Source organism: Longimycelium tulufanense (genome assembly GCF_014645795.1).
Lineage (GTDB): Bacteria > Actinomycetota > Actinomycetes > Mycobacteriales > Pseudonocardiaceae > Longimycelium > Longimycelium tulufanense.
Map to the genome: position 1 here is coordinate 57,672 of NZ_BMMK01000021.1, position 54,500 is coordinate 112,171.

Consider the following 54,500-nt stretch of genomic DNA (forward strand, 5'->3'; position numbering starts at 1 on the left):
ACTTCGGGTGGAACGCGTGCAGCAGCGCACTCGCCCACGAGGGGCACGACATGACCGGGCTCCAGCGCCGCTACCTGCTGTTACCCGGCCTGCGCTCGTCGAACATCCACATCTTCGATACCCACCCCGACCCGCGGCGGCCAACACTCGCGCGGACCGTGCACGCGACCGAACTCGCCGAGAAGGCCGGCTACTCGCGCCCCCACACACTGCACTGCGGCCCTACCGGGATCTACCTGTCCTGCCTGGGCGGGGCCGACGGTTCCGACGGGCCGGGCGGGATCGCGTTGCTCGACCACGACACCTTCGACGTCCTGGGCGCTTGGGAGACTGACCGCGGACCACAGCACCTGGCCTACGACGCCTGGTGGCACCTCAACCAGAACACCCTCGTCACCAGCGAGTGGGGCACCCCGTCCATGATCGAGGACGGGGTCGTGCCGGAGCTGCTCCTGAAAAGCGCCTACGGCCACGCCCTGCACTTCTGGGACCTGGCCGAGGGACGCCACCTGCAGCGCGTCGATCTGGGGGAGCACCACCAGATGGTGCTGGAGCTACGCCCCTCGCACGACCCGGAAGCGCGATGGGGCTTCGCCGGTGTCGTCGTGTCCACGCAGGACCTGTCGGCCTCGGTCTGGCGTTGGCACCGCGACGGCGACATCTGGACCGCGGACAAGGTGATCACCATTCCCGCCGAGCGGGCGGACCCGGAACTGCTTCCCCCCGTGCTCAAGCCGTTCGGGGCGGTACCCCCGCTGGTCACCGACATCAACCTCACGGTCGACGACCGGTTTCTCTACGTCTCGTGCTGGGGAACCGGTGAGCTCAAGCAGTACGACGTGAGCGACCCCTCCGCACCCCGCGAGGTCGCCTCGGTACGCCTCGGCGGCATCGTTGGCCGGGCGACCCACCCAGCGCTGCCGGGCCAACCACTCGCCGGTGGTCCACAGATGGTCGAGGTCAGCCGGGACGGACGGCGCGTCTACCTGACCAACTCGCTGTACGGCTCCTGGGACGACCAGTTCTACCCCGATGACGTCGGCGCCTGGATGGCCAAGATCGACACCGACCCGGAGGCCGGCGGTGGCCTCGCCATCGACGAGCGGTTCTTCCTGCACGGGGAGGACTTCCGGGGCCTGCGAGTGCATCAGGTACGGCTGCAGGGCGGCGACTCCTCGTCCGACTCGTACTGCTACCGATGCTGACCGTCGCGGGCTGGGCGACCCGGTCACGATGGTGGGGCCGGGGCGCCTGAGGCCGCGGCTGCCGGGACGGCCCTGCGCCGCCCGAGCACGAGCCGGTCCTCGGTGTTCTCCAGCATTCCGCCGGTGGGATCGTCGTCTCCGATCCGCCGGACGGGATCCCCTTCCGGGCGGTAGATGTCACGCAGCACCAGCACACAGAGCAACACCACGAAGGCATCCCGGAGCACGACGGCGCCCAGGAACCAGTCCGCGGGCAGCCCCTTGTTGTCCGGGCCCAGGTAGAAGAACATCCGCGGCGCCCAGACCAGCGCGTCCACGGTCATCCAGGCCAGCAGCAGTCGCCAGCGAGGCAACGCGAGCACTGCCAGCGGCACCAACCACAACGAGTACTGCGGGCTCCACACCTTGTTCGTCAGCAAGAACACCGCCACGACAAGAAAACCGAGCTGGGCAAGCCGTGGTCGCCGTGGCGCGGACAGACCCACCCAGGCGATGCCCACACAGCCGACCGCGAACAACACGGCGGTCACCGTGTTGAGCACCGTGGGCGTCTGCCCGGCCGCGAGCGGACCGTCGAAGCCGGGCCAGCCGGTGAAGTAGGAGACGACGTTGTAGAGCGAGTCGGGATCCGCGCCGCGTTCGGAGTTGAGCCGGAAGAACTCGCGCCAGCCGTCCGGGAACAACAGGGCGATCGGCGCGTTCACCGCCGCCCAGGTCAGAACGGCGCTCGTCGCGGTCCGCAGCCCTTCCCGCAGGCGCGCGGACCGTACGCACAGCACGAGCAGCGGCCCGAGCAGGAAAAGCGGATAGAGCTTGGCCGCACCACCGATGCCCAGCAACACGCCGGCCAGCACGGGTCGTCGTCGAGCCCAGGCGAGCAGGCCGGCGGTGGCGCACGCCGTGGCGAGCGTGTCGAAGTTGGTGAACGCGTGCACGATCACCAGCGGGGAGATCGCGACGATCGCGGCGTCCCACGCCCGTCGCCGCGCCAGTCTCGCCACCCCCCAGACCGTCACCAGCCACGCCAACGCCAGCCACAGCGCGGAGATGTCGAAGTAGACGACCACCGGCAACGCGGCTGGCAACCATCCGGTCTGGGCGATCGCCAGCCACCCGTGCGCGAGCTTGGCGTTCACCCACTGGAACAGACCGGTGAGCACCGGGTACTCCATGTACCGGACCTGCTCGTGGTCGCCCTGCTTCTCGGTCCACGAGGTCTGGTACGGGAACAGCCCCTTGTCCAGCCGCTCCGCCGTGTACAGCGGGACCGTGTCCGAGTAGCACATCGCCACGTACTGGCGGCTGCCGCGCCAGTCCAGCTCGAGCTGCCCGGAGTCGGTCCGGTACTGCTGGATGCACGCCGCCTTGCCGAACCACCCGAGGGCCAGCGTGATCGTCGCCAGCAGCAGCACCACCCGCAGCGGCGTCCAGAACCAGTGCCGGCCGATCACCGCATGCCGGCCCAGCGGCCCGCCCACCGGATGGCTGGCCGTTCTGGCCAGCGGCTCCGTCCAGGTGGGAACGACCCGGTCGGCCGGGCTCAGCGAGCGGGTGTCCGGGTCGGGGTGATCCGGTGCGCTCGGGGTGCTCGTCGGGCTGGACACCGCCCGATGCTACGGCCTGGCTCACCCACATGGCCCCGCACCTGCCTGGGCACGGTTCCGCGAACACGACAACCCGGGGCGTCTCCGGGATGCAGCGAACTCCGCCAGGTTCGGGTGAGTGAGCTTCTCGCAAGGGGCCGAGCCTCCCGAAGCGTTGTCCCGGAAGCGACCTGGCCGGAAGCCCGGCAGGAACCCCGGAACGCCGTGGGGCCGGCCATCCGATCGATGGCCGGCCCCACGGGCCGTGCTCAGCCTGAATCCCGATTGTCCGGTTCATCCGGTGGCGGGAAGACGCCGTGACCGCCGCCACCACCACCACCACCGTTGCCGGGTGGCTTCCCGCCGGGACCCTCCGGCCCCCGCGTGGGCCACTCGTCCGGCCAGGACGGGCCGGGCCGCCGGGAGATCGACGGGCTCAGCGAGGGGCTCGGCTCGCTCGACTCCGCGGCCGAGGTCGGCGGCTGGGAGGACGACGTCGGCACCCGCGACCGCGACAGCGGCGCGGACGGCTTCGGCGCCTCGGCCCGGCCGATCGCCTGGAACGGCGGGAACTTCTCCACCGGCTTGCCCTGCAGGTAGGCGTCCATGAACTTCTGCCAGATCAGGCCGGGCAGTCCGCTGCCGTAGATCGGCACCTCCTTGCCCGAAGTCCTCGGGTCCCGCCACTTGATCGGCTCGGTGTTCCCGGTCCCCACCCAGACCGCGGTGGCGATCTGCGGGGTGTAGCCCGCCATGTAGGCGTCGGAGTTCTCGTTGGTGTTCTCGATACCGTGGGTACCGGTCTTCGCGGCCACCGGGCGGTTGCCCTTCAGGTCCCGCCTCGAGTAGTCCGCGACCTGGAGCATCGTCTCCGTGACGTTACGCGCGATCTTGGCGTTGTTCTGGGTGTCCGACGGATCGAACGCATAGTTCTTGTCGTCGACGAACTGGGCACGTACCTCGTCGTTCGGGTACAGGACCTTCTCGACGAGATGTGCCTTGTGCCGTTCCCCGCCGTTGGCGAACGTTGCATATGCGTTGGCCATGTCGAGTACGCGCACGGGGTACATCCCCAGCGCGACGCCGGCCGCCACGTTGCCCTGTTCGTCACCCAGGGTGGGCTTGCCATCGCGGTTCTTCCGGCTGATGCCCGAGTCGTAGGCGGTACTGGCCACGTTCCGTGGCCCATACTTCATCGCCATCTCGACGAACACGGTGTTGACCGACCGCTTCATCGCCTCGCGGACGCTGCAGTGCTTGCCACACCGGTTGTCGTCCTCGGAGTTCACCACCGTGTAGTCGCCAGCGAAGGTCTTCGGACCGACGCCGTCGTAGGTGTCGCCGATCCCCCGCCCCTCCTTCAACGCCGTGGCCGCCACGAAGGGCTTGAACGCCGAGCCAGCTGGCCGCTCACCCACGCCGGCATAGTCGAACTGCTTGTTACCGCCGTAGTAGGCGATCACGCCGCCGGTGTTCGGGTCGATGGCTACCACCGCAGTCTGTAGTTTCTCCGGCTGGCCCTTCATCGTCTCGTCAGCGATCTTCTCCAGCTGCTGCTGGGCCTTCGAGTCGATGGTGGTGACGATCTTCAGGCCGTTCTTCTGGACGACGTCCCAGTTCAGCTTGAGATCGTGCTCCACCTCCTGCCGGATTTGCCCGAAGATCTGGCCGCGCGGCCCACCACCGCCCCCGGCCTGGCTCTGCCATTCCTCCTGGCTGAGGGTGTGCGGGTACTCGGTCGGCCGTTCACCGGCCTTGAGCCGGCCCTGCTCCTGCATCTTGTCGAGCACGTACTTCCAGCGCGCCTTGGCGCCCGCCTCGTCGACCGCCGGGTCCCAGCGCGACGGTTGTTGGATGGCGCCGGCCAGCACCGCGGCCTCGGCGACATCGAGGTCCTTGGCGTCCTTGCCAAAGTATGCCTGGGCGGCGCTCTGGACACCGTTGGCACCGCGACCGAAGTAGACGGTGTTCAGGTAAGCGGTGAGGACTTCTTCCTTGCTGTACCGCTTGGTCATCTTGTAGGCGAGCACGACCTCCTTGAACTTCCGCACGTAGGAGTACTCATCCGCGCCGGTCGCCTGCTTGATGTACTGCTGGGTCAGCGTCGAACCGCCGCCCTCGCGGCCGCGCAGCTGGTTCCACACCGCACCGGCGATGCCCCGCCAGCTGAAACCCTCGTTCTCCCAGAAGGTGCCGTCCTCGGCGGAGACCACCGCGTCCTTCACCGTCTGCGGGATGTCCTGGTACTCGATGAGGGTGCGGGCCCCCTCCTTCGGCGCGATCTTGCCCAGCTCGGTCCGGCCGTCGGCGGCGTAGACCGTGATCGTCTTCTTCTGCTCGGCGGCGACCTGCTCGACGTTGGGGACGTCCCACGCGAAGTAGCCGAGCCAGAACGCGATGAACGGCACGATGATGCTCGCCGCCGCGAGCACGTAACAGGTACGCCGGACCCGGCGCCAGATCCGCTTGCGACGCATCTGACGCTCCTCCTCTTCGCCTAACGGGGCGGCGTCGTCATCGTCCCCGTAGTCCTCGCCGTCGGCCAGTGCCGGACCGCCGGGTTCGCCGGGCAGCGGCTCGTAGTGCGTGAGCAACTCCGGCTCGCGCGGCTGGTCGGAGTGCAGCGGCGGGAGGACCTCCGTCGGCTGCTCGCCCGGCTGCGGCGGGCGAGCCGGTTGCTGCCCGCCCGGACCACCGGGGCCCATCGGACGAGGGCCGGCGCCAGGGGGCATCGGCGCCCCGGGAGCGCCCGGCGGAGGGAAGCCGCCCGGAGGCTGCTGTCCCGGGGGCGGCATTCCGGGGCCACCCATCGGCGGGCGCGGACCGTGACCAGGAACACCACCGGGTCCGCCAGGCCCACCGGGCCCCGCGGGTCCGCCAGGACCGGCCGCGCCGGGCGGCATCGGACCACGGGGCGGTTGCGGCATTCCCTGCGGCGGCATGCCGGGGTGCTGGCCTGGGTGCTGCGCTGGGCCACCGGGCCCACCGGGACCGGGGTAGCCGGGACCGCCGCCCGGGCCGCCCGCGGGAGCGGGGGGCGGAACGGCAGGACCACCGGGGCCAGCCGGACCACTCGGAGCGCCGGGACCACCCGGACCACCGGCAGGCCGGGGCTGCGCGCCGGGCTGGCCCGGCCATTGCGGATCAGCGGGCGGCCCGCCCTGGGGCTGCTGGGGCGCGTCCGGCCGGTGTGGCCCGGCCTGGGGCTGCTGTGTCGGACCCGTCGGTCCCGGTGCCTGTCCGGCCGACCAGATCTCGGTGCGCTCGTTATCGGGGTGGGCGCCGTCGCGGCGGCCACCCCGTGGTCGGTGCTCTCGGTCGTCGTTCACGAGTTCGGCCTCCCAGACCGGCGTCGGCAAGCCGGCGTCGCTCGGTGGTCAATCGTTGCTCGGCGCCAGGACACCGGCACCGGTCGCCCTGACTGGCTCACTCCGCGGCGGTCCTCCGCCTCGAGGAGCCGGAGCGCAGTCCACCCTTGCCCAGGACGTATGACTGAACCAGATGGTTCCAGCTGCAGGTACGGCACACTTCCACGACGTAGACGCTGAACTCGGTGAACAGCGTTGCCATCCGTGCCAGTTCCTGGACCGACCGGGCCGAGCCCGAGGCGTGCTTGAGCTCTTCGCCGAACACCCAGGACACCAGCGTGAGTGGTTCCTTCCGGCATACCGGACACGTCACGTTGCTGGGCTCGCCGTGGAACTTGGCCGCCCGCACCAGGTACGGGCTGGCGTCGCAGACCTCCATCACACCGACGCGGCCGGAGTAGACGTCCGCGAGCAGCGCACGGCGCTGCAGCGCGTAGTCCACCACCTGCCGTTGGGTCCGCACGGTCCCAGCGTACGTGCCACCCCCAGACCCCCTATTGGGCCGTTCGGGGCAGCGTAACCGAGAACACCGTTCCCCCGAACTCGACCGACCGCCCGGTTTGCGAGCGCGTCGCGGGGCGACGATGTATCGCGCCGATATACTGAGGCGACCCATCGCCGGAGAGGAGGTGTCTCGTGTTCGAGCTCGCGATCCTCGGTCTGCTGCACGAGGCGCCAATGCACGGCTACGAGCTGCGCAAGCGGCTACACAACCTGCTCGGGGCCTTCCGCGCGTTCTCCTACGGCTCCCTGTACCCGACGTTGCGGCGCCTGCAACGCGCCGGTCTGATCGCCGAGGAGACCGATGTGGCCGAGCTGGCCGGGCGCACGTGGGGGCGCCGGGCCCGGCGGGTCTACCAGTTGACCGCGGAGGGCAAGGAGCGGTTCGCCGAGCTGCTCGCCGATGCCGGACCGCAAACCTGGGAGGACGACTCGTTCGGGGTGCACCTGGCGTTCTTCTCCAGGACCCCGGCCGAGGTCAGGATGCGGATCCTGGAGGGTCGCCGGCGGCGGGTCGAGGAGCGTCGCGAGGGGTTGCGCGCGGCGTTGGCCCGGGCCGGCGAGCAGATCGACCGCTACACGCGGGAGCTGCACCGGCTGGGTCTGGAGAGCACCGAGCGCGAGGTGCGCTGGTTGAACGAGCTCATCGCGCGCGAGCAGGCCGAGCGGCGGGAGCGCGACAGGGGAGGTCGTGGTGACCGCGGACCGCATGGACCGTCACGTAAGGAAGAGTGAGGAGGACCCGACCATGGGCGGAGACCGCCGCAGTGTTCGGGTGGCCATCGTCGGCGTGGGGAACTGCGCGGCATCGTTGGTGCAGGGCGTCCATTACTACCGGGACGCCGACCCGAAGACCCGCGTGCCGGGCCTGATGCACGTGCAGTTCGGCGACTACCACGTGCGTGACGTCGAGTTCGTCGCCGCGTTCGACGTGGACGCCAAGAAGGTCGGGCGCGACCTCTCCGAGGCCATCGTCGCGAGCGAGAACAACACGATCAAGATCTGCGACGTGCCACCGCTGGGCGTCCAGGTGCAACGTGGTCACACCCTGGACGGGCTGGGCCGGTACTACCGGGAGACCATCGAGGAGTCCGACGAGGACCCGGTCGACGTGGTGGCGGCGCTGCGAGCGGCCGAGGTCGACGTGCTGGTCTCCTACCTTCCGGTGGGCTCGGAGGAGGCCGACCGGTTCTACGCGCAGTGCGCGATCGACGCGGGTGTGGCGTTCGTCAACGCCCTGCCGGTGTTCATCGCCTCCGACCCGGAGTGGGCGGAGAAGTTCCGCGCGGCGGGTGTCCCGATCGTCGGCGACGACATCAAGTCCCAGGTCGGCGCGACCATCACGCACCGGGTGCTGGCCAAGCTGTTCGAGGACCGCGGCGTGGAGCTGGAGCGCACGATGCAGCTCAACGTCGGCGGCAACATGGACTTCAAGAACATGCTCGAGCGCGAGCGGCTGGAGTCCAAGAAGGTCTCCAAGACGCAGGCGGTCACCTCGGAGGTCGACCGCGATCTGGGCAAGCGCAACGTGCACATCGGCCCGTCCGACTACGTCGAGTGGCTGGACGACCGCAAGTGGGCCTACGTGCGGCTGGAGGGTCGCGCGTTCGGTGACGTGCCGCTGAACCTGGAGTACAAGCTCGAGGTGTGGGACTCGCCGAACTCGGCGGGCATCATCATCGACGCGATCCGGGCGGCCAAGATCGCCAGGGACCGGGGGATCGGCGGCCCGATCCTGTCGGCCTCCTCCTACTTCATGAAGTCCCCGCCCGAGCAGTACACCGACTCGCTGGCACGGGAGCGGGTCGAGCAGTTCATCGGCGGCGAGCTGGACCGCTGACGTTGCGCAACGGGTCCCTCACCGGCTCCGGTGAGGGACCCGTTGCTGCTCACGATGAGCGGCAGGCGTCCGCACAAGCGGTGGAGCAGCGGCAGCCACCTGCGACACGGTGACCTCTCCGGTCGGGGGGCTGGTGGCTTGTGGTGGCGCGTTGGCGGCCAGTCTCTCCTGTGGTGCGGCTGGTCACCAGCTCAGCGGGTGATTCCGGTGTGCCCGATCGAATAGCGGCCGGGCTGGGGCCAGACGGTGAGGCCGTGCGGACCGCGCCCGACGGGAATGCGCTTGATCAGGCTGCCGTCCTGGGTTGAGAGCACATAGACCTCGTTGTGGTAGCGACCGGAGAGCCACAGCTGCTTGCCGTCGGCGGTGAGGTTGCCCATGTCCGGGCTGCCGCCGCCGGGAATGTGCCACTTGGTGATCGCTTCGCCGGTGTAGGCGTCGAGCACGCTGATGCTGCCCTCGAGGCGGTTGGTGACGAACAGGCGCTTGGCCTCGCGGTCGAAGTACAGGCCATGCGCGCAGTCACCGGTGGGGATGGACCGCTCCACCTTGGTGGCGGCGCCGTCGAGGACCCACAACCCGTCGGCGTCGCAGTCGGCGATGTAGATCCGCTGGCCGTCCGGGGACAACGCGACGTCCTGCGGACCCATGTGCGTGTTGCGCTGCGGCATGTCGATCATGCGCAGGAGCTTCTTGCTGGCCACGTCGACCACCGCGACGCGGCCCGCCCACTCGCAGCTGAACGCGGCGGTGCGGCCGTCCATGGTGAAGGTGCCGTGGTCGATCCCCGCGCAGTTGGGCGTCTGGGTCTCGGCCTGGATCTCCCAGGTCTCGGGGTCGTACCAGACCAGCTTCTTCAGCCGCTCCGCCACCGAGATCGCGGACTTGCCGTCCGGGGTGAAGTACATGTTGTACGGGTCGATCACGGGGAACGGCTTGCCCGCCTTGCCGGTGGCCGGGTCGAACGGGAGCATCTGGTCGCCGATGTCGTCGGTGGCGTAGAGGGTGCGCATGTCGTAGGAGGGCACGACGTGCTGCACCTCGATGCCGGCCTTGTGCTTCGACACCACCTCGAAGGTCTTCGGGTCGATCACCCACACGTCGCCGGATTCGCTGTGCGGCACGTAGACCAGCGGCCGGTCCTTCTTCACGACGTCGCTGAGCATGTTGGCGCCGGCCGCGTGGTAGAGGTTTCGCGCGTTGGTGACCGGCGGCATACCGGGAAGGCCGTCCACGACCGCCGCCCGTGCCGCGGGGCTGCTGCGGGGGGACGACGGGGCGGAGGCGGGCGTGTCGGCTGTGTTGGTCACCGCGCCGGTCTGCGAGCACGCGGTCAGTAGGACGGACAGAAGCGCCAGGATCGGGACATCACGCGAACGCACGCCGGACCATCGGCAGGTCGGCTGGGGACCCACATCCTTCGCCGCCAGGATTCATCTGTCCGAGGGGCGGTGGCTCCGTGCCGGATATCTCTTAGACGGGCTAACTTCTAGTTTGTTAGGGTGGCTAATCGAATGGCGGGTGAGGACAGGGACGAGGTCGCCGAGCTGGCACACCGGCTCCGGCCACTGGTCTTCCAGCTCTACTACGTGGTTCGACGGCAGACGCCGCAGTACCAGCTGACGCTCACGCAGGGCTCGGTGCTGGCGACGCTCGTCCAGTTCGGGCCGCAGCGCATGAGCGTGCTCGCCGAGCGGGAGCGCGTGCGCATGCCGTCGATGACCGACGTGGTCGCCCGGCTGGAGCGGCTCGGCCTGGCCCGGCGCGAGCCCGACCCGGCCGACCGCCGGGCCGTCCTGGCCAGTGCCACCGACGAGGGGTGCCGGCTGATCGCGGACCTGATCGAGGCCCGCGAGGAGTTCCTGCGTGCCCGGCTGGCCCGGCTGCCCGGGGCGGACCGGGACGCGATCGCCGCCGCGCTGCCCGCCCTGGGGCGCCTGTTGACGGAGGAGGAAGGAGCACGGGATTGAGCCACCAGGTCCGGCTGCTGGACGCGGTCCGGGGCCAGCCACGCACGGTGTGGGTCACGGCGTTCGCGGACTCAAGATCGTGACACCCTTAGCTCGTGACCACTCGAGCAGTGATCTACGTGCGTATCTCCCAGGATCGAGTTGGCGCAGGTGTCGGAGTTGAACGTCAAGAGCGGGAGTGTCGGGAGTTAGCCGAGCGACTGGGCTGGACCGTCGTCGAGGTCTTCACCGACAACGACATCTCGGCGTACTCCGGGAAGCCTCGGCCTGGCTACCGCGCCATGCTGACGGGGCTGGGCCAGGGGCGGGCGTCTGCGGTGCTGGCGTGGCACACGGACCGGCTGCACCGCTCCCCGGTTGAGCTGGAGGAGTACATCAACGTCTGTGAGCCCTTGGGCGTCACGACGCACACCGTCAAGGCTGGGTATCTTGACCTGTCCACGCCGTCCGGACGGATGGTCGCCCGGCAGCTCGGGGCGGTCGCTCGGTTCGAGAGTGAGCACAAGGCCGAGCGCATTCGTGCCGCACGGCTCCAGGCCGCCCGAGCAGGCAGGTGGCAGGGCGGGATACGCCCGTTCGGGTTTGAGGCTGACGGCGAGACAATCCGGCCGGACGAAGCGGCGGAGATCGTCAAGGCGACGGAGGAAATCCTTGCGGGGGGTAGTGTTCGCGGCGTGGTACGGGACCTCATTCGGCGGGGGGTGCCTACCGCAACTGGGAAGGTGGACTGGGACAACGCGGTTCTGCGAAACATCCTGATTCGTCCGAGGAATGCCGGGTTGATGGTCTACAAAGGTGAGATCATCGGCAAAGCCGCATGGCCGCCGATCGTCCCGGAGGAGACCTGGCGCGCACTCGTGTCCTTGCTCAAGAGCCCTGAACGGCTCAGCAACGGCGGCAACAACCGGGTGAGGTGGTTGGGATCGGGGCTCTACCTATGCCACACGTGCGAATTGCCGAGCCTGCGCGTTTCCCCTGCCGGTTCCAGGGCGAAGCCTGCGTACCGGTGCCGCAACCGTGAGCGCACGGGCACCGGAACCCATGTGACACGCGAGGCTGCCACGCTCGACGCCTTGGTTGAGCGTGTGATCGTCGCTCGGCTGGAGAAGCCCGACGCGATGGACTTGCTCAAGAGTCCGGCCGACATGGTGGACACGGCAGCGCTGCACACCGAGTCGACTGCACTTGTCCGCCGGCTCGATGAGCTGTCCGAGATGTTCGCCGAGGGCGCGATCACCGCCGCCCAGCTCAAGACGGGAACGGACAAGCTGCGCGCCCGGCTCGCGGCGATTGAGGCTGAGGTTGCCAGCGCTGGTGATGTGGACCCTCTGTTGGGTGTGGTCGGTGCCCCGAACGTCGCCGAAGTGTGGTTCGGCACGAAACCGGACCGGAGCGACGGGCTGGAGCTTGGCCGCCGGCGTGCCATCTTGGACACCCTCGTGACCGTCACCGTACTCCCGTCCAAGCGCGGTAAGAAGGCGGGCGGAACCTACTCCGACCCGGACGCAGTGGACTTCGACTGGAAACGGTGACCGACGACGCGGCTCGGCCCGTCCCTGCCTTGGCGCAGGGGCGGGCCGTTTGCTTTCGAGGGACGGCGCGGCGCAACAGTGGGCGTCGTTCAGTCCTGCGGTGGGCTCTTCGGCGGAAGGTAGCCGTTCCCGCGGCACGCATCCGCCCAGCGGTTCGCCGTGGCACGACTGATGTTCAAGGCTCTTGCCGTGGCCGTCATGGCGCGACGAGGGTTGCGCATCAGCTCGCGATGGTAGGTCTTGGCGAAGGCGCGCAGGTCATCGTCAGACGGCCCACGCGAGCGCGCTTCGGCTAGCTGGCGCGGACGCGGGTCGGCGTCCTGCGCGGGGTGCCAGACGTGTTCGTGCATGAGTCCCCAGTCGATTTGCGCGCCCAAGTCCTCGGAGAACCCCTCCGCATCGGGTGAGGTCAGACCGGGCGGGGTATCCGGGTCGAACCCCTCGAAGAGCTGCGAGAGCAACGCGCCGACGCGGATCTTCCGCAGGGTGTCCGAGGTGATTTCCTTGTCCTCGTACTCCCCAATGATCAAGCCCGTGATGACCGGGCGTCCGTCGGCGCTCTTGCCCACCCGAACCAGGATCGGCGCGTCGAGGCCGCCAGCGGACGCCTCGATCCACGGACCCCGGGTGATGAGGTCGTCGTCCGGGATGTGCTCCGTGTGGAACTCGAAGCGTTCCGGTCCCTGCACGGGGCGACTGTAGCCGCTGTGCTACCAGTCGCGTAACACCCTCGCGGGACTGTCTCACGATGCGACGCGGCGTGACACGACACAGCGACACGGTTTCACCTGCGGCTATCGCCTGGTTGCATCGCCCTCGATCGCAAATGAGACAGTCACGCGGAGGTGTCTCTTGAAGTTGGTCGAGGAGGTCCGGACGGGCCGGCAGCTTCCCCCGCCGGACGTGGCGCGCAGCATCCGCCTGGCCGCAGGGGTGTCACAGAGCAGGCTCGCGCGCGAGCTGGGGGTCCATCGGCTGACCGTGGCGCGCTGGGAGTCGGGAACGCGACGGCCATGCGGGGAGCAACGCGCCTCGTACGTCCGGCTGTTGGCTCGGCTGCACCGTGAGGTGACGCGATGAAGCCCTACGAGTCGTCAGAGTCGCGGGTTGCCGAGTACATCCGTCGGGTGGTCGACGACGCTCCGCCCCTGACGGCCGACCAGCGTCATCGGCTGGCCGTGCTGTTGCGTCCGGCGAGTGAGAAAGGACGGGCGGCGTGATCCAGGAAAGAAGAAGCGGCGGCCCCCGCCAGGACACCGCCGCTGAGGTCTTCGCCGAGACCGGGGCCGAGGCTAGCGCGTCCGTCCCGCGCGTGGGAGAGGGCCTGGCGCTGCCGTCCGGGCCGTCTCCGGTCACCGATGTGGAACGGGCGTTTGTCGGGGCGTTGCTGCACTGTTCGGCCGCGCGCGCCGAGCGGGTGCTGTCGGTGGTCGCCGATGAGGACCTGGGCGACCCGGCGGCGCGTGGCGTGCTCGAAGTGGTGCGCCGGCTGGTCGGTCGCGGTGTGGCGCCTGATCCGGCGGCTGTGGTGGCCGAGGCGCGTTCAGCCGGGCTGGTCGCCGGTGAGTATCGGTTGTCGCGGTTCGGGTCGTTCGTGGCCACCGTCTACACCAGTTCGGCGTTGCCGGCGTCGCTCGGCTTCTACGCCGCGTGTGTGCTGGAGGGAGCGGTGCGCCGCCGCCTGGTCCAAGTGGGACAGCGGTTGGTGCAGGCCGCAGAGACCTCCCCCTTCGAGGCACTGCATCGGCACGTGCGAGCGGAGGTCGAAGGGTGGCGGGTACTGCGTGACCGCTACGTCGCGTTCACCGCTGCTGCCCGGGAACGGTCTGTGTCGGTTAGGGAGGGTGCCGCGTGATCGACTACGGGCGCGACTACCCGGACCCGTTCGCGGCCGAGCTGGCCACCATCGACCCGTATGCGGATGTTCCGCCACCGGACGAGCCGATGGACGGTAGGGAGGTCGGCGCGGACGGTGGTGGCGCCGATCGTGACGGTAAGCCGTCGATGGCGACCCGGCTGGTGGAACTGGCCCAGGCGCGCTACGACGTGTTCCTGGGGCAGGACGGCGAGCCGTATGCGGTGGATCGGGCGGGGGTGTCGCTGGCGCTGCCGTTACGGGGTCGGACCGGGCTACGGCAGCGGCTCGCCCGCGCGATGTTCGCCACGATCGGTCGGGTCCCGCCGGCAGCGGCCCTGACGGACTGTGTGAACGTCCTGGAAGGCACGGCGTTGGAGCGGGACCGCGTGCCGGTGGCGTTGCGGGTGGCGCGTCGGGCTGACCGGCTCGTGATCGACATGGGGACCGCTGATGGTCGCGTGATCGAGTGCGGCCCACACGGTTGGCGGGTGGTCCGGGGCAGCGACGTGTTGTTCCGGCGCACCGCATTGACCGGTGCGATGCCCGACCCTGATCCGGCCGGGACCTTGGATGCCTTCCGGTCCGGGTTGAACGTGTCGGAGGAGAACTTCCGGTTGATCGTGGGGTGGATGCTGCACGCCTTCATGCCGGACGAGCCGCATCCGGTGCTCGGCTTGGTGGGCGAGCAGGGCACCGCGAAGACGACGGCGGCGAAGCAGGTTGCCTGCTTGGTCGATCCGTCTCCGGCGCCGACCCGCACCGCTCCCAAGGACTTGTCCGATTGGGCGGTGACGGCCGCGGGTTCGTGGGTGGTCACGCTGGACAACATCTCGACGATTCCGCCTTGGTTCTCCGATGCGTTGTGCAAGGCGGTGACGGGTGACGCGATGACCAAGCGCGCCCTGTACACCGATGGGGACCTCTCGGTGTTGGCGTTCCTGCGACCGGTGATCATGACCACGATCGAGGCGGGCGCGCTGCGCGGGGACTTGGCCGAACGGATGCTGCCGATCGAGCTGGAGCGCATCCCACCGGACCAGCGGCGCACGGAAAAGAGTGTCCGCCTGGCCTACGAGGATGCGATGCCGCAGACCCTCGGCGCGCTGCTGAACCTGCTGTGTGACGTTTTGGCCGTCCTCCCCGGCGTGCACCTGTCGCGGCTGCCGCGCATGGCTGACTTCGCCCGCTTCCTTGCCGCACTCGACCAGGTCACCGGCTGGACCACCCACCAGGACTACGAAGACACCTTCGAGGACCTGGCCGACACCGTGATCGACGGTGACCCGTTTGCCGCCCAGATTCGGGCGAATATCGAACGGGGACTGACCTTCGACGGCACGGCCGCCGCCCTGCTCGGCTGGCTGCACCCCAACCCCGAGGGGACTCCGTCTCGGGGCTGGCCGAAAACCCCGCGAGGCGCCACCGGGGCGCTCAAACGCAGCACCCCCGCCCTGCTCAAGGTCGGTATCCACGTCGAGCACTACCGCACCAGCGACCACAAGCGGGAGCGGCGGGTCCGTATCCGACGCGCGGACGGTCCGGACGGTGTGGACGGTTCACCCCGGCGTCCCTCTGTCCACACTCAGTCCCCAGGATGGGGACACCCCGGGTAGGAAGACCAGGGGAGGGGTCGACCGTCCGAACCGTCCACACCGACCGACAAAGAGCCTGACCAGCGGGAACCGGTGGACGCTCACCTGGACAGCGGACGCAACACCCCCAGCAACCGTCCGGGCCGCCCGGCGAACCGTCCACCCACCACAGCCTCGCTGACCTGCTCGAAAGCTCCCAGGTGGACGGTTCGGACGGTCCGGACGGTTCGCTCCCCCGACCCTCACCAGCGCATGACTCTGGGGCATCCGGCCCGTGTTCCGACGCCAGGGAAAACCAGGCGACACCACGGTTACGGTGCGCACGTGAGAGATTCCCGATTCGGTAGCCACGAGGCACGGGTGTACGACGCTGCCGGCGAACGCACCGACGAGTGGCTACGCCATTACGACACCGGCGACCTCTGCGGAAAAGTCCGCGTCCTGCTGCAAAGCATGATCTGCACCATCGCCAGCGTCGAACAGTGCGCACCCGAGGAAGTTCCCGCCGCGATGCTGCACGACGTGCTCTGGAGGTCCAAGCCTCACACGGAGAAGATTCAAGACTGGGAAATCCGCGGCGCCGATCCCGCAACCGTCGAAATCGTGCTGGCTGCCCTCACGGTGCTGGCCACCGTCGATGCCACCGAGCAGTAACCACCGGGACGACCACCTCGACGCGAAGGACTCATCGCCCACACTCCCGCCACCGGGCGAGGTGTCACAAATGTGACACCACCTGCCGGCACGTTGCTGTAGGCGGTCAGCAGCGCCTACCGGGACCTGCGGTTTACCAGGCGGGTCGCGCACCATACTCACCTTGCCCCGGCCCCGGACTCCCCTTCCGTCCGGTCGCTGGGGCAGGTGTCCCAATTTGGGACAGTTGACGACCACGTCGACACGGAGGGCTCGCGTCCCTTCCGACACACCGGGGATAGCTGTCCCATCTGGGACAGGTGCCGACACGCCCGCGGCAGGCGGCGCAAGGATCAGGCCGACAGCGGGCGCCGCGACCGGTCGCTGACCCACATGCGCGTGCGCGAGACGAGCAGTCGAGGAAGCACTCACCGTCATCGGTGCGGACGTTCGCCGGCCCGTGACGCGCGTGCGCGGGAGGATGGCGAGGTGACCGACAACCACCCCACCGAGGGCAACGCAAGCCGAAGCAACATCGCCGACGCCGCCGGGGCGCTGGCCCGGTTGCTGGACGCGATCGACGCCGGAGAGATCGACGCCGACGAAGCCCAACGCGCCTACCTCGCGGGAGCCCTGGATGCGCTGCGCCAACTCTAGGCTTTACGGAAAAGAACCGTTTACCGTAAAGTTGGGGCATGGCAGCGACCCGACGCAAGCGCACCAGCAACCCCACCGCCGTCCGCGTGCTCGGCTACCTCCGGGTGAGCACCGCCGAGCAAGCCGACTCCCGGGCCGGGCTGGACGCGCAGCGAGCCACGATCGCCGCCGAAGCCGAGCGCCAGGGCTGGACCGTCGAGTACGTCACCGATCCCGGCTACTCCGCCAAGGACCTCAACCGCCCCGCTCTCACCGACGCCCTGAGCCGGCTCGACCGGGGAGAGGCTGACGTCCTGGTTGCCGCCAAGCTCGACCGGGTGTCCCGCTCGGTCGCCGACTTCGCCGCCCTGCTCGATCGCTCCCGCCGCAAGGGCTGGCGGCTGGTCTGCCTGGACCTCGGTGTGGACACGTCCACCGCATCCGGTGAGCTGGTGTCGAACATGATCGCCTCAGCCGCGCAGTACGAACGGCGGCTGATCTCCCAGCGCACCAAGGACGGGCTAGCGGCTAAGCGCGCCGCTGGCGTCCGCCTGGGCCGTCCCCCGGTGCTGCCCACCGAGGTCGTAGCCCGCATCGTGCGCGAGCGGCAGGCAGGCGCCACCCTGCGCGCCATTGCTGAGGGGCTGACAGCCGACGGCGTGCCTACCGCACGCGGCAAGGCCAAGTGGTCAATCTCCAGCGTTCAGGCCGTTCTCGCCGGCCAGGACGCGGCACGTTTCACGAGCGGGTCCTAGCCCCGTTGAGCGCCCGGAGGCCACACGACGGTTACCGGAATCCCGCGTTCGCGCGCCGCTCGAACGACGTCCGCTGTCCCTCCGTGACCCCGTGCGGGCAGCCCGTCCCATACAGCCATCAGGCGATCGGCAGCGTCGAGCATCCGCAGGCTTGCCGCCATGTGTGCCTCGGCGTCGGACTCGATGTGATCAAGCCGCACCACGTCGGAAGCGCGGGCAAGCAAGGCGTCGTAGGTGCTGTGATGGGACTCTGGGAGCCCAGCACGGTACTGGTGGGCCGGAATGATCGCGACAAGCGCCCCGCCCAGGTCGAGTACGGCCTGAGCGAACAGCGCGTCGGCGCCGTCCGCAAGGCAGCTCAAGCCGATCAGTTCGCCGTCCGCGTGGCGTCGCAGCTCGGCGCGGAGGGCGGCGTCAACCACGCGCGCCGTCTGTTCGGGTAGCTGCCGGTGTCCGCTGACGGCAAGCCGGATCACAGTGCCTCCCGCTCGTACAAGGCTGCCAGTGCGTTATCCAACTCTCGCGCCTCGACGGTCGCGGCCGGCAGGGATGCCCGGAAGGCGCGCACTCGCGCCGTGATGCGCTCCGAGCCGAAGCGCCGCCCCACGGCGAGCGCCTCCGCCGCGAGACTGCACGCCTGACCGATCTGCCCTGACCGCGCGAGCACAAGCGCGTGGTCGACCACGGCTAACGCACGCGGCTTGGGCATCTGTAAGGAGGGTGCAGCAACCTCGAACGCGGCCTGCGCCGCCCGAAGATCGCCGAGCAGGCCAAGGGCAGCGCTCTGGTATCGCGCGGCCTTCGGGGCATCGAACGCGAATACCCAGGGCCAACGCGGTTCACCCTGCCGTTTGGAGACGAGTTTCTCGGCTCGCCTCAACTCCGCGAGAGCCGACGTACGATCGCGAACAGCGGCATGAGCGACCGCGTGTAGCGAGGCAAGCCACGCACGGGTCGTGTTTGGGGCATCACGGTCAAGCCGAGCGGAGGCCCGGTCAATAAGTAACAGCCCCTGCCGGGGGTCGCCGGACTCAACGGCGAAGTGCCCCAGGCTGGCAGTCATGTATGAGACGAGCAAAGGATGCCCGGACGTCTCCGCGAAGCGGACCGCCTCGGTGTAATGGCGGCGCGCAGTAGCCGTATCGCCCCGGTCCACAGCAAGCCACGCGGCAAGGCCAGCAACCTCACTCAGGACGCCAAATCCCGTCGCCGTGCGGAGACGTTCGCGCACCAGGCCGGATGCCAACCGCAAGTGCGCGTCTACCGCTGGCGTGAGTTGATCGGAAGGAATGAACGACTCCAAGCGACGGTAGTGGGTGGTCGGCCCCGCGATCGTCGCCGCCAAGCTCTCGGGGGCACTCACCAGAGCAGGCACCTTGGGCGCGACGAAGACCCCCACACCAGCGCCAACCGCAGTCTTGAGGAAGGTCTTGCGGTCCACTTCGTCGACGGTAGCGCGAGACGACCGGAAGAACCCCAGCTCACGATCCGTCGCCACGTCGAGCACTACTCGCAGTGCTGCCCGGTAACGTGCCGCCGGCCACCGGATGACTCCGCGCTCCCACTTGCCCACATGGTTCGCGTCAAGCGCACTGATCTTCTCTGTGGCGCGGAAGACCTGAGCATTCACCAGCTCGGCAAGTTCCTGGCGGCTCAACGGCTCACCCGGAGTGGTCGGCGACTCGATCCGCAGACGCGCCGCGCGTAGCAGCTCATTCGGCTCAGGCATGCGTCGCTCCCCGTGTCGCGCTCCCTGCGGAGGGTAGTCACGCACGGACGGAGTGGGAAAGTGGAACGCTCCCCAAACTCTCCCCTTGCACTCCCTGCCCGCTTCCCTGTATTAGCATCGACAAAGCGCACACGCTCAGCCCGTGACGGTCATAGCGACAGCAGGGGCAGCGCTCGTGTTGCTGGGCGTGCTCCTCGTACTCACAGCAGGTCCCCTACAGCTCGAACCGGCGCGCGTCGCACTCAAGCCAAGGCCAGGGCGCACGCAGGCGGTATCGGTGGCCGAGCTGTGGCAGCGGTATGGCGGTGACCGGCTCCCGATGCTCCCGAGGGGTGAGCGTCGGTGAGTCAGCGCGAGATCGACGCGGCGGCCGTGCGCGCGTTCCCGGAGCTACGGCACCTGATCACCATCCGTGACGCCGGGTGGCGGTTCCTGCCCGCGCCAAAGGTCGACGGCGTGCCGGTTCGGGTAGACGGGTTCCGGGACCATGGCGGCTATCAGGACGCGATCCGGGTCGAGTCGCCGACCAACGCGATGGGTCTCCGGATGACGTGCGATGACCCACCCGGGATCGTGTGGGAGCGCACCGGGACCCTCGGTGAGGTCGTGACCGAATTGGTCCTCCTTCCGCCACCTGGGCACCGGCTCGCCCCGTACCTGGTTACCGGAACCGCGCCGCTGCTTGTCCCCTCCCTGGCTGGCTGGGAGTGATGACCATGGCACGTCACGTTCCCCCACAAGCCGCTGACGTGCGGGAGAACGGACACGTTCCGCCCGGTCAACCAGGCGTCGCTTTCGTCGGTCTACCCGCCGCATGGCATCACCGCGACGGGTTCACCTTCCGATGGGGACGCGGCGACAAGGTCGTCACCGTCCACCAGGGCCGACACCTCGCTTCGTACTCGAACACGTTCCTTGTCGATGCGCTGGAGGTCGGTCGGGACTGGGACGACGACAACGACGTAGCCCACATCGTTCGATGGTGGTTCCAGCACCGCCGCGAACAGGTCGTAGGGACGCCCCGGCAGGGCGGTGGGTCCGCACAGGACGTGGCGTAACCACTGGTGAGCACCCACCGACGTCGTGGACGGTCCGCCAGCGTGCGCCGGTCTGTCATGACGCTTCCCGCCCTTGGGCATGACACTCTCCGAGTAGCCCATATGGGTGTCATTAGCCGGGTTCCGTATTCGCGGCGGTGATCGCGTTCATGGGCATCGGCCTGGTGGACCCGATCTTGTTGTCGATCGCGGAGGCGTTGCGGGCCGGACCGTCGGAGGTGACTCTCCTCTTCTCCTCCTATCTCGGTGTTCAGGTGCTGGCCATGCTGCTGACCGGCGCGAGCACGGCGCGGTTCGGCGCCAAGCGGACGGTGGTCGGCGGGCTGGCGTTGATCGTGATCGCCACGGCGGCCTGCGCCATGGCGGGTTCGATCGGCCAGTTGGTGGCGCTGCGCGCCGTGTGGGGGCTGGGCAACGCGTTCTTCATCGCCACCGCGCTGTCGGTGATCGTGGGCGCGGCATCAGGTGGCCAGCAGGGCGCGATCCTGCTGTATGAAGCCGCATTGGGACTTGGCCTGTCCACCGGACCGTTGCTGGGTGCGGCGTTGGGGAGCGTGTCCTGGCGCGGGCCGTTCGCCGGTACTGCCGTGCTGATGGGGATCGCCCTCGTGCTCGTCGCTGGGTTCCTGCCTGCCGACAGGGGCGAACGAGGCGCCCCGGTGAGTGTCGTCGAGCCGTTGCGCGCCCTGCGGCACAGCGGGCTGCGGTGGACCTCGGTCGGCTCGGCGCTCTACACGGCGGCGTTCTTCACGGTGCTCGCCTGGTCGCCGTTCGTGTTGAAGATGGGCGCGGTCGAGGTTGGTCTGGTCTTCTTCGGCTGGGGGCTCTGCGTGGCGGTGGCCGGTGTCCTGTTCGCGCCGCGCTTGGCAGCCCGGCTCGGGGAACGGCGGGCGACGGTGGTCGCGGTGCTGGCCTACGCGGTGCTGCTGGCGGTCATGTCGGTCGACAGCCGGCCGGTCCTGGTGGTGGCGGTGATCGCCTCCGGTGTGGCGTCCGGCCTGCTCAACACGCTGTTCACCGGTACCGCCATGAGCACCAGCCCGGCGCCGCGTCCGGTGGCCAGCGCCGGCTACAACTTCTGCCGGTGGCTGGGCGGGGCGGCCGCGGCCACTCTCGTGGGACACCTGGCCAACTGGCTGCGCGCCGAGCACGCCCCGTTCGTTGTTGCCGCGGTGCTGTGTGTGGTCTCGGCGGTCGTGCTCGCCCTCGGCACCCGTGGCCCGGAGCCGGACGGAGAGCTCCCTGCTGACGCTGCGTTGGTTGGCGACGAGATGATGTGAGCCATCTCGTCGGCACTGCGGGTGATTGTGGACGAAGATCAGTTACGGAAAGTGTCCAGTTCAGGGTGAATTTACCCGTTCATCTTCCGTGCGTCGCTTGTCCGACTTAACGTCGCGGCGTTTCCCGGACTGATGGAGGTCTGCGTGTCCGCACGACGCCCGCGGCTGCTTCCCCTGCTGCCCAACCACCCCCTCGGTCGCGCCGCCGTCACCTGTGAGTACCGCTGCGGCAACGCCTGCGCCCACGACGCCCCGAACACCTCGGACAACCCGTACTTCGGCGAGGTCGTCGAGCAGGTGTTGTCACGTCGTGGCGCGCTGAAGGCGGGCGCCGTCCTGGCGATCGCCGGGGCTGGCACGGCCGCGTCCACCGGCACCGCCGCCGCGCAGCATCTTCCGGCTGGGTCGCCGTCGGCCGGAACCACCAAGGGGCACGGCCGGTGGAGCCCCGGCGTGAACTTCGACCCCGTCGCGCCGAACACCGAGGATGCGATGGTCGTCCCCGACGGCTACCAGCACCAGGTGCTGATCCGCTGGGGTGACCCGGTGCTGCCGGACGCGCCAAAGTTCGACTTCGACAACCAGACGGCGGCCGCCCAGGCCAAGCAGTTCGGGTTCAACAACGACTTCTGCGGCCTCGTGCCGATGCCCGGGCCCCCCGACCGCTGGTTCATGGTGAACAACCACGAGTACACCAGCGAGAAATACATGTTCCGCGGGTGGGACAAGGAGAACCCCACCGAGGAGCAGGCCCGGATCGCGTGGGCCGCGCACGGCCTTTCCGTCGTCGTGGTGGAACGTGACCGCCGTAGCGGCCGGCTCGAGGTCAAGCTCGATCCGCACTACAACCGCAGGATCACGTTGCTGACGGAGTTCGAGGTGCGGGGCCCCGCCGCCGGCTCGCGTTTCCTCAAGACCGCCGCGGACCCGACGGGCACGGTCGTGCTCGGCACGCAGAACAACTGCGCGGGCGGCGTGACGCCGTGGGGCACGATCCTGTCCGGCGAGGAGAACATCCACCAGTACTTCGCCAACGCGGACAAAGTTGCCGACCCGGACACCAAGGCGCGCCTCGAGCGGTATGGATTCCCGGAGGGCGCCAGCACGCGCAAGTGGGAGCGGTTCGACAAGCGGTGGGACCTGGGGCAGGAACCCAACGAGGCCAACCGGTTCGGCTGGGTGGTGGAGATCGACCCGCACGACCCGAACGCCAGGCCCGTCAAGCACACGGCGCTGGGCCGGTTCAAGCACGAGGGCGCGAACGTCATCATTGCGCACGACGGGCGCGTCGTGGCGTACATGGGCGATGACGAGCGTTTCGAGTACATGTACAAGTTCGTGTCCGACGGCCGGTTCCGTCCGGGATCGAGCCGTCGTGCCCGCGAGCACAACAAGCTGTTGCTCGACTCCGGCACGCTCTATGTCGCGAAGCTGAGCGGCGACAGCCCGGAACGGGAGATCGACGGTTCCGGGAAGCTGCCCAGCGATGGGGAGTTCGACGGTCGTGGCGAGTGGATCCCATTGGCGCACAACGACAAGAGCTTCGTGCCCGGGATGACGGCGGAGGAAGTCTACGTCTTCACCCGATTCGCCGCGGACAAGGTCGGCGCGACCAAGATGGACCGGCCCGAGGACGTCGAGCCGAGCCTGCGCAACCGGCGGATGTACGCGGCACTGACCAACAACAGCCGTCGGGGCGCGGCTGGTTACGCGCCGGCCGACGAGGCCAACCCACGCAACAGCAACAAGCACGGCCAGGTGCTGGAGCTGGAGGAGCGCTGGAGCGACAACACCGCGACGCGGTTCTCCTGGCGGCTGCTGCTGGTCTGTGGTGACCCGAAGTCGCCGGACACCTACTTCGCGGGGTACGACAAGAGCCAGGTCAGCCCGATCTCCTGCCCGGACAACGTGGCCTTCGACCGCTGGAACAACCTGTGGATCTCCACGGACGGCAACGCGTTGGGCAGCAACGACGGGCTGTTCGCGGTGCCGTTGGCCGGGTGGGAGCGCGGGCACGTCAAGCAGTTCCTCACGGTGCCGCTGGGTGCCGAGACCTGCGGGCCGGTGATACAGGACCGCTTCGTGCTCGTCTCGGTGCAGCACCCGGGTGAGGTCGACGGGCACAGCGCCGACAACCCGGCCTCGCACTGGCCCGATGGTGGCGACAGCCAGCCGCGGCCGGCGGTCGTGGCCGTCCGGCGCAAGGACAACGGCCTGATCGGCTACTGACGACGGACATCCGCGGGCCGATCGGCAGCTCCTGGCCTGCCGATCGGCCCGCCCGTGCGTAGGGGGCCGCAGGCCCGATCGATCGGTCGTGCAGAAGGGCCGTGCTGGTCACTCTGTCGGTTCGGTCACCGCGTCGGTATGGTCGGTGATACCTCTCCGCTGAGCGTATGTCGAGGGCCTAGCGGAGGGGACGCGGCGAAGGGGTGAGGTCGGTGTCAGCTCCGCTCGACCCGGATCTGCCTGTGGGGAAGCGAATCCAGTACTTCCGCCAACAGGAGGGGCTGTCCCGGCCGGTTCTGGGTGGCTTGGTCGGCAAGTCTGCGGAATGGGTGAAGGGGATCGAGACCGGGCGGCTGCTCCCCCCACGGCTGCCCATGCTGATCCGGATCGCCGAGGTGCTGCGGGTGGACGACCTTGCGGAACTCACCGGGGAGCAGAAGCTGTCGGCCGCAAGCTTCACCAAGGAACGCCACGACTCGTTGGACAAGGTCGCCGACGCGCTGGCCACCTTCCCGCTCAGCGCCGAGTCCAGCGAACCGATGTCGGCCGACACCCTGGCGTCCCAGGTGTGGCAGGCATGGGAGCTGTGGCACGGCTCGCGACGGCAGCGCACCGCGATCGGGGTGCTGCTACCCGGGCTACTGCGTACGGCTCCCGCAACCGTGCGGCGTATGGAAGGTGCCGAGCGCCGCCGCGGCCTGCGTGCGCTGGCCGAGATATACCACCTCGCCCAACTGTTCCTGAGCTTCCAACCGGTGCCCGAACTGGTGCACCTGACCGGCGATCGGGCGATGACCGCGGCGCAGGACGCCGACGATCCCGAAGCCATTGCGGTCACGGCCTGGTATCTCAACCACGTGTTCCGGGACGCCGGCCAGCGCCATGAGGCGCGCGTGGAGCTGGCGACACGTGCGGCCGGGACGCTGCGCCCGGAGACCGGCCCAGAACACCTGGTGCGATGGGGCCTCCTTCATCTGGCAATCGCCCTCTCCCATGCCAAGCTCGGCCGGGAGGGCGACGCCTGGCACCACTGGGACAAGGCATCCAAGGCTGCTCGCACGCTTGGTGATGGCTACGCCCACCCCTACCTGATCTTTGGCCCCGGAATGGTCGATGCCTACGCAATCACCATCAATGCCGACCTGATGAAGGGTGGCGAAGCCGTGCGGCAGGCGGACCGAATCGACCTGGCCACGATGCCGTCGGCAACGCGCCGCAGCTTCCACATGATCGAGACTGCCCGCGGGTACCACCTGCGAGGAGAGCACCTGGCCACCCTGCGCATGCTGACCAAGGCACACGAGGAGTCGCCCGACACGGTTCGGTTCAACCTGTTCGCTCGGCCGGTGGTGGCAGACCTCGCGGCCAAGGGTGGAAGCACGGTCCGCGCCGACGCGGCCGAGCTGGCGATGAAGATCCAGGTTCCGGTCTAGGGGTACAAACTGAACCCCTCCGGGCAGGGTGATCAGGTATACCCCGTCCTGCCCGTGAGCCCTCTTAGCGTCGCCTCCGGCCAGGCAGCACAGGGAGGTAGGCGCGATGAACGTGCGGGTGTGGCAGCTGATGACGCCGGATGAGGCCGCCGAGTGGGATCGCAGGATGGCTCCGTTGCGTGCTCGTCGGGTACGAGTCCGGCTGGCCACGAGCATGCCTGGCACGCTCCGTCGCCCGGCCGTTGGGCAGGTGCGTCGTGAGCGCGCTTGAGTTCTGGCTGGTGCGTGTGCCGGGCAGCCGGTCTCGCAGCCAGGTGCATGCCTTCCCTGCACCTGATGAGCAGCCTCTCGCGACTATGTGCGGGGTTGAGGTCGACCGTGGCCTAGTGGAGCAGACTACGGAGGGGATGCCGTGTGTGCGGTGCCTGATGAAGGTTGCCGATGGTATCGAGGTGGCCCGTTCGCAGACACCCGCAGCACTCCTCGATCCAGTGCTTCTCGGCTTGGACTAGTGGTCAGCCTTCCGGTGCCTTCTCGGGTGTTCCGGCATCAGTCCGTGCCGTCCGCAGGAGTCCTCGGTAGGCAACCACCGCACTCAGCAGGCTGAGCACCGCTGCCGTCAGGAACGCCCAACGGGCGTTGCCGTCCGCCGCCTGCGCCAGCACTCCAAACAGTGCCGCGCCGAAGGGATGCGCCGCCATCGCCGCCGACCGGGCGCTCGCGGTCACCCTCCCGAGAAGCTCGCGCGGCACGACCCGCTGCCGCACCGCCCGGATGTTCACCGTCGCCAGCACGGAGAGCGCACCGTGCACAGCGTTCACCACGCACAGCTGAACCGCGTTCCGCGCCAACGCCATGGCCAGCAACGAGAAGCCAAGAGCAATCACCGACCAGGCGATGAGCCGCTCCGAGGCGAACCGGTTGGCTGCCCACCGCGCGACGGTCATCGCCACGAGCCCGCCGACACCTGCCGCCGACAGGATGATTCCCACCCAGGTCGGGCTCGCCTGCAGTCCGCGCGTCGCGTAAACAACGATCAGGACCTCGACGGCGACCACGAAATTGATGACGACCTGCAGCGACACGATATTCGCGATGATCTGGCTCGATCTGATGTACCGAACGCCCGACATCATGTCGCGCCAAATCTTGGAACCGCCCGCGGTATTCCGCTCCGTGCGGCCGAAACGCAACGGGACGATCGTGAGTGCGGAAACGGCAAACGTCGCGGCATTGATGTAAAGGCACGTTTCCACCCCCAGTGACGCCAGCGCGACCCCGATTGCCGCGGGACCGACGAGGAGGCCGAGCTGGTTGCTGAGTTCGAGCCGCGCGTTGCCCGCCACCAGGTCCTTCGGCGCCAGGCTGTCCTTCACCGCGATCGCGATCGCGGTCTCGAAGAACACCCCCGCGGACGAGGCGCCGAACGCCACGCCGAGCACGAGCCACCCACCCGCCGGCAGCAACACCACCGCGGGCAGTAGAACGAACGAGACCGCACGCAGGGCGTCCGAGACGATCAGTACCCGCCGCACGTCCCAGCGGTCCACGAGCGCACCGGCGACCAGCCCGACCACCAGGTACGCCGCCGTCCGGGACGCCACCACCAATGCCGTCGCCAGGACGCTGTCGGTCGCCCGCAGCACCAGCAACGGCACCGCGAGCACCGCGGCGCCGTCCCCGAGGACGGACACGCTCTGCCCCGCCCACAGCAGCCGGAAACGCAGGCTCGACAGGCTCGACCCCGGCGCCATGTGCTCCCCCGAATGTCCTGTTGGTCTCCAAACAGGTCGAGAAACTCGCGTCACCTTAACGGATCCCGTTGGGGTGGCAGCAGCATCATTCGGAGGGCAAAAGTATCTGGACCGACGTGCCCACATGACGCTCCGCAATGGTCCGCCGGGTAATGCTGCGGCATTGGGGTGAACGGGAGGTCGGGTCCCTTGACGGCCGGCTGGGTGCCGCGAACACTCGGGCGAGTGGGCGTAATGGGTGACGCCTGGGGAGTTTCTTTTTCTCCGGAATCAATGGAACCCCTGCGTCCACCGAATGTTCCCCGTTATCCGCAAGGAGGGGAGGTGAAGTTCGTGGGCGAGAAGATCTCTGTCGAGGAGCTGCAGGAGCTGGCCGAGATCGCGGCGCGTTCCGAGGCCGCGGCCAGCGCGCTCCGCGCCGGCGTCGTCGAGTGATCGAAAGTCCTCGGCAGGCGCCGGAGCCGCACCGTGCGGCTCCGGCGCCCCCGCGATGGCCCAGGGGCGGAACGGCCGGCCCCGCCGCCCGCCCGGAGAACTTGGGGTTGTCGACCAGCTGCGGCCGACCGCACGAATTCTGAGGAGCACGAATGGCGGGTCTTCGGCGAACCGTTCCGTTTCTTTCCCAGGCACGTGTGTTGAGCGAGGAGTACAGCCTTCTGGTGGACAACACCGAGGTGGCGCTTTCGGCGGCGGACGATCCCAGGCTTGCGGGCACGCTCGCCCGGCCGATCAACCTTGGCCGCGCCGACCGGTGCTTACCCGCCGCCGAGGTCGAGGCCATCGTCGAGGCGCAGTACGAGGCGTGCCTCGAATTCATCTACGGCCACCCGGTGTGGCAGCGGTTCCGGGACGCCGAAGGGCAGGAGGCGCTCTATTCCTACCTCCTGGAGAGCCGGCACTACCTGGCCGCGGCACCGTTCCGCATGGCCAGCGGGATCACCGATGCCTTCCGCCCCTCGGAGCTGGTGCGCCTGCAGGCACACCACGTCGTCGAGGAAGCCGACCACGACAGGTTCTTCGAGAACGGCCTGGCCGAACTCGGTTGCCCCCGCGACCTGGTCCGCGAGGCACGCCCCTCACCGGTCACCGTCGAGTGGATCCACCTCATGCGGACCGTCGCCGCCTACGGTCCCCTCGCCGCCGCGATCTGTTCGGGCCTGCTGGAGTTCACGGCGGGCGACAAGGCCGCGGTCACCGGGTGGCACGAACACCTCGTCGAACGCGGAATGCTCCCCGCCGAAGCGGTCAGGGCGATCTTCGAGCACGTCGAGACCGACCTCGGCCTCGGCCACGGCTCGAACTGGCGCGACGCGATCCACGCGGCCAAGGTCGTCCCGGTCGCCGAACTGGCCGACTGGCTCAACGCCGCCACCCTGGTCGCCGAGATGATCGTGCGCTGGCTCGACACCTTCGAGTCAGGACTGGCTGGCGACTTGGTCACCACCCTGCCGCGCCTCCGGCTGGCCGGCGCGGCGCGCAGGTACGGCGGCGAGACCGACGGGCTTCCCGTGTGGCCGGCCGAGGTCTACCGGTCCTTCGCCCATGGTCCACTCAGCGAAAAGCCGGGCGTACGCCGAAGTCTGGCCGTCGCCTACGCCTTCAGCGGCAAGGTGGTCGACGCCGACTCGACCGGGATTGCGGAAACCGCAAAGAACTTCGTCGCTCGCGCCGCCCGTGACCTGGACCGCGGCGACAGCGCCGAGGAACTGGAGAAGATCGTCGACGGGTGGTTGACCGCGATCGACGGCCACCAGTTGTGGAGCGAGCTGTCCCAACGCACCACGTTCCCCCTCGTCTACGGCTGGATGGTCGAGAACTACCACTACGTGGCCGGGATCTGGCAGCACGCCGGCGCGGCACTCTCGGCCTGTCCCGACCCGGTTGTGCGCGCGGAACTGGTCAGGCACCTCACCGAGGAGTTCGACCACGGCAGCATGTTCCGCAACGGCATCGAGACCGGTCGCGGGGACCGGTACCAGGACCTGCCCGTCGCCGCGATGCGGCCGCTGCCGACCACGGTGGCCTTCCTCGGCACCCTGCGCGAGCTGAGCCAGCGGGATTGGAAGGGTTACGTGCTGGCGCTGGCTTTCCTCCAGCGGTCGCTCGGCACCAGTGAGCACGGACTGGGCGAGCGGCACGAGGGCTTCTACCGCGTGCTGTTCGGCGCGCTACCCGAGTGCATGCCCGTGGTGGCCGCGATGCGCCAGCACGACCTCGAGGACACCAAGCTCGGTCACGGCGACGACAGCCACGAGCTGCTGACCCTGCTCACCGACCGCTACGAGGTCGGCCCCGAGTCGGTCGCCGCGGCGGCCATCGTCCCGCAGCTGGCCTGGAGTTTCCTGGACGGCATCTGGCGGCACTACCGCCACGGTGATGCCGCGGTCCTGCAACGGGTCGGCTGGCATGTCGACGGTTAGCAGCCCGAACCTCTCCGAGGTGGGACACCTCGTCCCGGCCCGACATCGCCCCTCCATGGCGTGGGTGAAGCGGCTCGCGGCCTTGGTCGAGGACGGAGTCCCCACCGACGTGGCCGTGGCGCTCCGCGACCCGCGAATCCCACCGCGGGAGTGGAGCACCGTTCTCGCCAGGGAGTTCGCCCTCACCCTGAACTGGGCGGCTCGGCGTGTGCTGGCCGCGGCCGGCCACGCCCGGACCGGCCGCCCCCGATGGCCGGGGCTGGCGCCGGTGCTGAGCCTGCTGCCCCGGCACGGCCACGCGGTCCACCTGATCCGCAGGGCACTGCCGTTTGCCCTGTGCGGCCTTCCCACCGGGGTGGCCGGTCACCCCGAGCAGACCAACCAGCTGCGGGAACTCGCCGCCGTCCTCACCGACCTGCTGGACCTCTCCACGCCGCTCCACGTGTTTTCCAGACCACCGCACGAGGCGGTGGCCGAGATGGCGCCCGCCGAGCTGGTCGTGGTCACCGGACGCCCCGAATCGGTGGACGCCGTTCGGTCCGCGACCACCGCCACGGTGGTTGGCGCCACCGGTTCCTGCGTGCTCCTTGTCGGGTCGGAACCGGGCAGGCTGGCCAGGGTCGGTACCGTGCTCGGTCAGCTCGACCAACCGGGCAGCTGTACCAGATTCGGCGGCTGGTGGGAGATCGCGATACCCGACGGCACGCTCTGGCGACGCAACGGGGCTACCAGGGAGACAACGGCGGTGCTGGCCGAAACCCACCCCTCGGCGGTCTACCGGCTCGACGACGGCGTGGAGCCGACGGATCTCAGTGGCTACACCTGCCTCCCCTGCGATGACAACGCCACGCTGGGCACGCTGGTCGGCTTCGGCCGTGATCCCTGGTACCGCTGGCCCGGAGACTTCCTTTGCTGAGCAGTGCGCAACGGCGCCGAGCAGTTAAGGTCTCGCACTACGAGGTGACGGGTGAAGCGAGCATCGCGCCGGTAAGGCGCGCAGCGAGGCCCGGAGCCGAGCAACCCAGCCTCGTCAGGCTCCGACGCTGGAGGCCACGATGCTGATCCAGCCCTGGGACAGCGTGGACGACGCCGAAGCCCTCGACTTCGTGCGGCACAACGAGTTCGGGCAGCTGATCGCCGTCGGACGGGGCCGTGACGTGCCCGTGGTGGTGCCGACCCAGTTCCTGCTCGCCGACGACGAGACCGTGCTGCTCCACCTGGCTCGTCCCAACCCGGTCTGGCATCCGATCGAAGAGAACCCGATCGTCCTGCTCGCGGTCACCGGTGACTGGGCCTTCATCCCCGGCGCATGGAAGAAACTGCCCGAACTCGACGAAGACCCGGCCTACGGCGTCCCGACCACCTACTACGCGGCGGTGCAACTGGTGTGTCGCGCGCGCATCGTCGACGACTTCGCCGAAAAGGCGGAAATCCTTCGCAGCCAGCTCGAACGCCTCGACCCCGAGGGCGGACTGGTCGACCCCGCCGCACACGACAGGGTGCTGAACGGCATTCGTGGTCTCCACCTCCGCGTGACCGAGATCCGCGGGAAGTTCAAGTACGGCGGGAACGTCGACGCCAACCACCGCCAGCATGTCGCCGAACAACTGGCGAAACGGGACGGCCCAGGTGATGCCGACGCCCGCGACCACCTGCTCCGCAGGCTCGATTCCCCACCCCGGAAAGCGCAGCGCCCGCAGCACTGACCGGCACCTGGCCGCACGGGGTTTGTCGCAGTGACCGCGACCACCGTGGGTGCGGGAGATCGGAGCCCGTTCTGTGGTCGGCCACGGTGGGCGTTAGGTTCGGGGCATGTCCTCTCGTCCGATCGCCCTGGTCACCGGTGCTACTCGCGGTATCGGCAGCGCCGTCGCGCACGCCCTCGCCCCCACGCACGACCTCCTGCTGGGTGGTCGCGACCGGGCCCGGCTGGACGAGCTTGCCGGCGAGCTGCGCTCGGCCCGCCCGTGGCCGGTGGACCTGACCGACTTCACCGCGCTCGCCGCAACCACGACCGGCATCGAGCGGCTGGACGTGCTGGTGCACAGCGCCGGCCTGGCCGAGCTGGGCACCATCGAGGAGACCCCGGCCGAGGTATGGCGGCGCACGATGGAGGTCAACCTGGTCGCGGTCGTCGAGCTGACCCGCCTTCTACTGCCCGCGCTCCGTGCCTCCCACGGCCACGTGGTCCTGCTCAACTCCGGCTCGGGCCTGCGCGCCAACCCGAACTGGGGCGCCTACGCGGCCAGCAAGTTCGCCCTGCGCGCCTTCGGCGACGTGCTGCGCGCCGAGGAGGCCGAGCACGGCATCCGGGTCACCTCGGTGCACCCCGGCCGCACCGCCACGGACATGCAGCGGTCCGTGCGCGAGCAGGAGGGCGGCGAGTTCGACCCCGGCCAGTACCTGCGGCCCGAGTCGGTGGCCGCCGCGGTCGTCTCCGCCGTGACCGCCTCCCGGGACGCCCACGTCACCGAGGTGGTCATCCGGCCGGGCCAGGCGCGGTAGTAGCGTCTCCGAGCGTGCGTCGTCCGGTCCCACCCGCCGGCCGCCGGGCGCCGCGAGCCCTGCGCTGGTTCGTGCTCGGTGCGGTGTGCTTCGCGTTGGCGGTGGCGTTCTTCACCCCGTTCGGAGTGATCGTGCTGGGCCGTGAGCACGTGCCCGTCCACGGATCGATCACGATCGAGGTGGGCGAGGGCGAGGTCTTCGCACTCCGGTCGCACCACGACACCAGCTGCGTCATCAGCCCGGAATCCGGCGAGACGCGGGACGTGGTCGCGGAGCGGCCGACCTTCCCTCGCAGTCACTGGGGCATGCGGGGACACGTCGTGGCCTGGTTCTCCGGGCGTGCCGAGGTCAACTGCAAGGGGAGGGCGACCTACGAGCCGCCCGAGTCGCTGCAACGCGGGCACGTCGCATCGCACGCGCCTGCGGTGCTCCTGCCCGCCGGCCTCCTCTTCGTCACGGTGGGATTCGTTCAGGTCCACCGGCGGAAGGCGGTGGCATCACGGCGCGCCGCACGGGAACCAAAGGCCACCTGAACACCGACAAGGCACATGTCGACACATCGATGCACCGACATGACGCCTTGTCGCTCGCCCGCTGATGCGAGGCAGAAGGCGGCGTGACCGGATGCGCAGCCGCTGACAGATGTGCGGGGCCGCCAAGAAGCTCGTCAGAAGGCGCTGAGAGGCCCGACAACAGGCCCCGATCAGCCACGCAGGCGCAGGGACGCGGCACGGGCCTTGCCCCGCACCTCGTCGACGTCCACCCGGCTGGGCACACCCTCGGCCAGCACCTGCTCACCCGCGACCCAGACGTCCCGCACCGCACGGGCACCGGCCGCCCAGAACAGGTTCGCCAGCAGCTCCGCGTCCGGCACGTCCAAGCCGGCCACGAACGCGGTGTCGTCGGCGCCGAGGTGCACCACGTCCGCCCACCGGCCCGGTTCCAGGGCGCCGATGTCGTCCCGCTGCAGCGCGGCCGCGCCGCCCCGCGTCGCCAGCAGCAAGGCTTGACCCGCCGAGATCGCCACCGCGTCATGGTTGTTCACCCGGGCCAGCAGCGCGGCGAACCGGGCGTCCTGCCACAGGTTCAGGTCGTCGTTGCTGGCCGGGCCGTCCGTGCCCAGGCCGACCCGGACCCCGGCCCGCACCATGTCGGTCAGCCGGGCCATCCCCGAGGCGAGCTTGCCGTTGGAGCCCGGGCAGTGCGACACGCCCGCGCCGGTCCGGGCGAACAGCTCGATGTCGGAGTCGGACATGTGCACGCAGTGCGCGCCCACCAGGCGACACCCGAGTAGGCCGACCTCGTCGAGCAGCCGCGGCACCGAGCCGTACCGCTCCCGTTGGCTGCGGTCCTCGTCGAGCGACTCCGCCACGTGGATCTGCACCAGTGCCCCGCGCTCACGGGCCGCCCCGGCCACCGCCCGCAGCGCCTCCGGCGACACGGTGTAGGCCGAGTGCGGTGCGTAGGAGATCTCGACGAGCTCACCGGGGCCGAAGCGCAGCCCGACCCGGTCGATCCACTCGCTGATCTCGCCGACCTGCTGACGCCAACCGCCTGAGTCCATCCCGGGCAGGTCGAGAATCGCCCGCCCGATCACGGAGCGGAAGCCAACCTCGAGCGCGGCGTCGGCGATGCGCTCGGGGAAGAAATACGACTCGGCGCTCGTCGTGACCCCGGCGCGCAGCATCTCCACGCAGCCCAGCCGCATGCCGGCATAGGCGTCGTCGGCCACCATCCGCGCCTCGGCGGGCCAGATCGCCTCGTTGAGCCAGCGCAGCAGCGGGAGGTCGCCACCGAGCCCGCGCAGCACCGTCATCGGGGTGTGGGCGTGTGTGTTGACCAGGCCGGGCATGAGGATCCCGGAGCACCGGTGCACGGTCGCGCCGGCCGGCCGCTCCGGTGCCCCGGCCAGCGGCCCGCAGTGGACGACGCGGCCTGCCTCGTCGATGTCCACCACCGCGTCGCGCAGCACCGTGCAGTCCGGGTCGCACGGCAGGACGACGGGCGCATGCAGCCGAACAGGGGTCGCCATACGGCCGATCCTCGCACGAAGGCGACCGGATGTGTCCGCCACCTGGGCTAGCGTGAGGTGGCGACCAGGTAGGGGCGAAGAACTGTCCAAGCCCAGATTGTGTGGAAAGGTCGAGGCGCTCGTCTCGCCCGCTGTGTCTAGTTGTCCGCTGACCCCGCCGAACGGGCGTGGCAGCTGGTCACTTCGATCTTGGGCAGTTCCCCGGCCTGCGCGGTGATCCGCAGCCGACAGCGCAGCGCACCCGCACCGGACCCGGTCACCGACTCCGGCGCGGTGACCACCGTGTCCGCCGGCACCACCTGCTCGGCCAGCCGCGGGCCGACCCGGACCGTCTCCAGCAGGCGGAGCCGTACCCCGGTGTCGGTGGTTCCCACCCGCTCCATCTGGGCGTCCGCCTGCCGCACCGGCGGCCCGCCGCGGGCGCTCGCGACCCGCCACAACAACCCGCCGGCCAACGGGATGAGGACGGCGGCGCAACACACCACGATCAGGACGCGGGTTCTGGAGCTCATGACCCCAGGGTGTGGCCGTGCGCCGCCGGATCACTCGGCCGATCGGTCGGTGCCGGCCGTCGTCCGGCCGAGATCGGCATCAGCCGATTCGTACCCCCGGCGTCGTCCTCCCCCTGGCCCGATCGGGCCCTTTCGTCGAGCACGCCCCGCGTCCCCGACAGCCGCTCGTGCCACCCGCGCTGGTCGCGGCGGCGCCACGAACGCCCTGCGCCCTCGCGGTGGTCCCCAGCCTGGTTTCAGCCCTGGTCCATCAGCCCGGACCGCCACGCCCACGCGGCGACCTCGACCCGGTTCCGAGCGCCCAGCTTGGCCTGCACCGACGCCAGGTGGGTCTTCACCGTCGACAGCGACAGGAACAGCTCGGCCCCGATCTCGGTGTTCGTCAGCCCGCGTGCCGCGGCCCGCACCACTTCCAGCTCCCGATCGGTCAGCGGCTCGTTCGGCGCCTGCGCGCGCACGGGCCCCGGCCGGGCAAAGTGCCGCAGCAGCCGCACGGTGATCTGCGGCGAGACCAACGCGTCACCGCGCACGGCCGCGCGTACCGCCTCCACCAGCAACGTGGGGCCCGCATCCTTGAGCAGGAAGCCGGAGGCGCCGTTGGTCAGCGCGGTGTGCACGTACTCGTCCAGGTCGAACGTGGTGACGACGACGACCTTCAGCGGGTCGGCCACCCCCGGGCCGGCCAGCCGACGGGTCACCTCCAGCCCGTCGAGACCGGGCATGCGGATGTCCACCAGGCACACGTCCGGCCGCAGCTCGCGGGCGCGCTGCACCGCGCTGACCCCGTCGGGCACGTCGGCGACCACCTCGATGTCCGGCTGTGACTCCAGGATCATGCGGAACCCGACCCGCACCATCTCCTGGTCGTCGGCGATGAGCACCCGGATCGTCACGACTCCCCTTCCCGCAACGGCAGCTCCGCGCTGACCAGCCAGCCCCCGTCCGGCCCCGGCCCGGCGTAGAACGACCCGTCGAGCAGCTGCACCCGCTCCCGCATGCCGACGAGCCCGAACCCGCCCGAGCCGCCCACCGGTTCCTCCCGATCGTGCCTTGTCGGCTGCCCGTCATCGGCGACCGCCACCCGCAGCACCCCCGCGTGATGGGTGACCTCCACCCGGATCGCGGTCACGTCGTGTGCGTGCTTGCGCGTGTTGGTCAGCGACTCCTGCACCAGACGGAGCACCGAGCGGGCCAGCTCCGGGCGGACCCGCTCCGGCAACCGCACCAGCAGATGTACCGGCGCGCCCACCGCGGACGCCTGCTCGACGACCCGGCGCAGGTCGGCGGCCAGGTCGGTGGTGGCCTCCCCGGCCGCGGCCGCCCCGCTCGCACCGGTGGTGCGCTCCGCCTGCCGCAACGTGCTGACCAGCCGTCGCATCGCGGCCAACGCCTCGGTACCGCTGTGCGCAATGAGGTCCAGCGAGCGGGCCGCCGTCGCCGGGTCCTGCTCGGCGACCAGCCGGGCGGCCTGGGCGTGCACCACCATCCCGGTGACGTGGTGCGCGACCACGTCGTGCAGCTCCCGGGCGAGCGCGATGCGTTCGGCCTGGCGCGCACCCATCACCGCCGTGGTCACCACCCGCCGCCGGTCGCCGTCCCGGGCGCGGAAGTACAGACCGGTACCGACCGCCACCGCCAGCAGGAGCAGGTCGCTGAGCAGCGGCTCGTACAACGGCTGCTGCGGCCCGTCGAGGGTGCCGAAGTCGTAGCGCTGCCGCTCGCGCAGCAGGTAGGTGAGCAGCGAGGCGGCGACGAGCGCGGCGCCGCTGAGGAGCGCGCGCGGCCGGGACGTCTGGCGGACGACGTAGGCGATCAGCGCCATTGTGGCGAGGCTCTCCGACGGGGTGAGCACGCCGAGGAAGGTCACCGGCAGCTCGATGTGGGCGACCCGCAGTAGCAGTGACGAGCCCACGATCGTGACCGCGCCGACGAGAGCGGCGTCGAACGGCTGGCGCGGTGCCACCACCGCCAGCCCGCCGAGCAGCACCGCACCCGGGAGCGACCACCACTGGGGGTCGTAGGCGTAGGTGTGCTCGATGACGACGAGGGTGGCCACGGCGAGGGCGACCGGCCACTGGCGGCGAGCCAGGGCCCGCCAGCCGGTGAGGGTGCTCTCCACGTCATAGCACGGTACGTGGGGCGTCGCCCGGACGGACCAGTCGATGGGCTGGGTCGTGCCGACCGAACGGATGAACGGCGTGGCAACCGACAAACCGGGCGAACGTCCGGGCAGGGACGCAACCACGGCCTGTCAGCCGAATGGCCCCCCAAGTCCGCTCCGATGGCCGATCCATTTCCGGGGATCACGGCGTCAACCTGGGAGGACATTGGGGGACCTTGGGAGGGCAGAGCGATGCTCACCGTGATCGTGAGCTGGATCCTGGCGGGTCTGGGGATTCTCGTGTTGCTCGGGATGACCTTGGCCGGCGTGCTGACCGCGGGCAAGGGGCGTCCCGCGCGGTGACGTGACGTCGGGCGGCAGGCGGTTCACGCGGCCGCCCGGTAATGATTGCTCTGGCCGACATCGACCGAGGGGAGACCGCGAGGTGACGGGCGAAGCGAGCATCGCCAGGCGGCGGTGACGCGCGCAGCGAAGCCCGGAACCGAGCAGTTCGACACCGCTGGGCGGCATTCCGGACGGTGGCCGGCTCCAACCGCGAGCGGCACCGCCAAACACCCGCGCGGGGCTCGTTGCCGCGGCGGCACGCCGGACACGCTCCGCCTTACCCCACACCGGTGCCCCCAGTCTTCTCGCGGCCAGGGCAGGCCGGGGCGAACGCGCGTCCAGACCTCCTGCCGCCGGCTGGGTTCGTTCGCGTCAGGCCCCGAGACGTCGGCGGACCGCGCCGATCAACCAGCCGTGCGCGGCGGTGCCGGTCGAGGCCGCCGCCTCGGCGCCACCCTCCGGCCGCGCGGCCGGCTCCCCGAACCGGGTTGGCCCACCCCGCAACCCGCGGGCCGCCGCGTGAAGGTCCAGCACGTAGGCCGGCCGGCCACCCGGCGGCTCCAGCGGCTGCCGCCCCCACGGCGGCCGGCCGCGGAGCTGGGTCAGCAGGCGCTGCGCCTCGGTGTGGTGATCGCTGACGGTCACCCCGGCGGCGTCGAAGGAGTGCAGTACGGCGCTGTTGATCTCCAACAACGCGCGGTCCCGCCACAGCGTCCGCTCGGTGGAGGTGTCCAGCCGCAGCCGGGCGGCCACCTCGCGGGCGGCCCGGTACCGGTCGTCGGCGGCCAGGCAGCCGGCGCTGATCTCGCTGTCCACGAACCAGCCGTTGAACGGAGCGGCCGGGTAGCTCACCCCGCCGACGACCAACCGCATGTTGGCCACCGCAGGCACCGCGTGCCACCGCAGGCCCAGCTTGGCGAACCACGGCAGCTCGGGGTGCGTCAGCCGCACCTCCACCACCACGTCCCGGGGCACCGGGAAGCACCGCGGCCCCTCCTCCACGGTTTCCACGACCAGCGGGAGCAGGTCGAACCGGCCACGTCTGGACGGTGGCCGCCAGCCGAGCCGGCGCACCGCCTCGGTGAAGCCGGCGTAGCGGGCGTCGCCCACCACCGAGCCGTCCGCCTGGCGGTAGCCCGCGTACCGCACCAACTGCTCGTTCCACAGGCACGGGCCGGGCCGGCGCGGGGTGTCCGGCGCGAACACCGTGACCACCGGCAACACCCGGCGTCCCGTGCTGGCCACGCGCAGGTGCTCGAAACACGCGTCGGCGACAGCGGCGGCGTTGCGCACCCGGCGCAGATCGCGGACGCGCAGCGCGCGCCACGGTAACCGCGTGGTGCACGGGGAGATCTCGCGTAACGCCATACGCGCGCCGAAAGTCAGCTCCGGTCCGGTGTGCCGGTAGCTGCCGGTCTCGCCGATTTCGGCACGCACCTCGCCCAGCCGGGCAGACATCGATCCGGCCTCGGGATGTTCGGCGTGGAACAGGCGAAGAAACTCCTCGGCCGCAGCAAGATCCACGGCCGCGTCCGAGGATGGTGAATCGGGGAGGGGGATCACCTGGTCATGAGGTGCCGTCACGTCCGCTGAACCTAGCCCGGCGCCGGTGTGAGCGGAGATCGCTGGAGTGAGCGGACTTCTCGGCCGCCCGCACTCACTCGTACGGGCAATTTCCACACGGACGGTACGGCCCGGACGGCCTCCGACCGACCGTCCGGGTGGCGCACCGTGTCCGATTGCTTGCCCTCGGGTTTCGCCGCCGCCTCGTCGCTGCGTGGCGATGCTCGCTTCGCCCGTCACCTCGCTCTAGGAAACGTGTACCGGCTCCTGCTCGACGGCGACCAGCGCCTGCTGCATCTTCTCCAGCATCACCGGCACGTCGGCGGTGACCGCGACGCGGACCGGCCGCCGGCGGTGCTGCTCGGTGCCCGGCAACACGAAGCCCCGGCGGTCGACCAGGGTGGCGCCACGGGAGTGGGTGCCGGTCAGCTCGACCATCACCCGGTACTCCTCGTAGGTCGCCATCGACGGGTCCATCAGGATCGCCGCGGCCAGCGGGTCGTGCAGCAGGCAGCCCCGCTCGCCCCGCACGTCCTTGAGCAGTGAGCTGTAGACGTCGACGTAGTGCCGGGAGATGGCGCTGGCGAACCGCGCGAGCGGGGTGTCGTGCCCGGTCACCGTCTCGAACCACGTCGAACCCGCCCAGGCCCGCTCGGTCACGTCCAGCGGCACCAGCCGGAGCTCGAACCCGCCGGAGAGCACCAGCTCCGCGGCCTCCGGGTCGTGCCACACGTTGGCTTCGGCGTGCGCATTGATGTTGCCCGGGGCGTCGAACGCCCCGCCCATGCACACGACCTCCCGCAGCAGGTACGGCAGTCGCGGCTCCAACATCAACGCCAGCGCCACGTTCGTCAGCGGTCCCAGCGCGAGCAGCGACAGCTCTCCCGGATGCTGCCGGGCCAGCCGCACGATCTGCTCGGCCGCCGACTCCACCACCGGACGCCGCCACGGCGGCGGTCCGGCGGCGCCGCCCAGACCGTCCTCACCGTGGACGAACTCGGCGGTGCGCAGCGCCTGGGAGAGCGGTCGCCGGGCGCCGACGGCGACCGGGACCTCGGTGAGACCGACAAGTTCCAGGACCCGCACCGCGTTCTCCGCGGCCACGGGTGCGCGTACGTTGCCGTGGACACTGCCCACGGCCATGATCTCGGCCCCCGGATGGGCGGCCAGGTAGAGGATCGCGAGTGCGTCGTCGACACCGGGATCGGTGTCGAGCACGATGCGCTTGCGGCTGCCGTTCAGTCGTTCGCTGCCCAACGCGAGCCGTCCTCATAACTAGCGGTAGTGGACTACCCGCGCAGCGTATCTGACATACCGCCGTTCTTGTCGACTGGAACGCGTCCGAAAACGAGGTCGTGTGAGACCCGACCCTCGGCATGGGCGCGGTTCTCGAACTTGGTGACCGGCCGCCACTCCGGGCGTGGCGCCCACCCTCCGGGACGGTCGGCATACCGGTTACGCAGTAGCGGTTCCGCCTCGCACACCGCCCGCATCTGCTCGGCGTAGTGCTCCCAGTCGGTGGCCAGGTGCAGGTCGGCGCCGGGCGCGAGGCGGGAGGCCGCGAGCGCCACAAACTTCGGCTGTACCAGGCGACGCTTGTGGTGCCGCTTCTTCGGCCAGGGGTCGGGGAAGAAGATCCGGATACCGGCGAGGGAGCCGGGAGCGATGTGTTCCTCCAGCAGGTCGATGGCGTCGCCGCGCAGCAGCCGCAGGTTGGTCAACCCCAGCTTCTCCCCGCGCAGCAGCAGCTGTGCGAGACCGGGCTTGTAGACCTCGACGGCCAGGTAGTTGAGCTCGGGCGCCGCGGCGGCGAGCTGTGCGGTGGCCTCGCCCATGCCCGAGCCGATCTCCAGCAGCACCGGTGCGGTGCGACCGAACCACGCGTCGGTGTCCAGCGGCCCCTCCGGCAGCGCCGACACCTCGTTGCCGAGGTCGTTCCAGTACTGGTCCCACGCGCGTTGCTGGCCCGTGGTCATGCGCTCACCACGCTGCACGTAGCTGACCACGGTGCGCAGGAACGGTTGCTGGCCGGAGGGCGTTTCCATGGCTGGAGACTGTGCCAAACGCGCTGGTCGCCTCGGTTGGGCGGGGTTGGAAGCGGTTCACTCGGGAACGGTGGCGGCCGGGCCTTCGGGCGGCGCGGTGCGGGTCGGGCGCGGTGGGGCCCGCGGTCGGTGGCCGCCAGGAGGAGCATCCGGACCGGCCGGGGCGGTCCGGGCGGCCCGGTCGCGGGGATCACCGGGCGGCTGGGGCGCGAATCAGCCGGCTGGGCAAGGAAAAGCGCCGTGGTCGCCCATGGGACGGTCCATGGTGGACTCGTCGAGCGCTGTCGGCCGGTCCGCAGGGTCCTCCGTTCGATGGGAAAACCCCGATGAGCGGGCGGAACGCATTCCGTGGTGCCAACATCAGGACATGGGCCAGCAGGCGGCGCCGGGTGGGGCGGGCCGCCCGGGAGCAGCACGGGGGACCGGTGGGCCGGGTGCCCCGGCGGGGCGGATCTGGCTCCGTTGGCTCCTGGTGGGAGTGCTGGCATTCTTCGCGGTCTTCCTCGCCTACCTGTTGCTCGTGGCGTTCCTGCCGCGGTGGTGGGCGATGACCATCGGGGACGTGGTGCGGCAGCGGTTCACCACGGGCACCTGGCTCGGCCTGACGCTGGGCTTCGTGTTCACGCTGCTGCCGCTGGTCGTGCTGTGGCTCGCGATCCGCAGGGCGACGACGTGGCAGGCCAGGGGGCTGCTCGGGCTGCTGGCGCTCGGGCTGGCCGTGCCCAACCTGCTGACGCTGACCGTGGTGCTCGGCGGGGGCAGCGCCGCGCACGCCGGCGAACGGATCATGGACGTCGAGGCGCCGGCCTTTCGGGGTGCGAGCCTGGCCGGTGCCCTGATCGCGGTGGTGGTGTTCACGCTGACGGAGCTGCTGTTGGGCTCCCGCCGGCGGACCCGGCGGAAGCTGGCCGAGCTACGAGCCCAAGTTGGCGACGAGGAGTAGCGGCTAGCGACGCAACCTAACCCGATCGAGTGACGTCCTAGGGGTGAGGACGGCGCGGCGTCGGGTCGGGGTGATCACGTGCTGACACTGGTCGGGCAGCTGGTGGCACGTATCGACGTGCTGTTGTTGGGGTTGATGGTCATGGGCGTGGCCGCGTTCGGGCTGGCGCGGCTGCTCCGCGACCCGTACCGGGTGTGGCGGTGCCGCCGCACGACGGACCGGATCCGTCGCAGCTTCCCGGTGCCACCGGTGGTGCCGCCGGTGCCACGGCAGCGCAGGGAGCCGGTGCCGGTTCGCATCGAGGTGCGGCCGCTGCAGGTGCCGGAACCGGACCACCGGCGGGAGCGGGTGGCTGCCGAAGCGCAGCGGGCCTGAGCCGGCGGTGCTGGTTTGCGGTGTGCGGTAAGGGGAAGCGGCGTGCCGTGACCCCGCACCCAGCGCTGCCTTGCGTGCCGGGTCCGGCATCCAGTGGCCTTGGGCCGGTCAGGTTGAAGCGTTGCTCTTCTGAGGACCGAGTGAGCGGAAGAGACGTGCTCTCCACGGGTTGGCCCCTGGTCCGCTCAGGAACCATCGCCATCGGCTCGCGCAGATGTCACGAGCGTGCCGGAGGTTTCCTCACCTCACCTGCGTACGAGGTCATGTCCGCGGACGAGGGAGGTCCGCCCGCCACGTCTCGATCTCGGGCAGTCGCCCGGCCAGGCCCGCGACCCCGTCCAGGGGGAGCCGCTCCTCGGTGTTTCCCGGCGGGAGCACGTCGAGCCATCCGTCGTGCTCACAGGTCAGGGCCATCGTCGTGGGGTGCCCGCCCACCTGCTCCGGCTCCGAGGGCTCGAACTCCCAGTACGGATCCTCGCCGTCCCGCACCCAGGGCACGAACACCCAACCCTGCCGCTCGGTGAGCAACGCGTGGACCGCGTCCTCGAACTCGAAGCCCTCCGCGCGCGAGCCCAGGCGCCCCTCCGCCACCGCCCGCACCCACCAGGGAACGTCGCACGTCCCGACCAAACGGGCGGTGTCGTCATACAGGCCCAGCACCTGGTGCTCCTCACCGGTGTGCACCCAGGCTCGGCGGCGCTCCAGCGGACATGACGCGTGCACCGCCGGTGCACCCGGGTCGACCGCCATCGCCCAGTCCAGTTCCGGAAGCGGCTCGACCCGCGGGCACATGGGGAGGATCCGCTCCGGCGGCCGGCGTGGAGCAACCGGCGGCCGCCGCGCCTGGGCCACGTGTCGGTTGTGGTCCGGCCCGAGCCCGAGTTGCCTGGTCATCGGTCCGCCGTTCGGCCGGACACGCACCAGTGCCCGTCCGGCACGCCTCGTCGTGGTCTTTCCCGTCGTCCCGCATCGGTTACCCGGCGGTCGGAAAGGCTCATTCCGACCGGGCGCACACGCGCCGGACCGCGATGCGGACGAACATGTGCCTCCTCCCGGCGGGGCGACGGTTCGACGAACCACCGCGCCGCCCGATGGACTGGACCCAGTAGCACGATCGATGGCTTCCGTGAGACGAACGTGTCCGTGGGAGTGAGGCGCCCGGGTCCCAGGGTCTCACTTCGTCGTGGCGCGGAACACCTCCCCCGGTCGGGGTGGGGCGGGGCGGACGTTCGGCGGGTTCGACTCGACAACTCGGCCGGGCGGGGTTTCCGTGGAGATGTGCGGGAGCAGCAGCTGGTGGAGCGGGCCGACGTCGCCGGCGGCGTGGTGGTCGGGGTCGACGGCTCACGGTCCTCGCTGCGCGCCCTGCGCGCGGCGCTGGAGGAGGCCCGGCTGCGTGGCTGCACGCTGCACGTGGTGCGGGCGTGGACGCTGCGCACCGCGCCCCGGCCCCCGGACACCCCGGGTGGGGCGGTGCCGACCCTGCAGGAGTACGCCGGCTACCTGGAGCGGTGCACCGAGGAACTGGTCACCGAGCACGTCGGGCCCAGCCCCGGGGTTCCGGTCGAGGTGCACGTGGTGCACTCGCCCTCGCCGCAGGGGCTCATCTCCGCCACCGACAACGCCGACCTGTTGGTGGTCGGCCACCGCGGCCGGGGCGGCTTCTCCGGGCTCGTCCTGGGGTCCGTGGCCGACCAGTGCGTGCGGCACGCGCGCTGTCCGGTTCTGGTGGTACGGCCCAACATCTGAACGCCGGCTGGACAGAGGCACTACCATTCCCCGGCAATCACTCTTCCGGGGGATTCAGGCCGCCGATGCCGAAGCCGCTGACGAAGCGAGCCCTGGCTCGCGTCAGTCTCCGCGCGGGGATCACCGCGCTCACGTTGTTGTGTCTGCTGGTCGCGCCGGGTGTGGCGGCCGACCCGGGGATCCGCGACCGGCAGTGGTACCTGGACACCCTGGACGTTCGCACCGCCCACCGGATCAGCCGGGGCGAGGGCGTCGTCGTGGCGGTGATCGACTCCGGTGTCGAGGCGGGCCATCCCGCGCTCACCGGGCAGGTCCTGCCGGGTGCGGTGTTCGGCGCCGAGGGAACCGACGGTGGCCGGCACGACCGCGGCCAGAACGGCCACGGCACGGCGATGGCCGGGCTGATCGCCGGCCGTGGCGGTGGGCCGAATCTCCTCCTCGGCGTGGCACCGCAGGCCAAGCTGTTGCCGTTGGCGCTGCCGAGCGAGAGCGAGCAGTGGTTGGCGCACCTGGCCGAGGCGATCCGTTACGCCACCGATCACGGTGCCAAGGTCATCAACCTCTCGCTCGGCGGTGCCGGCGAGACCCCGGCGGATGTCGTGGCCGCTGTCGAGTACGCCCTGTCCCAGGACGTGGTGGTGGTTGCCGCCGCCGGCAACGCCGAGCGCACCGGCAACAAGGTGGCCGCGCCGGGCAACGTCCCCGGTGTGCTGACCGTGGCCGGCCTGGACCGCGACGGGCAGCCCTGGAGCCGGTCCGGGCACGGGCCGCAGGTGGCGATCGCCGCGCCCGCGACGGACATCATCAGCACGGCGCCCCCGTCCCGGTTCGTCAGTGGCTATGCGATCACCGACGGGACCAGCTCGGCGACCGCCCTGGTCTCTGGTGCCGCCGCCCTGGTGCGGGCGGCCCACCCGGACCTGGACGCGGCCAACGTGGTGAACAGGCTGGTGCGCACGGCCCAGGACGTTGGTCCGCCCGGACGTGATGACGCCACCGGCTTCGGGGTGGTGCGTCCCCTGGAGGCCGTGCGGGCCGAGGTGCCGACGGTGCCGGAGAACCCGCTGGGAACGCCCGGGCGGAGCGGGCTGTTCGAGGGCGACGGGAATCCGGCCGAGGGCGGTCTGTGGGCGGACGTCGAGGTCGGGCCCGTCCGCATGCCACGCGTCCTCGCGGCGAGTCTCCTCGTTCTCGTCCCGCTGGCGCTGCTGACGGTGGTGGTGCGGGTACGACGGGCCCGGAATGCTGCCGCCGACCCACACGCGCTGGGCCGTGGTGGACCGGCCTTGGCTCGCGCGCGGCTGCCTGCGCGCCGGCAGCGGGCTACGGAGCCGGACCGGGATACGTTCGGCGAGTCCTGGGTGGACCAGCCGTTGCCGAACCCTCGGGAGAACGCATACCCCGCCGGTAGCAGCGAGTGGACGCCGGTACCTCGGCAGGACCGGGAGAGTGTGCCCGCACAGCCGACGGGGTCGACGGATGCGGTGGGGACGGGAGTGTCTCCGCTGGACGGGGACGAGAGTTCCGTTGGTGCGCCCAATTCCGGCAACGAGACCCGAGCGAGCCAACAGCCCACCCCCGAGGGCCAGTTGCCCACGACGGGCTCGCTGGACCTGTGTGACGAGACCGGCGAGACCGCGGACGACATCTCCACCTCGGCCAGTGCACAGGGCACGGAAGACGGTGTGAGCCCGGAGCCATCACAGCATGTGCTTCCCGAGGCCACCAGCGGCGCGGACACCGTGGTGCTCCGCCGCGAGCCGGCTCATCCGTCCATAAAGGACACTGTTCTGGTGGACACGGTGTCCAGTCGCCGTTCCGATGTCGGGGACAGTCCGGATGGCACGGACCGTCCGGATGAAGCGGTGCGCGAGGGGCCGGAGGACACCTCCGCCGGCGCACCGGGACAGGACTCGGACACCGGGCGGGCTGCGTCGGATCGCGAGCTGGAGGACAAGCCTGCCAAGAGCACGACCGCAACGTCCGACACGACCTCGACCACCGAGGACGAGCAGGGCAGCTCGCCCGCAGCCTCGGACGAGGAGCCGATGGACGGTGCGACCTCGTCTGCCGACACTGTTGTGCTCCGCCGGGAAGCCAAGGGCGGGAGGCACACATCGGTTGGGGACGAGTCCGCTGACGAGTCGGCGGATACCGTCGTCCTGCGGCGGGAGGAGCAGGCCCGTTCCGCCGACCTGCCCACCGTGCGGCTCTGACCGCGCACCTGGCCGTGGAATGTGCGCCGATCCGCCCAGCTAAGATTCGCACAAATGAACCGGATTATCTGTCAGATCGCAGGTAGACATTCCTGAGAGCTTCGCCGCAACCATTTCCCGTGGCGCGGATTCTGTTAGCGATCTGTCATGTGATCGTGGCCGTACCGTGTCCTTTCTTGGTGAGTTTTGCCACAGTCGATCGAACCGCGTCTCCGTGTGAACAGTGGCTACTGCTAGCGTCGATTGCTCAGGGGGTGCCATATTCATGCCTCGGGGTCACTGCCGGCAACAACCGTGGCCGGCCGGCGATCGCCGCCGAATGTGGTGCCCGTCATGTCCCGTCCCGTGAACGCGGAGCACGGGTGCGGGCAAGAACCCGGTGTATGGATGGCCAACACCGGGCCCCGCCGCGATCAGGGGGTGGAATGTCGTGCGGGATCTTCGGGGGTGGAAGATCTCTTGGCGAGCATCTGTCGGGTGTGAAAGTGACCGGTGCCGCACGAAACACCTGATCCGTCTGCGGCCGTAGCCGACGAGGGCCGGACGAGGTTCGGCTTTCGGCTCGGGACCGCGGCGTCGTGCCGCGTGTCCCGAGATCTTCTCCGGCTTCGGTTGTTGGTGCGAAGGAGAACGTGCGCGTGATGGTGTGTCGGTCGTCCGGTGTTCGCCCGGCGAGATGAATCTGGAGTCTTTGGTGACTACGCGGATCCCACAGGTGCAGCAGAATAACGACGGCCGGAAACGGCTCGTGTCCGGTCTCTGGTTGTTGGCCGCATGTGCCAGCCCGCTGCCGTTGGTGCTTCTCTGGGGGCTGGTTTCCGGTGGAATCGGCGCCGTCGACCTCCAGGTTTACCGCGTGGGCGGGGAGGCGTGGCTGCGGGACATCCCGCTGTACGCGCCCGGGTTTCCGGCACCGCTGCACGGGCCGCAGCTGGCATTCACCTACCCGCCGCTGGCAGCGGTGCTGTTCAGCGTGCTCGCACTCGTGCCGTCATCGGTGGCGCTCCTCCTGCTGACCCTGGCGGGTTTCGCCGCTCTCGCCGCCACATGCGTGCTGGCGGCCTCGCGGGTTGGCCTTCGGCCCGGCTACGGGATCGGGTTGGCCATTGCGGCCGTCGGCCTCGCGTTCGAGCCGGTTCGCGAGACCTTGTCGTTCGGGCAGATCAACCTGATCCTGATGGGTCTGATCGCGCTCGACTGCCTGTTGCCGAGAACTCGGTGGCCGCGCGGCATGCTGATCGGCGTAGCGGCCGCCATCAAGCTCACTCCCGCGGTGTTCGTCCTGTTCTTCCTGCCGCGTCGCCAGTGGAAACCGGTGCTGACCGCCGCGGCGACGTTCGTCGCCTGCGGGCTTCTCGGATGGGTTCTCGCCCCGCGGGACACGGTGGCGTACTGGTTCGGCGCTTTGCTGGATCCCAGCCGGATCGGCGGCCTGGCCTACACCGCCAACCAGTCGCTCCGGGGCGTGCTGCACCGGCTCGGGCTGCCCGCTGGCACCGAAACCGTGGCGTGGCTCGGGACGAGCCTGCTGGTCGTGGCGGTGACCTGGTTCGTCGTTCGAGGTGCGCGAGGGAACGGGAAGGACCTGGCCGCGCTGATCGCGGTGGGTGCGACGCAGTTGTCGATCTCACCCGTCTCCTGGTCGCACCACTGGGTGTGGATCGCGCCCGCGGCGGTGCTGCTGGCCGGCGCTCTATGGAAGTACCGGGATGCCCGGCTCGGCTGGGGTGTCGTGGTGATGCTGATGTTCGTCCTGGCGCCGCAGTGGTGGATGCCCCGGGGCGGGAATCACGAGCTGGACTGGTCGTGGTGGCAGCACATCCTCGGGAACGTCTATGTGTGGTCCGCCCTCGCCTTCCTCGGCGTGTTGGCCGTTCGGGTCGCCCGTAGCGCGCGGGAGGCGCGGAACCCGGAGCTGGATGCGGAGACCGGTGTCCTCCTGGACGAGCCGGAGCCGGTCGCTGACGCCTGCGTACAAGGTGCGCGATAGCGAGGTTCGCCCCTCCCGAGCGCTTCGACGAGGTCTCTCGCGCCCCTCCCGTGGGCGTCATGCGCCGGCCGCGTGGCGCTCGGGAGGGTCCGGCTTGAGCTGGCCGGAACATCCCAACTTCCGGCTGGCGACAAGTGGCCACTGGTCTGTACGGCCGGTCATCGGTGGTATTTGCCGCCGATCAAGCTCCCATGGTGTTCGCCGGCGACGTCTGTGTTCGCAACTGCCGGTTCAAGTACTCTGTCCACTTTGGATCATTGAAGCGCCGAGGTCCTTCGGGTATGGCCCGGATACGGGGTAGCACCTCGGTGACGTACCAGATCCAGACGGCGTTGCGGTCGCCGTACGCGGGAGGCGGAGGGGTCGGACCCTCCCAGGTCGAGGGCAGCATGGGGCCTCGCTTCATGGAAGGCGCGGTGTCAGGGGCTGGAGTGGGATGCGGTGGCGCCGGGGGGTCGGGGGCTCCCCGGTGCCACCGCCGACAACGGCCTGGCAACAATCAGTGGCTAACTGATCACCAGATGATGGCAGTAGAAGCTACTGACCTGACGGGATGCCGGCCATTCCTCGACCGAGTGCGAGTAGCAGCTACTGGCAATTGCCGGCGGGTATGAGGAGGCTGCGCGACATGACGCCACCGCGATCCAGCCCGACCGTGTTGCGGCGCTGGGTGGCCTACGAGCTACGGCGGCTCCGCGAGGCGGCGAACCTGGACCAACGGGATGCCGCCAAGCACCTGGGGTGCAACCGATCGCGCATCGGGCACCTCGAAACGCTGCGCAACAGGCCCTCCCTCGCGGATGTGGAGGGCCTGCTCGACCTCTATGGCCGCCCGGACCTGAAGCCGAAGTTCCGCGAGGTCATGGCGCAGGCGAACCGCCGCGAGTGGTGGGCGGGCCTCAGCGACAGGACCCTGGAGAACTTCGAGCTGTTCCTCGGCCTGGAGGAGAGTGCTACAGCAATCCAGTGCTTCGAGGCGCTAGTGGTTCCCGGGCTTCTCCAGGCTCCCGACTATGCCGAGGCCGTGGTACGTGCCTACTCGGCGGACGTTACTGATCGCGAGGTCCAGCGCAGAGTCAAGCTCCGCTTGATGCGTCAGGAGATCCTCAACCGAGAGGAAGGTCCGCTGAAGTTGTGGGCGATCATCGATGAAGGTGTTCTACGACGGCTGGTCGGTGGGCCGGAGGTCATGGCTGAACAATTGGACCATCTCATCAAGGCGTCCCAACGGCCCAACATCGACATCCAGGTGCTCCCGTTCAGCGCGGGCGAGCATCCCGCGTTCCACGGGGCGTTCGAGGTGATGCGGTTTGCCCTCGACGACTCTCGCATCGCCTATGCCGAGACCCGAAGCGAGTCGCGGTACTACGAGGATCCGGCGATGGTTGACGACTATCTCGATGTCATGAATCGTCTTCGCATTCGGGCTGCTGCGCCCGGGGAGACGCCTGCGATCATCACTCGTATCCGGGAGGAGGTGACGCCGCCTTGACCACTGCCTCGTCTCGGCTGCGTTGGCGCAGGTCGAGCCGTAGTGCAGGGACCGGCAACTGCGTGGAAGTCGCAGACGGCTGGCGGAAGTCCGGCCGTAGCGGCAACACGGGCAACTGTGTCGAGGTTGACTCCGTCGAGTCCGTCTACGTCCGTGACACCAAGCAAGCCAGGCTCGGTGGTGCGCGCACGGTCTTATCCTTCAGCTATTCGGCCTTCGTCGCGTTCCTCACTGCGGTGAAGGCCGGTGCGGTTGATCCACCCAGGTAGCAGCCGTTCTCCAGCTACCGAAAAGCCCGGGTCGTCCCCCGAAGACGACCCGGGCTCTTCTCCTCTTCCCCCGACTCGGCTGGGCGGCCCCGAATTCCGCGCCAGCCGACCCGCCTACGGCGTCCCTACGCGTCGCGCCGGTTCGCCACCACGATCGTGATCACCAGGCCCGCCGCCGCGACCCCGGTGAAGTAGGCCAACGCACCCCACGGCCCGTACGGCTGGCTGACCACCGAAGCGCCGGGCGGCGGTGTGCCACCCATGAGCATGAAGTTGCTGGCCGCGTTGAACGGCAGCCACGGCTGGATCTTTTCCCCGACCGTCGGCAGCGCCGAGAGCAGGGTCTCCACCAGCAACGCCCACACCAACAGGAGGGTGACCGCACCCGCGGTGTGCCGAACCAACGTGCCCACGGCGACCGCCAGCACCGCCCCCACGGCGAACACCAGCCCCACGCCGGCGACGTGCCGCCAGTCCGCGGCCGAGTTGAGCGCCAGGTCGGCGGACGGCCTCATCACCTTGCCGATGCCCCAGCTCGCGAAGGCGACGACCTCACCCACCACCCCGGCCAGCAGGGCCACGACACCGGTCTTGGCCAGCAGGACCGCCGTGCGGTTCGGGACCGCCTGGAAGGTGGCCCGAATCGTCCCGAAGCGGTACTCGGTGGTGACCGCGAGCGCGGCCATCACCAGGATCACCATCAGGCCGAAGTTCGAGGCGAACTGCGTGGTCTGCACGCTCACCGGGTAGTCGTCCCCGGAGGTGCCCGTGATCAACGCGGTGAACCCGCAGGTCACGGCCAGCGCGGCGAGCATGCACCACCACGGTGAGCGCGTGGAGAACAGCTTGATCCGCTCAACGGCGAGCAGCGTCATCGGTTCACACCCCCAGCAACCATGAGGTCCTCGCTGCCGGCCGCGGCCGGGCCGGCGGGACCCTGCCCGTCGGTCCGGTACTCCACGGAGTCGCCGGTGAGCCGCATGAACGCCTCCTCCAGCGAGCCGCGCCGCACCGACAGCTCGTGCAGGACGACATCCTGCTCGGCCGCGATCTCCCCGACCTGCTCGCTCGTCACACTCCCGGTCACGACCAGCGCGTTGCCGTCGACCCCCGGCTCGACGTGCAGGGCGTAGCCCTTGCGCAGCAGAACCTCGCGGAGCCTGTCGAGCTGCGGGCTGCGCACCCGCACGCTGGTCTCGCTGGCGGTGTCCACGAACTCCGCCGTGGTGCACTGCGCGATCAGCCTGCCCCGGCCGACCACCACCAGGTCCTGGGCCGTCTGCGCCATCTCCGACAGCAGGTGGCTGGACACGAACACGGTCCGGCCCTCGGCGGCGAGCCGCTTCATCAGCTGCCGGATCCAGTGGATGCCCTCGGGGTCGAGGCCGTTGACCGGCTCGTCGAAGAGCAGGATCTGCGGGTCGCCAAGCAGGGCGGCCGCAATTCCCAGCCGCTGCGACATACCCAGGGAGAACCCACCGGCGCGCCGGTCGGCCACCGAGGTGAGCCCGACCAGTTCGAGGACCTCGCCCACCCGCCGGTTGGGCAGGCCGTTGGAGCGGGCCAGCCACCGCAGGTGGGCGCGGGCGGAGCGGTTGGGGTGCACCCACTTCGCGTCGAGCAACGCGCCGACCGTGCGCAGCGGCCGGTCCAGCTGGTGGTAGGTCTTGCCGTCGATCCGGACCTGCCCGGCGTCCGGGCGGTCCAGCCCGAGGATCATCCGCATCGTCGTGGACTTGCCGGCCCCGTTCGGGCCGAGGAACCCGGTGACCCGCCCTGGCTTCACGGTGAACGACAGGTTGTCCACCGCGACCGTGCGGCCATATCTCTTGGTGAGGCCGACAGCCTCGATCATCGCACGTTCCCCCTCAAACGACTCCGAATACACGGCTCGCCCGGCCAGGACCGTAGATCCCCCGTTCGGCCTGGTGTCGCCTTGATGAGACCACCCTGCCGCAGCGTCCGGGCAAGCCGCGTCGACCTGGGGTCGACACTTCACGTCGGCTTCCGGTCGTACCGTGCCTCATCCCGGAGGCTGATGGGATCGGTTTTCTCCCGGATGTGACCCTGATCAACGGGCTGCCCGCCCGGAGGGGAGCACCCCTCCCGGACGGTTGGTACGGCTACGGGATCAGGCGTCCCTGCGGTTGACCACCAGCACGGCCACCAGGAACAGCACGACCGCGACCCCGGCGAAGTAGGCGACCGCGCCCCAGGCGTTGTAGGGGAGGTCGGTGCCGGTCTGCGCGCCCTCGTTCTGGTTCGGGCCGACGCCGAGGAAGTGGCCTCCCGCATTGAACGGCAGCCACGGCTGGATCTTGTCGCCGACCCGCGGGATCGCCCCGATCAGTTGCTCGCCCAGCATCGCCCACACCAGCAGCGCGGTGACCGCGCCGGCGGTGTGCCGGGTCAGCGCGCCCACGGCCAGCCCGATGATCGCGGTGATGGCGAAGACAAGCCCGGCCCCGGCGACCTGCCGCCACTGGTCCGCGGTGCGGATCGTGAGGTCGAAGTCGGTGACGAGGAGCCTGCCCAGGCCCCAGGAGGCGAACGCCGCGATCTCACCGAGCACCGCCGCCAGCAGGCCGATGATCAGCGCCTTGCTCAGCATCACCGAGGTGCGTCCGGGGATGGCCTGGAAGGTCGTCTTGATGGTGTTGAAGCGGTACTCGGTGGTGATCGCGAGCGCGGCCATCACCAGAATGACCATCTGGCCGAAGAAGATCCCCTGCTGGGTGGTGGACACGCCGACCCGGAACGGGACGGCCGGGCCGTCCTCGCGGACGAGGGACGCCGTGGTGAGCAGGAAGATCATGCCGAACCCGACCACGAACACCACGGTGGCCAGCGAGGACCACCACGGTGACTTCGTGGAGAACAGCTTGATCCGCTCCGCGCCGAGCACGCTCATTCCTTCGCACCTCCGCTGGTCCCCTGCATGTGCAGGTGCTCGCCGGCCTCCTCGGCGTGGTACTCGATCGCGTCCCCGGTCAGGCGCATGAACGCCTCCTCCAGCGAGCCGCGCTGCGGGGAGAGCTCGTGCAGGACGACGCCCTGGGTGGCGGCGACCTCCCCGACCTGGTCGCTGGTCATGCCGTTGACCAGCAACGCACCCTCGTCGACGCGGACCGTCGTGCCCGCGGTGCCGGCCAGGGCGGTGCGCAGCCGCTCCAGCTGCGGGGTGCGGACGCGTACCGAGGTGCCGCTGGCGCGCTCGACGAACTCGCCGGTGGTGCTCTGCGCGATGAGCTTGCCCCTGCCGATGACGACCAGCTCGTCGGCGGTCTGCGCCATCTCGGAGAGGAGGTGGCTGGAGACGAAGACGGTGCGGCCCTCGGCGGCGAGCCGTTTCATGAGCTGGCGGATCCAGTGGATGCCCTCGGGGTCGAGGCCGTTGACGGGTTCGTCGAAGAGCAGGATCTGTGGGTCGCCGAGCAGGGCGGCGGCGATGCCGAGCCGTTGGGACATGCCCAGGGAGAACCCGCCCGCCTTGCGCTTGGCGACGTTGGTCAGGCCGACCAGCTCGAGGACCTCGTCGACGCGGCGTTTCGGCAGGCCGTTGGAGCGGGCGAGCCATTTGAGGTGGGCACGGGCGGAGCGGTTGGGGTGGACCCACTTCGCGTCGAGCAGGGCGCCGATGTAGCGGAGTGGGCTGTGCAGGTCGCGGTAGTGCTTGCCGTCGATGAGGACATCGCCGGAGCTGGGGCGATCCAGGCCCAGGATGAGCCGCATGGTGGTGGACTTGCCGGCCCCGTTCGGGCCGAGGAAGCCGGTGACACGTCCGGGCTGGACGGTGAAGGAGAGACTCTCCACGGCGACCGTGCGGCCGTAGCGCTTCGTCAACCCACGAGCCTCGATCATGGCACCCCCGACCTGGCCGCGAACAGCGTGCTTGAACGACAAGGGCACCACCACTGGCGATCCACCACAAGTGGATCAAGGGTGTGGACCGGGACGTGCGCGACGGAATACGGGCCGCGCCGGCTCGGTGGGGCCGGCGACCATGCTCGGGTGACCGATCCGCTGTGGAACGAGGTCGAGATCGATCCGCGGGAGGCCGCGGCCGGGCGGAGCTTGCCGAGTCAGCCGGCGGCGGGGAGCGAGAACCAGCGGTCGAGCGCGGTGACCAGGCCGTCCTCCTGGACCGTGCCGGTCACCTCATCGGCCACGGCGCGCACGTCCGGTGGCGCCTGTCCCATCGCGACACCGTGCGCCGCCCATCGCAACATCTCGACGTCGTTGTAGCCGTCGCCGACCGCCATCGTGGAGTCCACGGGCACCTTCAGCTCGGTCCGCAGCTGTTCGAGCGCGCCGCCCTTCGAGACGCCCGGAGCGACAGCGGTCAGCCAGGCGTGGACGTGATCGACCGTGAAGCTCGCACCCGGCAACTCCAGGTCGGCGACCAGCTCGTTCATCTCCTCGGCATTGCGGCCCGGCCACCACACCGTCAGCCGGGGAGTGCGGGCGTTGGCCACCTCGTCGAGCCCGGCGAGGAACTCACCGGTGAGGCCGTACGCACCGAAGTGGGCGGTGACCAGGTTGCCGATCCCGACCAACTCCGCCCCGAAGACCGCACCCGGCAACAGCTCGGCGAGCCGGTGCAGCACCGGTCCGGGATCGAACGGGGTCATGTGGACCGCCTCCCCGGTGGCCGCGTCCAACCGCACCGACCCGTTCGAACACAGCACGTGGCCGGCGGCCAGCCCCAGCCCGGCCACGATCGGCCGGGTCCCGAGGGCGGTGCGGCCGGTCGCGAGCACCACCTCCGTGCCGGCGCGCACCACGCGGTGCACGGCCGACCGCACGGCAGGGCTGATGCCCAGCCCGGGCCGGAGCAGGGTCTCGTCGATGTCCAGCGCGACCAGGCGGGGGATCCAGTCGGGAGCGGGCACGTCGGCAGCCTAGGTGTTCTGTCCCGTGAGGTTGGGGATGCGGTGGGCGGGTGGGCCGCCGATCGCGGTGTGGTGGCGGTGATGGTTGTAGGTGT

51 protein-coding genes (1 of these 51 only partly in view) are annotated in these 54,500 nt (G+C 69.8%); 30 read left to right on the top strand and 21 right to left on the bottom strand.

Annotated elements, in window-relative coordinates; genetic code table 11:
• On the top strand, positions 1–1,205 hold the 3' portion of the coding sequence (locus IEY55_RS20365) for a selenium-binding protein SBP56-related protein (RefSeq protein WP_189060100.1). Its footprint begins 217 nt before the window's first position; the window shows 1,205 of its 1,422 coding nt (coding positions 218–1,422); its start codon lies off the left edge, out of view; it ends in the stop codon at positions 1,203–1,205.
• Between the two features lie 23 nt (positions 1,206–1,228).
• Here IEY55_RS20365 and IEY55_RS20370 read toward each other — a convergent pair whose 3' ends face one another.
• The 3 genes from IEY55_RS20370 to IEY55_RS20380 form a co-directional block, all read right to left on the bottom strand.
• Positions 1,229–2,809, bottom strand: a complete 1,581-nt coding sequence (locus tag IEY55_RS20370; protein ID WP_189060101.1) for a glycosyltransferase family 87 protein — start codon at positions 2,807–2,809, stop codon at positions 1,229–1,231.
• 248 nt (positions 2,810–3,057) lie between these two features.
• Positions 3,058–5,493 (bottom strand): transglycosylase domain-containing protein, encoded by a 2,436-nt coding sequence (locus tag IEY55_RS20375; RefSeq protein ID WP_189060102.1) that lies wholly within the window; start codon positions 5,491–5,493, stop codon positions 3,058–3,060.
• A gap of 721 nt (positions 5,494–6,214) precedes the next feature.
• The gene (locus IEY55_RS20380) at positions 6,215–6,619 is read right to left on the bottom strand and encodes a DUF5318 domain-containing protein (protein ID WP_229686578.1); all 405 of its coding nucleotides are present in this window, start codon (positions 6,617–6,619) and stop codon (positions 6,215–6,217) included.
• Positions 6,620–6,792: 173 nt separating this feature from the next.
• On the opposite strand from IEY55_RS20380, the gene IEY55_RS20385 reads away from it, so the two are divergent.
• Both IEY55_RS20385 and IEY55_RS20390 read left to right on the top strand, forming a co-directional pair.
• A complete protein-coding gene (locus IEY55_RS20385) occupies positions 6,793–7,392 on the top strand; it encodes a PadR family transcriptional regulator (RefSeq protein WP_189060104.1) in 600 nt (199 codons plus the stop codon).
• 13 nt (positions 7,393–7,405) lie between these two features.
• Positions 7,406–8,497, top strand: coding sequence for an inositol-3-phosphate synthase (locus IEY55_RS20390; protein WP_189060105.1), 1,092 nt, complete (start codon positions 7,406–7,408; stop codon positions 8,495–8,497).
• Between the two features lie 191 nt (positions 8,498–8,688).
• On the opposite strand, the gene IEY55_RS20395 is transcribed toward IEY55_RS20390, so the two are convergent.
• The gene (locus IEY55_RS20395; RefSeq protein WP_229686579.1) at positions 8,689–9,807 is read right to left on the bottom strand and encodes a YncE family protein; all 1,119 of its coding nucleotides are present in this window, start codon (positions 9,805–9,807) and stop codon (positions 8,689–8,691) included.
• Positions 9,808–10,011: 204 nt separating this feature from the next.
• On the opposite strand from IEY55_RS20395, the gene IEY55_RS20400 reads away from it, so the two are divergent.
• Together IEY55_RS20400 and IEY55_RS20405 are read left to right on the top strand one after the other, a co-directional pair.
• Positions 10,012–10,467 carry a MarR family winged helix-turn-helix transcriptional regulator gene (locus IEY55_RS20400; RefSeq protein WP_189060149.1) on the top strand — a complete coding sequence of 152 codons (456 nt, stop codon included), beginning with the start codon at positions 10,012–10,014 and terminating at the stop codon, positions 10,465–10,467.
• 95 nt (positions 10,468–10,562) lie between these two features.
• The gene (locus IEY55_RS20405) at positions 10,563–11,999 is read left to right on the top strand and encodes a recombinase family protein (RefSeq protein ID WP_189060106.1); all 1,437 of its coding nucleotides are present in this window, start codon (positions 10,563–10,565) and stop codon (positions 11,997–11,999) included.
• Positions 12,000–12,088: 89 nt separating this feature from the next.
• On the opposite strand, the gene IEY55_RS20410 is transcribed toward IEY55_RS20405, so the two are convergent.
• Positions 12,089–12,688 (bottom strand): hypothetical protein, encoded by a 600-nt coding sequence (locus tag IEY55_RS20410; protein WP_189060107.1) that lies wholly within the window; start codon positions 12,686–12,688, stop codon positions 12,089–12,091.
• Positions 12,689–12,851: 163 nt separating this feature from the next.
• On the opposite strand from IEY55_RS20410, the gene IEY55_RS20415 reads away from it, so the two are divergent.
• The 7 genes from IEY55_RS20415 (at position 12,852) to IEY55_RS20445 (ending at position 17,473) form a co-directional block, all read left to right on the top strand.
• Positions 12,852–13,079 carry a helix-turn-helix domain-containing protein gene (locus IEY55_RS20415; RefSeq protein WP_189060108.1) on the top strand — a complete coding sequence of 76 codons (228 nt, stop codon included), beginning with the start codon at positions 12,852–12,854 and terminating at the stop codon, positions 13,077–13,079.
• The gene (locus tag IEY55_RS20420) at positions 13,076–13,219 is read left to right on the top strand and encodes a hypothetical protein (protein WP_189060109.1); all 144 of its coding nucleotides are present in this window, start codon (positions 13,076–13,078) and stop codon (positions 13,217–13,219) included. The genes IEY55_RS20415 and IEY55_RS20420 overlap by 4 nt, the downstream gene beginning before the upstream one ends.
• The gene (locus IEY55_RS20425) at positions 13,216–13,854 is read left to right on the top strand and encodes a hypothetical protein (protein ID WP_189060110.1); all 639 of its coding nucleotides are present in this window, start codon (positions 13,216–13,218) and stop codon (positions 13,852–13,854) included. The genes IEY55_RS20420 and IEY55_RS20425 overlap by 4 nt, the downstream gene beginning before the upstream one ends.
• Positions 13,851–15,470 carry an AICE element replication initiation protein gene (locus IEY55_RS20430; protein ID WP_189060111.1) on the top strand — a complete coding sequence of 540 codons (1,620 nt, stop codon included), beginning with the start codon at positions 13,851–13,853 and terminating at the stop codon, positions 15,468–15,470. The genes IEY55_RS20425 and IEY55_RS20430 overlap by 4 nt, the downstream gene beginning before the upstream one ends.
• A gap of 339 nt (positions 15,471–15,809) precedes the next feature.
• Positions 15,810–16,103 carry a hypothetical protein gene (locus IEY55_RS20435; RefSeq protein ID WP_189060112.1) on the top strand — a complete coding sequence of 98 codons (294 nt, stop codon included), beginning with the start codon at positions 15,810–15,812 and terminating at the stop codon, positions 16,101–16,103.
• Positions 16,104–16,571: 468 nt separating this feature from the next.
• Positions 16,572–16,739, top strand: coding sequence for a hypothetical protein (locus IEY55_RS20440; RefSeq protein ID WP_189060113.1), 168 nt, complete (start codon positions 16,572–16,574; stop codon positions 16,737–16,739).
• A gap of 38 nt (positions 16,740–16,777) precedes the next feature.
• Positions 16,778–17,473, top strand: a complete 696-nt coding sequence (locus IEY55_RS20445) for a recombinase family protein (protein ID WP_189060114.1) — start codon at positions 16,778–16,780, stop codon at positions 17,471–17,473.
• Here the strand turns inward: IEY55_RS20445 and IEY55_RS20450 are convergent.
• The gene (locus tag IEY55_RS20450) at positions 17,470–17,949 is read right to left on the bottom strand and encodes a hypothetical protein (RefSeq protein WP_189060115.1); all 480 of its coding nucleotides are present in this window, start codon (positions 17,947–17,949) and stop codon (positions 17,470–17,472) included. The genes IEY55_RS20445 and IEY55_RS20450 overlap by 4 nt on opposite strands.
• On the bottom strand, positions 17,946–19,202 hold the full coding sequence (locus tag IEY55_RS20455) for an NsdA family TPR-like regulatory protein (RefSeq protein WP_229686580.1): 1,257 nt from the start codon (positions 19,200–19,202) through the stop codon (positions 17,946–17,948). Before IEY55_RS20455 ends, IEY55_RS20450 begins: the two co-directional genes overlap by 4 nt.
• 342 nt (positions 19,203–19,544) lie before the next feature.
• Between IEY55_RS20455 and IEY55_RS20460 the strand changes: the two genes are divergently transcribed.
• From IEY55_RS20460 to IEY55_RS20485, 6 genes are all read left to right on the top strand, one after another.
• Complete coding sequence (locus IEY55_RS20460; RefSeq protein ID WP_229686581.1) at positions 19,545–19,913, top strand: hypothetical protein; 369 nt, start codon at positions 19,545–19,547, stop codon at positions 19,911–19,913.
• A 5-nt stretch (positions 19,914–19,918) separates the two neighbouring features.
• Positions 19,919–20,260 (top strand): hypothetical protein, encoded by a 342-nt coding sequence (locus tag IEY55_RS20465; RefSeq protein ID WP_189060116.1) that lies wholly within the window; start codon positions 19,919–19,921, stop codon positions 20,258–20,260.
• Positions 20,261–20,397: 137 nt separating this feature from the next.
• Complete coding sequence (locus IEY55_RS20470; RefSeq protein WP_229686582.1) at positions 20,398–21,540, top strand: MFS transporter; 1,143 nt, start codon at positions 20,398–20,400, stop codon at positions 21,538–21,540.
• Between the two features lie 144 nt (positions 21,541–21,684).
• A complete protein-coding gene (locus IEY55_RS20475; protein ID WP_229686583.1) occupies positions 21,685–23,769 on the top strand; it encodes a PhoX family protein in 2,085 nt (694 codons plus the stop codon).
• A 212-nt stretch (positions 23,770–23,981) separates the two neighbouring features.
• Complete coding sequence (locus IEY55_RS20480) at positions 23,982–25,202, top strand: helix-turn-helix domain-containing protein (protein ID WP_189060118.1); 1,221 nt, start codon at positions 23,982–23,984, stop codon at positions 25,200–25,202.
• 106 nt (positions 25,203–25,308) lie between these two features.
• On the top strand, positions 25,309–25,473 hold the full coding sequence (locus IEY55_RS20485) for a hypothetical protein (protein ID WP_189060119.1): 165 nt from the start codon (positions 25,309–25,311) through the stop codon (positions 25,471–25,473).
• Between the two features lie 244 nt (positions 25,474–25,717).
• On the opposite strand, the gene IEY55_RS20490 is transcribed toward IEY55_RS20485, so the two are convergent.
• Positions 25,718–26,956, bottom strand: coding sequence for an MFS transporter (locus IEY55_RS20490; RefSeq protein WP_189060120.1), 1,239 nt, complete (start codon positions 26,954–26,956; stop codon positions 25,718–25,720).
• Positions 26,957–27,543: 587 nt separating this feature from the next.
• Here IEY55_RS20490 and IEY55_RS20495 point away from each other — a divergent pair.
• The 5 genes from IEY55_RS20495 to IEY55_RS20515 all read left to right on the top strand — a co-directional run bounded on the left by IEY55_RS20495 (position 27,544) and on the right by IEY55_RS20515 (position 32,414).
• On the top strand, positions 27,544–29,376 hold the full coding sequence (locus IEY55_RS20495) for a hypothetical protein (RefSeq protein WP_189060121.1): 1,833 nt from the start codon (positions 27,544–27,546) through the stop codon (positions 29,374–29,376).
• Entirely contained in the window at positions 29,363–30,292 is a 930-nt protein-coding gene (locus IEY55_RS20500) for a hypothetical protein (protein WP_189060122.1), read from the top strand. The genes IEY55_RS20495 and IEY55_RS20500 overlap by 14 nt, the downstream gene beginning before the upstream one ends.
• A 139-nt stretch (positions 30,293–30,431) precedes the next feature.
• Positions 30,432–31,082 (top strand): FMN-binding negative transcriptional regulator, encoded by a 651-nt coding sequence (locus IEY55_RS20505; RefSeq protein ID WP_189060123.1) that lies wholly within the window; start codon positions 30,432–30,434, stop codon positions 31,080–31,082.
• Between the two features lie 106 nt (positions 31,083–31,188).
• Entirely contained in the window at positions 31,189–31,881 is a 693-nt protein-coding gene (locus tag IEY55_RS20510; RefSeq protein ID WP_189060124.1) for an SDR family oxidoreductase, read from the top strand.
• Positions 31,882–31,895: 14 nt separating this feature from the next.
• Positions 31,896–32,414, top strand: a complete 519-nt coding sequence (locus tag IEY55_RS20515) for a hypothetical protein (protein ID WP_189060125.1) — start codon at positions 31,896–31,898, stop codon at positions 32,412–32,414.
• A 170-nt stretch (positions 32,415–32,584) separates the two neighbouring features.
• Here IEY55_RS20515 and IEY55_RS20520 read toward each other — a convergent pair whose 3' ends face one another.
• The 7 genes from IEY55_RS20520 to trmB form a co-directional block, all read right to left on the bottom strand.
• Positions 32,585–33,913, bottom strand: coding sequence for an amidohydrolase family protein (locus tag IEY55_RS20520; protein ID WP_189060126.1), 1,329 nt, complete (start codon positions 33,911–33,913; stop codon positions 32,585–32,587).
• Positions 33,914–34,050: 137 nt separating this feature from the next.
• Entirely contained in the window at positions 34,051–34,425 is a 375-nt protein-coding gene (locus IEY55_RS20525) for a hypothetical protein (RefSeq protein WP_189060127.1), read from the bottom strand.
• Between the two features lie 236 nt (positions 34,426–34,661).
• Entirely contained in the window at positions 34,662–35,318 is a 657-nt protein-coding gene (locus tag IEY55_RS20530) for a response regulator (protein ID WP_268239336.1), read from the bottom strand.
• A complete protein-coding gene (locus IEY55_RS20535; RefSeq protein WP_189060128.1) occupies positions 35,315–36,544 on the bottom strand; it encodes a sensor histidine kinase in 1,230 nt (409 codons plus the stop codon). Before IEY55_RS20535 ends, IEY55_RS20530 begins: the two co-directional genes overlap by 4 nt.
• 699 nt (positions 36,545–37,243) lie before the next feature.
• A complete protein-coding gene (locus IEY55_RS20540; protein ID WP_189060129.1) occupies positions 37,244–38,455 on the bottom strand; it encodes a nitric oxide synthase oxygenase in 1,212 nt (403 codons plus the stop codon).
• 225 nt (positions 38,456–38,680) lie between these two features.
• Positions 38,681–39,691 (bottom strand): nucleoside hydrolase, encoded by a 1,011-nt coding sequence (locus tag IEY55_RS20545; RefSeq protein ID WP_229686584.1) that lies wholly within the window; start codon positions 39,689–39,691, stop codon positions 38,681–38,683.
• Between the two features lie 32 nt (positions 39,692–39,723).
• Positions 39,724–40,479, bottom strand: coding sequence for a tRNA (guanosine(46)-N7)-methyltransferase TrmB (gene trmB, locus IEY55_RS20550; RefSeq protein WP_189060130.1), 756 nt, complete (start codon positions 40,477–40,479; stop codon positions 39,724–39,726).
• A 367-nt stretch (positions 40,480–40,846) separates the two neighbouring features.
• On the opposite strand from trmB, the gene IEY55_RS20555 reads away from it, so the two are divergent.
• Together IEY55_RS20555 and IEY55_RS20560 are read left to right on the top strand one after the other, a co-directional pair.
• Positions 40,847–41,422: a hypothetical protein gene (locus IEY55_RS20555; protein ID WP_189060131.1), complete on the top strand. Its 576-nt coding sequence runs from the start codon at positions 40,847–40,849 to the stop codon at positions 41,420–41,422.
• 78 nt (positions 41,423–41,500) lie between these two features.
• Positions 41,501–41,797 carry a hypothetical protein gene (locus tag IEY55_RS20560; RefSeq protein ID WP_189060132.1) on the top strand — a complete coding sequence of 99 codons (297 nt, stop codon included), beginning with the start codon at positions 41,501–41,503 and terminating at the stop codon, positions 41,795–41,797.
• Between the two features lie 261 nt (positions 41,798–42,058).
• On the opposite strand, the gene IEY55_RS20565 is transcribed toward IEY55_RS20560, so the two are convergent.
• Entirely contained in the window at positions 42,059–42,691 is a 633-nt protein-coding gene (locus tag IEY55_RS20565) for a hypothetical protein (RefSeq protein ID WP_229686585.1), read from the bottom strand.
• Positions 42,692–43,075: 384 nt separating this feature from the next.
• Between IEY55_RS20565 and IEY55_RS20570 the strand changes: the two genes are divergently transcribed.
• The 5 genes from IEY55_RS20570 to IEY55_RS20590 all read left to right on the top strand — a co-directional run bounded on the left by IEY55_RS20570 (position 43,076) and on the right by IEY55_RS20590 (position 49,513).
• Complete coding sequence (locus IEY55_RS20570; protein WP_229686586.1) at positions 43,076–43,546, top strand: universal stress protein; 471 nt, start codon at positions 43,076–43,078, stop codon at positions 43,544–43,546.
• 65 nt (positions 43,547–43,611) lie between these two features.
• The gene (locus tag IEY55_RS20575; RefSeq protein WP_189060133.1) at positions 43,612–45,762 is read left to right on the top strand and encodes a S8 family serine peptidase; all 2,151 of its coding nucleotides are present in this window, start codon (positions 43,612–43,614) and stop codon (positions 45,760–45,762) included.
• Positions 45,763–46,456: 694 nt separating this feature from the next.
• Positions 46,457–47,752, top strand: a complete 1,296-nt coding sequence (locus tag IEY55_RS20580; RefSeq protein ID WP_189060134.1) for a glycosyltransferase 87 family protein — start codon at positions 46,457–46,459, stop codon at positions 47,750–47,752.
• 628 nt (positions 47,753–48,380) lie between these two features.
• Complete coding sequence (locus IEY55_RS20585; protein WP_189060135.1) at positions 48,381–49,244, top strand: helix-turn-helix domain-containing protein; 864 nt, start codon at positions 48,381–48,383, stop codon at positions 49,242–49,244.
• Positions 49,241–49,513, top strand: a complete 273-nt coding sequence (locus IEY55_RS20590) for a DUF397 domain-containing protein (protein WP_189060136.1) — start codon at positions 49,241–49,243, stop codon at positions 49,511–49,513. Before IEY55_RS20585 ends, IEY55_RS20590 begins: the two co-directional genes overlap by 4 nt.
• Positions 49,514–49,638: 125 nt before the next feature.
• Here the strand turns inward: IEY55_RS20590 and IEY55_RS20595 are convergent, their stop codons facing one another.
• The 5 genes from IEY55_RS20595 to IEY55_RS20615 all read right to left on the bottom strand — a co-directional run bounded on the left by IEY55_RS20595 (position 49,639) and on the right by IEY55_RS20615 (position 54,405).
• A complete protein-coding gene (locus IEY55_RS20595) occupies positions 49,639–50,388 on the bottom strand; it encodes a hypothetical protein (protein ID WP_189060137.1) in 750 nt (249 codons plus the stop codon).
• Positions 50,385–51,368 (bottom strand): ABC transporter ATP-binding protein, encoded by a 984-nt coding sequence (locus tag IEY55_RS20600; RefSeq protein ID WP_189060138.1) that lies wholly within the window; start codon positions 51,366–51,368, stop codon positions 50,385–50,387. The genes IEY55_RS20595 and IEY55_RS20600 overlap by 4 nt, the downstream gene beginning before the upstream one ends.
• A gap of 276 nt (positions 51,369–51,644) precedes the next feature.
• Positions 51,645–52,424, bottom strand: coding sequence for an ABC-2 transporter permease family protein (locus tag IEY55_RS20605; protein WP_189060139.1), 780 nt, complete (start codon positions 52,422–52,424; stop codon positions 51,645–51,647).
• A complete protein-coding gene (locus IEY55_RS20610) occupies positions 52,421–53,374 on the bottom strand; it encodes an ABC transporter ATP-binding protein (RefSeq protein WP_189060157.1) in 954 nt (317 codons plus the stop codon). Before IEY55_RS20610 ends, IEY55_RS20605 begins: the two co-directional genes overlap by 4 nt.
• Before the next feature lie 221 nt (positions 53,375–53,595).
• Positions 53,596–54,405 carry an HAD family hydrolase gene (locus tag IEY55_RS20615; protein ID WP_189060140.1) on the bottom strand — a complete coding sequence of 270 codons (810 nt, stop codon included), beginning with the start codon at positions 54,403–54,405 and terminating at the stop codon, positions 53,596–53,598.
• Positions 54,406–54,500 lie beyond the last annotated feature (95 nt).

What these genes read in the sequence shown, in the direction of transcription:
- IEY55_RS20375 (WP_189060102.1), bottom strand. Translation starts at nt 5,493, where the DNA reads ATGGGCCCCGGTGGTCCGGGCGGGCAGCAACCGGCTCGCCCGCCGCAG.
- IEY55_RS20390 (WP_189060105.1), top strand. Translation starts at nt 7,406, where the DNA reads ATGGGCGGAGACCGCCGCAGTGTTCGGGTGGCCATCGTCGGCGTGGGG.
- IEY55_RS20400 (WP_189060149.1), top strand. Translation starts at nt 10,012, where the DNA reads ATGGCGGGTGAGGACAGGGACGAGGTCGCCGAGCTGGCACACCGGCTC.
- IEY55_RS20420 (WP_189060109.1), top strand. Translation starts at nt 13,076, where the DNA reads ATGAAGCCCTACGAGTCGTCAGAGTCGCGGGTTGCCGAGTACATCCGT.
- IEY55_RS20445 (WP_189060114.1), top strand. Translation starts at nt 16,778, where the DNA reads ATGGCAGCGACCCGACGCAAGCGCACCAGCAACCCCACCGCCGTCCGC.
- IEY55_RS20455 (WP_229686580.1), bottom strand. Translation starts at nt 19,202, where the DNA reads ATGCCTGAGCCGAATGAGCTGCTACGCGCGGCGCGTCTGCGGATCGAG.
- IEY55_RS20465 (WP_189060116.1), top strand. Translation starts at nt 19,919, where the DNA reads ATGGCACGTCACGTTCCCCCACAAGCCGCTGACGTGCGGGAGAACGGA.
- IEY55_RS20485 (WP_189060119.1), top strand. Translation starts at nt 25,309, where the DNA reads ATGAACGTGCGGGTGTGGCAGCTGATGACGCCGGATGAGGCCGCCGAG.
- IEY55_RS20490 (WP_189060120.1), bottom strand. Translation starts at nt 26,956, where the DNA reads ATGGCGCCGGGGTCGAGCCTGTCGAGCCTGCGTTTCCGGCTGCTGTGG.
- IEY55_RS20495 (WP_189060121.1), top strand. Translation starts at nt 27,544, where the DNA reads ATGGCGGGTCTTCGGCGAACCGTTCCGTTTCTTTCCCAGGCACGTGTG.
- IEY55_RS20500 (WP_189060122.1), top strand. Translation starts at nt 29,363, where the DNA reads ATGTCGACGGTTAGCAGCCCGAACCTCTCCGAGGTGGGACACCTCGTC.
- IEY55_RS20505 (WP_189060123.1), top strand. Translation starts at nt 30,432, where the DNA reads ATGCTGATCCAGCCCTGGGACAGCGTGGACGACGCCGAAGCCCTCGAC.
- IEY55_RS20510 (WP_189060124.1), top strand. Translation starts at nt 31,189, where the DNA reads ATGTCCTCTCGTCCGATCGCCCTGGTCACCGGTGCTACTCGCGGTATC.
- IEY55_RS20520 (WP_189060126.1), bottom strand. Translation starts at nt 33,913, where the DNA reads ATGGCGACCCCTGTTCGGCTGCATGCGCCCGTCGTCCTGCCGTGCGAC.
- IEY55_RS20525 (WP_189060127.1), bottom strand. Translation starts at nt 34,425, where the DNA reads ATGAGCTCCAGAACCCGCGTCCTGATCGTGGTGTGTTGCGCCGCCGTC.
- trmB (WP_189060130.1), bottom strand. Translation starts at nt 40,479, where the DNA reads ATGGAAACGCCCTCCGGCCAGCAACCGTTCCTGCGCACCGTGGTCAGC.
- IEY55_RS20555 (WP_189060131.1), top strand. Translation starts at nt 40,847, where the DNA reads ATGGGCCAGCAGGCGGCGCCGGGTGGGGCGGGCCGCCCGGGAGCAGCA.
- IEY55_RS20565 (WP_229686585.1), bottom strand. Translation starts at nt 42,691, where the DNA reads ATGACCAGGCAACTCGGGCTCGGGCCGGACCACAACCGACACGTGGCC.
- IEY55_RS20575 (WP_189060133.1), top strand. Translation starts at nt 43,612, where the DNA reads ATGCCGAAGCCGCTGACGAAGCGAGCCCTGGCTCGCGTCAGTCTCCGC.
- IEY55_RS20585 (WP_189060135.1), top strand. Translation starts at nt 48,381, where the DNA reads ATGACGCCACCGCGATCCAGCCCGACCGTGTTGCGGCGCTGGGTGGCC.
- IEY55_RS20595 (WP_189060137.1), bottom strand. Translation starts at nt 50,388, where the DNA reads ATGACGCTGCTCGCCGTTGAGCGGATCAAGCTGTTCTCCACGCGCTCA.
- IEY55_RS20600 (WP_189060138.1), bottom strand. Translation starts at nt 51,368, where the DNA reads ATGATCGAGGCTGTCGGCCTCACCAAGAGATATGGCCGCACGGTCGCG.
- IEY55_RS20605 (WP_189060139.1), bottom strand. Translation starts at nt 52,424, where the DNA reads ATGAGCGTGCTCGGCGCGGAGCGGATCAAGCTGTTCTCCACGAAGTCA.
- IEY55_RS20610 (WP_189060157.1), bottom strand. Translation starts at nt 53,374, where the DNA reads ATGATCGAGGCTCGTGGGTTGACGAAGCGCTACGGCCGCACGGTCGCC.